54 protein-coding genes and 4 pseudogenes are annotated in these 55,242 nt (G+C 71.1%); 21 read left to right on the top strand and 37 right to left on the bottom strand.

Annotated elements, in window-relative coordinates; genetic code table 11:
• Positions 1-39 precede the first annotated feature (39 nt).
• Together AB0I23_RS13375 and AB0I23_RS13370 are read right to left on the bottom strand one after the other, a co-directional pair.
• Positions 40-2,154, bottom strand: coding sequence for a flotillin family protein (locus AB0I23_RS13375; RefSeq protein ID WP_359109356.1), 2,115 nt, complete (start codon positions 2,152-2,154; stop codon positions 40-42).
• A gap of 90 nt (positions 2,155-2,244) precedes the next feature.
• On the bottom strand, positions 2,245-2,904 hold the full coding sequence (locus tag AB0I23_RS13370; protein WP_359109355.1) for a hypothetical protein: 660 nt from the start codon (positions 2,902-2,904) through the stop codon (positions 2,245-2,247).
• A 297-nt stretch (positions 2,905-3,201) separates the two neighbouring features.
• Between AB0I23_RS13370 and AB0I23_RS13365 the strand changes: the two genes are divergently transcribed.
• Both AB0I23_RS13365 and AB0I23_RS13360 read left to right on the top strand, forming a co-directional pair.
• Positions 3,202-4,272, top strand: a complete 1,071-nt coding sequence (locus tag AB0I23_RS13365; RefSeq protein WP_359109354.1) for a PucR family transcriptional regulator — start codon at positions 3,202-3,204, stop codon at positions 4,270-4,272.
• A 100-nt stretch (positions 4,273-4,372) separates the two neighbouring features.
• On the top strand, positions 4,373-5,929 hold the full coding sequence (locus AB0I23_RS13360) for an MFS transporter (RefSeq protein ID WP_359109353.1): 1,557 nt from the start codon (positions 4,373-4,375) through the stop codon (positions 5,927-5,929).
• Positions 5,930-6,269: 340 nt separating this feature from the next.
• Here the strand turns inward: AB0I23_RS13360 and AB0I23_RS13355 are convergent, their stop codons facing one another.
• Positions 6,270-6,725, bottom strand: a complete 456-nt coding sequence (locus AB0I23_RS13355; RefSeq protein ID WP_037695660.1) for a tellurite resistance TerB family protein — start codon at positions 6,723-6,725, stop codon at positions 6,270-6,272.
• A 164-nt stretch (positions 6,726-6,889) separates the two neighbouring features.
• On the opposite strand from AB0I23_RS13355, the gene AB0I23_RS13350 reads away from it, so the two are divergent.
• Together AB0I23_RS13350 and AB0I23_RS13345 are read left to right on the top strand one after the other, a co-directional pair.
• Positions 6,890-7,369 (top strand): BlaI/MecI/CopY family transcriptional regulator, encoded by a 480-nt coding sequence (locus tag AB0I23_RS13350; RefSeq protein ID WP_359109352.1) that lies wholly within the window; start codon positions 6,890-6,892, stop codon positions 7,367-7,369.
• Positions 7,370-7,401: 32 nt separating this feature from the next.
• Positions 7,402-8,343, top strand: a complete 942-nt coding sequence (locus AB0I23_RS13345) for a M56 family metallopeptidase (RefSeq protein ID WP_359109351.1) — start codon at positions 7,402-7,404, stop codon at positions 8,341-8,343.
• 7 nt (positions 8,344-8,350) lie between these two features.
• Here the strand turns inward: AB0I23_RS13345 and AB0I23_RS13340 are convergent, their stop codons facing one another.
• The 5 genes from AB0I23_RS13340 to AB0I23_RS13320 all read right to left on the bottom strand — a co-directional run bounded on the left by AB0I23_RS13340 (position 8,351) and on the right by AB0I23_RS13320 (position 12,894).
• Entirely contained in the window at positions 8,351-9,589 is a 1,239-nt protein-coding gene (locus AB0I23_RS13340) for a cation:proton antiporter (protein WP_359109350.1), read from the bottom strand.
• Positions 9,590-9,591: 2 nt separating this feature from the next.
• A complete protein-coding gene (locus AB0I23_RS13335) occupies positions 9,592-10,062 on the bottom strand; it encodes a cation:proton antiporter regulatory subunit (protein ID WP_359109349.1) in 471 nt (156 codons plus the stop codon).
• Between the two features lie 229 nt (positions 10,063-10,291).
• The gene (locus tag AB0I23_RS13330) at positions 10,292-11,740 is read right to left on the bottom strand and encodes a flotillin family protein (RefSeq protein ID WP_359109348.1); all 1,449 of its coding nucleotides are present in this window, start codon (positions 11,738-11,740) and stop codon (positions 10,292-10,294) included.
• 53 nt (positions 11,741-11,793) lie between these two features.
• Positions 11,794-12,303 carry a hypothetical protein gene (locus AB0I23_RS13325; RefSeq protein WP_359109347.1) on the bottom strand — a complete coding sequence of 170 codons (510 nt, stop codon included), beginning with the start codon at positions 12,301-12,303 and terminating at the stop codon, positions 11,794-11,796.
• Positions 12,304-12,408: 105 nt separating this feature from the next.
• A complete protein-coding gene (locus tag AB0I23_RS13320; RefSeq protein ID WP_359109346.1) occupies positions 12,409-12,894 on the bottom strand; it encodes a peroxiredoxin in 486 nt (161 codons plus the stop codon).
• A gap of 183 nt (positions 12,895-13,077) precedes the next feature.
• Here AB0I23_RS13320 and AB0I23_RS13315 point away from each other — a divergent pair, with 183 nt between their 5' ends.
• On the top strand, positions 13,078-13,200 hold the full coding sequence (locus AB0I23_RS13315; RefSeq protein WP_359109345.1) for a hypothetical protein: 123 nt from the start codon (positions 13,078-13,080) through the stop codon (positions 13,198-13,200).
• A gap of 99 nt (positions 13,201-13,299) precedes the next feature.
• Here the strand turns inward: AB0I23_RS13315 and AB0I23_RS13310 are convergent, their stop codons facing one another.
• On the bottom strand, positions 13,300-13,641 hold the full coding sequence (locus AB0I23_RS13310; RefSeq protein ID WP_359109344.1) for a TetR/AcrR family transcriptional regulator C-terminal domain-containing protein: 342 nt from the start codon (positions 13,639-13,641) through the stop codon (positions 13,300-13,302).
• 388 nt (positions 13,642-14,029) lie between these two features.
• Here AB0I23_RS13310 and AB0I23_RS13305 point away from each other — a divergent pair, with 388 nt between their 5' ends.
• The 3 genes from AB0I23_RS13305 to AB0I23_RS13295 all read left to right on the top strand — a co-directional run bounded on the left by AB0I23_RS13305 (position 14,030) and on the right by AB0I23_RS13295 (position 16,436).
• A complete protein-coding gene (locus AB0I23_RS13305; RefSeq protein ID WP_359109343.1) occupies positions 14,030-14,206 on the top strand; it encodes a hypothetical protein in 177 nt (58 codons plus the stop codon).
• Positions 14,207-14,295: 89 nt separating this feature from the next.
• Complete coding sequence (locus AB0I23_RS13300) at positions 14,296-16,008, top strand: SpoIIE family protein phosphatase (protein WP_359109342.1); 1,713 nt, start codon at positions 14,296-14,298, stop codon at positions 16,006-16,008.
• A 38-nt stretch (positions 16,009-16,046) separates the two neighbouring features.
• Positions 16,047-16,436, top strand: coding sequence for a YunG family protein (locus AB0I23_RS13295; RefSeq protein ID WP_359109341.1), 390 nt, complete (start codon positions 16,047-16,049; stop codon positions 16,434-16,436).
• Positions 16,437-16,822: 386 nt separating this feature from the next.
• Here the strand turns inward: AB0I23_RS13295 and AB0I23_RS13290 are convergent, their stop codons facing one another.
• Positions 16,823-18,169, bottom strand: coding sequence for a hypothetical protein (locus AB0I23_RS13290; RefSeq protein ID WP_359109474.1), 1,347 nt, complete (start codon positions 18,167-18,169; stop codon positions 16,823-16,825).
• A gap of 222 nt (positions 18,170-18,391) precedes the next feature.
• Here AB0I23_RS13290 and AB0I23_RS13285 point away from each other — a divergent pair, with 222 nt between their 5' ends.
• Entirely contained in the window at positions 18,392-19,744 is a 1,353-nt protein-coding gene (locus AB0I23_RS13285) for a molybdopterin-dependent oxidoreductase (protein ID WP_359109340.1), read from the top strand.
• A gap of 337 nt (positions 19,745-20,081) precedes the next feature.
• On the opposite strand, the gene AB0I23_RS13280 is transcribed toward AB0I23_RS13285, so the two are convergent.
• From AB0I23_RS13280 to AB0I23_RS13270, 3 genes are read right to left on the bottom strand one after another with little or no spacing between them, the layout of a single operon-like run.
• Positions 20,082-20,915 carry a class I SAM-dependent methyltransferase gene (locus tag AB0I23_RS13280; RefSeq protein WP_359109339.1) on the bottom strand — a complete coding sequence of 278 codons (834 nt, stop codon included), beginning with the start codon at positions 20,913-20,915 and terminating at the stop codon, positions 20,082-20,084.
• Positions 20,912-21,559: a TIGR04282 family arsenosugar biosynthesis glycosyltransferase gene (locus AB0I23_RS13275; protein ID WP_359109338.1), complete on the bottom strand. Its 648-nt coding sequence runs from the start codon at positions 21,557-21,559 to the stop codon at positions 20,912-20,914. The genes AB0I23_RS13280 and AB0I23_RS13275 overlap by 4 nt, the downstream gene beginning before the upstream one ends.
• Positions 21,556-22,290: a glycosyltransferase family 2 protein gene (locus AB0I23_RS13270; protein ID WP_436846928.1), complete on the bottom strand. Its 735-nt coding sequence runs from the start codon at positions 22,288-22,290 to the stop codon at positions 21,556-21,558. Before AB0I23_RS13270 ends, AB0I23_RS13275 begins: the two co-directional genes overlap by 4 nt.
• Before the next feature lie 114 nt (positions 22,291-22,404).
• Here AB0I23_RS13270 and AB0I23_RS13265 point away from each other — a divergent pair, with 114 nt between their 5' ends.
• Positions 22,405-23,190 (top strand): response regulator transcription factor, encoded by a 786-nt coding sequence (locus tag AB0I23_RS13265; RefSeq protein WP_359109336.1) that lies wholly within the window; start codon positions 22,405-22,407, stop codon positions 23,188-23,190.
• Complete coding sequence (locus AB0I23_RS13260; protein ID WP_359109335.1) at positions 23,187-24,338, top strand: sensor histidine kinase; 1,152 nt, start codon at positions 23,187-23,189, stop codon at positions 24,336-24,338. Before AB0I23_RS13265 ends, AB0I23_RS13260 begins: the two co-directional genes overlap by 4 nt.
• Here AB0I23_RS13260 and AB0I23_RS13255 read toward each other — a convergent pair.
• The 5 genes from AB0I23_RS13255 to AB0I23_RS13235 form a co-directional block, all read right to left on the bottom strand.
• Positions 24,328-25,389, bottom strand: a complete 1,062-nt coding sequence (locus tag AB0I23_RS13255) for an NAD-dependent epimerase/dehydratase family protein (protein WP_266983974.1) — start codon at positions 25,387-25,389, stop codon at positions 24,328-24,330. The two genes, AB0I23_RS13260 and AB0I23_RS13255, sit on opposite strands and share 11 nt — an antisense overlap.
• Positions 25,390-25,618: 229 nt before the next feature.
• Complete coding sequence (locus AB0I23_RS13250; RefSeq protein WP_359109334.1) at positions 25,619-26,224, bottom strand: hypothetical protein; 606 nt, start codon at positions 26,222-26,224, stop codon at positions 25,619-25,621.
• Positions 26,221-27,477 (bottom strand): MAB_1171c family putative transporter, encoded by a 1,257-nt coding sequence (locus tag AB0I23_RS13245; RefSeq protein WP_359109333.1) that lies wholly within the window; start codon positions 27,475-27,477, stop codon positions 26,221-26,223. The genes AB0I23_RS13250 and AB0I23_RS13245 overlap by 4 nt, the downstream gene beginning before the upstream one ends.
• A gap of 36 nt (positions 27,478-27,513) precedes the next feature.
• Positions 27,514-28,086, bottom strand: a complete 573-nt coding sequence (locus AB0I23_RS13240) for a toxin (protein ID WP_359109332.1) — start codon at positions 28,084-28,086, stop codon at positions 27,514-27,516.
• A 6-nt stretch (positions 28,087-28,092) separates the two neighbouring features.
• Positions 28,093-28,569, bottom strand: a complete 477-nt coding sequence (locus AB0I23_RS13235; RefSeq protein WP_359109331.1) for a hypothetical protein — start codon at positions 28,567-28,569, stop codon at positions 28,093-28,095.
• A 572-nt stretch (positions 28,570-29,141) separates the two neighbouring features.
• On the opposite strand from AB0I23_RS13235, the gene AB0I23_RS13230 reads away from it, so the two are divergent.
• From AB0I23_RS13230 to AB0I23_RS13220, 3 genes are all read left to right on the top strand, one after another.
• Positions 29,142-29,477 carry a MerR family transcriptional regulator gene (locus tag AB0I23_RS13230; RefSeq protein WP_359109330.1) on the top strand — a complete coding sequence of 112 codons (336 nt, stop codon included), beginning with the start codon at positions 29,142-29,144 and terminating at the stop codon, positions 29,475-29,477.
• Positions 29,478-29,801: 324 nt separating this feature from the next.
• A complete protein-coding gene (locus tag AB0I23_RS13225; protein ID WP_015609674.1) occupies positions 29,802-30,005 on the top strand; it encodes a cold-shock protein in 204 nt (67 codons plus the stop codon).
• A gap of 323 nt (positions 30,006-30,328) precedes the next feature.
• On the top strand, positions 30,329-31,792 hold the full coding sequence (locus AB0I23_RS13220) for a DEAD/DEAH box helicase (protein WP_359109329.1): 1,464 nt from the start codon (positions 30,329-30,331) through the stop codon (positions 31,790-31,792).
• A 195-nt stretch (positions 31,793-31,987) separates the two neighbouring features.
• Here AB0I23_RS13220 and crcB read toward each other — a convergent pair whose 3' ends face one another.
• The 4 genes from crcB to AB0I23_RS13200 form a co-directional block, all read right to left on the bottom strand.
• Positions 31,988-32,362, bottom strand: coding sequence for a fluoride efflux transporter CrcB (crcB, locus tag AB0I23_RS13215; protein WP_359109328.1), 375 nt, complete (start codon positions 32,360-32,362; stop codon positions 31,988-31,990).
• Positions 32,359-32,721 carry a DUF190 domain-containing protein gene (locus AB0I23_RS13210; protein ID WP_359109327.1) on the bottom strand — a complete coding sequence of 121 codons (363 nt, stop codon included), beginning with the start codon at positions 32,719-32,721 and terminating at the stop codon, positions 32,359-32,361. Before AB0I23_RS13210 ends, crcB begins: the two co-directional genes overlap by 4 nt.
• The gene (locus tag AB0I23_RS13205) at positions 32,718-33,212 is read right to left on the bottom strand and encodes a fluoride efflux transporter FluC (protein WP_359109326.1); all 495 of its coding nucleotides are present in this window, start codon (positions 33,210-33,212) and stop codon (positions 32,718-32,720) included. Before AB0I23_RS13205 ends, AB0I23_RS13210 begins: the two co-directional genes overlap by 4 nt.
• 180 nt (positions 33,213-33,392) lie before the next feature.
• Positions 33,393-34,907 (bottom strand): glycosyltransferase family 39 protein, encoded by a 1,515-nt coding sequence (locus AB0I23_RS13200; protein WP_359109325.1) that lies wholly within the window; start codon positions 34,905-34,907, stop codon positions 33,393-33,395.
• A gap of 280 nt (positions 34,908-35,187) precedes the next feature.
• Here AB0I23_RS13200 and AB0I23_RS13195 point away from each other — a divergent pair, with 280 nt between their 5' ends.
• The gene (locus AB0I23_RS13195; protein WP_359109324.1) at positions 35,188-35,499 is read left to right on the top strand and encodes a glycosyltransferase; all 312 of its coding nucleotides are present in this window, start codon (positions 35,188-35,190) and stop codon (positions 35,497-35,499) included.
• Positions 35,500-35,504: 5 nt separating this feature from the next.
• On the opposite strand, the pseudogene AB0I23_RS13190 reads toward AB0I23_RS13195, so the two are convergent.
• Positions 35,505-36,134: pseudogene (locus AB0I23_RS13190) on the bottom strand (phosphoribosyltransferase); the annotation flags it as partial.
• Positions 36,135-36,234: 100 nt separating this feature from the next.
• Between AB0I23_RS13190 and AB0I23_RS13185 the strand changes: the two are divergent.
• Positions 36,235-36,507: pseudogene (locus tag AB0I23_RS13185) on the top strand (TIGR01458 family HAD-type hydrolase); the annotation flags it as partial.
• 255 nt (positions 36,508-36,762) lie between these two features.
• Here AB0I23_RS13185 and AB0I23_RS13180 read toward each other — a convergent pair.
• Positions 36,763-36,930 (bottom strand): annotated as a pseudogene (locus AB0I23_RS13180) (DUF6221 family protein); the annotation flags it as partial.
• A 212-nt stretch (positions 36,931-37,142) separates the two neighbouring features.
• Between AB0I23_RS13180 and dacB the strand changes: the two are divergent.
• Positions 37,143-38,756, top strand: coding sequence for a D-alanyl-D-alanine carboxypeptidase/D-alanyl-D-alanine endopeptidase (dacB, locus tag AB0I23_RS13175; protein ID WP_359109323.1), 1,614 nt, complete (start codon positions 37,143-37,145; stop codon positions 38,754-38,756).
• Between the two features lie 163 nt (positions 38,757-38,919).
• On the opposite strand, the gene AB0I23_RS13170 is transcribed toward dacB, so the two are convergent.
• The 4 genes and pseudogenes from AB0I23_RS13170 to AB0I23_RS13155 form a co-directional block, all read right to left on the bottom strand.
• A complete protein-coding gene (locus AB0I23_RS13170; RefSeq protein ID WP_359109322.1) occupies positions 38,920-39,594 on the bottom strand; it encodes a CAP domain-containing protein in 675 nt (224 codons plus the stop codon).
• Positions 39,595-40,322: 728 nt separating this feature from the next.
• On the bottom strand, positions 40,323-41,591 hold the full coding sequence (locus AB0I23_RS13165) for an ATP-binding protein (RefSeq protein ID WP_359109321.1): 1,269 nt from the start codon (positions 41,589-41,591) through the stop codon (positions 40,323-40,325).
• Between the two features lie 295 nt (positions 41,592-41,886).
• Complete coding sequence (locus AB0I23_RS13160; RefSeq protein ID WP_359109473.1) at positions 41,887-42,672, bottom strand: DUF72 domain-containing protein; 786 nt, start codon at positions 42,670-42,672, stop codon at positions 41,887-41,889.
• A gap of 177 nt (positions 42,673-42,849) precedes the next feature.
• Positions 42,850-43,023, bottom strand: a pseudogene (locus AB0I23_RS13155) (ATP-binding protein); the annotation flags it as partial.
• 111 nt (positions 43,024-43,134) lie between these two features.
• Between AB0I23_RS13155 and AB0I23_RS13150 the strand changes: the two are divergent.
• On the top strand, positions 43,135-43,875 hold the full coding sequence (locus tag AB0I23_RS13150) for a PP2C family protein-serine/threonine phosphatase (protein ID WP_359109320.1): 741 nt from the start codon (positions 43,135-43,137) through the stop codon (positions 43,873-43,875).
• A gap of 143 nt (positions 43,876-44,018) precedes the next feature.
• Here AB0I23_RS13150 and AB0I23_RS13145 read toward each other — a convergent pair whose 3' ends face one another.
• Positions 44,019-44,375: a hypothetical protein gene (locus tag AB0I23_RS13145; protein WP_359109319.1), complete on the bottom strand. Its 357-nt coding sequence runs from the start codon at positions 44,373-44,375 to the stop codon at positions 44,019-44,021.
• Positions 44,376-44,418: 43 nt separating this feature from the next.
• Here AB0I23_RS13145 and AB0I23_RS13140 point away from each other — a divergent pair, with 43 nt between their 5' ends.
• Positions 44,419-44,550, top strand: coding sequence for a hypothetical protein (locus AB0I23_RS13140; RefSeq protein ID WP_359109317.1), 132 nt, complete (start codon positions 44,419-44,421; stop codon positions 44,548-44,550).
• 195 nt (positions 44,551-44,745) lie between these two features.
• On the opposite strand, the gene kdpC is transcribed toward AB0I23_RS13140, so the two are convergent.
• From kdpC to AB0I23_RS13110, 6 genes are all read right to left on the bottom strand, one after another.
• Positions 44,746-45,414, bottom strand: a complete 669-nt coding sequence (gene kdpC / locus AB0I23_RS13135; RefSeq protein ID WP_359109316.1) for a potassium-transporting ATPase subunit KdpC — start codon at positions 45,412-45,414, stop codon at positions 44,746-44,748.
• Positions 45,415-45,446: 32 nt separating this feature from the next.
• Positions 45,447-47,576: a potassium-transporting ATPase subunit KdpB gene (gene kdpB / locus AB0I23_RS13130; protein ID WP_359109315.1), complete on the bottom strand. Its 2,130-nt coding sequence runs from the start codon at positions 47,574-47,576 to the stop codon at positions 45,447-45,449.
• Entirely contained in the window at positions 47,576-49,240 is a 1,665-nt protein-coding gene (gene kdpA, locus AB0I23_RS13125) for a potassium-transporting ATPase subunit KdpA (protein WP_359109314.1), read from the bottom strand. Before kdpA ends, kdpB begins: the two co-directional genes overlap by 1 nt.
• An 11-nt stretch (positions 49,241-49,251) precedes the next feature.
• A complete protein-coding gene (kdpF, locus tag AB0I23_RS13120; protein WP_359109313.1) occupies positions 49,252-49,341 on the bottom strand; it encodes a K(+)-transporting ATPase subunit F in 90 nt (29 codons plus the stop codon).
• 417 nt (positions 49,342-49,758) lie between these two features.
• Entirely contained in the window at positions 49,759-50,853 is a 1,095-nt protein-coding gene (locus AB0I23_RS13115) for a CU044_5270 family protein (RefSeq protein WP_359109312.1), read from the bottom strand.
• A complete protein-coding gene (locus AB0I23_RS13110; RefSeq protein ID WP_359109311.1) occupies positions 50,850-51,521 on the bottom strand; it encodes an RNA polymerase sigma factor in 672 nt (223 codons plus the stop codon). Before AB0I23_RS13110 ends, AB0I23_RS13115 begins: the two co-directional genes overlap by 4 nt.
• Before the next feature lie 143 nt (positions 51,522-51,664).
• On the opposite strand from AB0I23_RS13110, the gene AB0I23_RS13105 reads away from it, so the two are divergent.
• On the top strand, positions 51,665-53,230 hold the full coding sequence (locus AB0I23_RS13105; RefSeq protein ID WP_359109309.1) for a serine protease: 1,566 nt from the start codon (positions 51,665-51,667) through the stop codon (positions 53,228-53,230).
• Positions 53,231-53,680: 450 nt separating this feature from the next.
• Here AB0I23_RS13105 and AB0I23_RS13100 read toward each other — a convergent pair whose 3' ends face one another.
• Both AB0I23_RS13100 and AB0I23_RS13095 read right to left on the bottom strand, forming a co-directional pair.
• Positions 53,681-54,079, bottom strand: a complete 399-nt coding sequence (locus AB0I23_RS13100; protein WP_359109308.1) for a nuclear transport factor 2 family protein — start codon at positions 54,077-54,079, stop codon at positions 53,681-53,683.
• A gap of 156 nt (positions 54,080-54,235) precedes the next feature.
• Positions 54,236-54,505 carry a hypothetical protein gene (locus AB0I23_RS13095; protein WP_359109307.1) on the bottom strand — a complete coding sequence of 90 codons (270 nt, stop codon included), beginning with the start codon at positions 54,503-54,505 and terminating at the stop codon, positions 54,236-54,238.
• 74 nt (positions 54,506-54,579) lie between these two features.
• Between AB0I23_RS13095 and AB0I23_RS13090 the strand changes: the two genes are divergently transcribed.
• Complete coding sequence (locus tag AB0I23_RS13090) at positions 54,580-55,116, top strand: WYL domain-containing protein (protein WP_436846927.1); 537 nt, start codon at positions 54,580-54,582, stop codon at positions 55,114-55,116.
• The last annotated feature ends 126 nt before the right edge of the window (positions 55,117-55,242 follow it).

Here is a 55,242-nt window from a genome sequence, read left to right as displayed (position 1 = left end):
GGAGCGGCCACCCCGGTGCTCGGGCTCGGCCTGACGCCACTACGCCACGGGCGTCCCATTGCGCGACGCCGGTACGTCAGGGGCATCCGCCGACGCCCCGACCGGCAGGTCCGCCAGACCGAGCTTTCGCGCCGAGTCCAGGAGCTGGCGGATCTGTCCGGCATCCGCACCCATCCCCGGCGCCGCCAGCATCCGCATCAGCAGCGCCGACACCGTCAGGTTCTGCACATCGCCCGTCGAGACCGACCCGAGCACCCGCGTCAGGTCGTCGGTGAACGAGGACGACCCGTTCAGCCACGGACCTGCGAGAGCCTTCGCCGTGTCCGAGTTCTCCACGAACCCGTCCACGCTCTTGCCGAGCGAGATCGACGAGACGAGCCGGTCGAAGAAGACCGAATCCCCGCCGACGATGTCGATGTCGGCGTTCTCCAGACCGGTGGCCAGGACCGTTGCCTGGGCCTGGGCGACCTGCCGCTGCACATCGAGCCCGGCCAGCCGGATCTCCTTCTCGGCGGCGAGCCGCAGCCGGTACTCCTCGTGCCCGCGCGACGCGTCGTCCAGCGCCGCCATCGCGGCCGCCTTCTCCGTGAGCCCGGCCGCCTCCGCCTTCAGCTTCTCGCCGATCATCGCCGCGTCCGCCGTGGCCTGCGCCTGCGTGCCCTCGGCCGTGGCGAGAGCCTTCAGCCGCGCACCTTCCGCCTCGGCCTTGAGTCGGGCGGACGTGGCCTCGGCCTCGGCGAGACCGGTCTTCTCGATGACATCGGCCGCCGCTTCCCGTACCCGCACGTCGGCAAGTCCGGGCGCCGCGGACTCCGCCTGGACGCCTTCGGCGAGCCGCAGCTTGGCCCGGGCGTCGAGGTCCGCGCTCTTCAGCCGGGCCTCGGCGAGTGTCAGCTGCTCCGCCGCCCGGTGCGTGGCCGCCACCTCGGCCGCCTCCGCCGCCTTGATGTCCTTGACCAGCTTCTCCTGGGCCTCCGCCTCGGCGGCGATGATCACCGACTTGCGCGTGCGCTCCGATTCCTCGACCGCCCGCAGCGTCTTGATCGACTCCTCCTGTTCGGCGACCGTGCGGTCCACCGCGATCCGCTCCCGGATCACATCGGCGACCTCACGGCGCTCGGCCTCGACCTCCTTCGTCGCGGCGATCCGGTTCAGTTCGGTCTGCCGTTCGCGGCCGATGACCTCGATCAGCCGGTCCTTCTCGATGCGCTCGTTCTCCACCGCGATGACCCGCTCGCGGTTCTTCTGTGCGACGGCGACCTCCCGCGCCTGGTTCTCGCGCTGGATGCCGAGCTGCTCCTCGGTACGGATGAACGCGGCCTGCGCGCCGAGCCGTTCCTCCTCCTGGACCCGGGCGGTCGCCGCCTCCTCGCGGGCCCGCAGCGTCTCGACCTCGCGCCGCTGCTTGATCTCGGCCTCGGCCTGCCGACGCTCCAGCTCCAGGATGGTCTCGCGGGCGTCGACGTTCTGCCGGGTGATCTCCTTCTGCTCGGTGCGCTGGTACTCGTTGGTGCGCACGTGCTCGATCGCCGTCAGTTCGGTGATCTTACGAATGCCCTGTGCGTCGAGGATGTTGGCGCCGTCGAGCTGCGCCATCGGCGTCTGCTCCAGGTGGTCGATCGCCGCGTCGTCGAGGTGATAGCCGTTCAGATCGGTGCCGATGACCCGGATGATGCGGTCCCGGAACTCCTCGCGCTTGGTGTAGAGATCGACGAAGTCCAGCTGTTTGCCGACCGTCTTGAGTGCCTCGGCGAACTTCGCGGCGAAGAACTCCTGGATGGCGACCTTGTCGCTGGCCCGCTCGGTGCCGATGGACTGGGCGACCTTGATGACGTCCTCGACGGTCTTGTTGACCCGTACGAAGAAGGTGATGTGGATGTCGGCGCGGATGTTGTCCTGGCAGATCAGGCCCTCGCGCCCGGTGCGGCGCAGCTCGATCGTCTTCACCGAGATGTCCATGTACTCGGCTTTGTGCAGCACCGGCAGGACGACGGCTCCGGTGAAGGTCACGTCGACCTTCTTGGTCTTGGAGATGATCAGGGCCTTGCCCTGTTCGACCTTGCGGAAGAGCCGGCTGATGACGAGGAGCAGGGCGATGGCGATGAGCAGGACCACGGCGACGAGCACACCGAAGCCCAGGGAGATGGCATCCATGACAGTCCTTGGCGGCTGGTGAGGAAGGTGAGAGGTACGGGGTGCCCGGCGGGGCGGGCGGCCGGGCACCCGGCCGGCGGGGCGGGCGGCTCAGCGGGTACGGCGTCGGGTGCGCGGAAGCGGCCGTGGGGGCTTCGGCGGTCCGGGGTCGAGTGCCACGTCGTACGGCGAGACCCAGAAGAACTCGCCCTCGTCGTCGTATGCGTACAGGAGCGCAGCGCTGCCGGCGGTGAACACCGCTTCATCGGTCTGCCGTAACTGCCTGACTTGCACAATCGCGGTCGAACCGTCGGCCGCCGCGACCTCCGCCTGGCCGAAGTCGGAGCTGACGGAGCCGGTACGGACGGTGCAGACGCGGCCGAGGAAGTCCTGCCGGGACGGCGGGAGTTCGGCCGGGAAGTGGCGGCGGTAGCGGTGGACGAGGACCCGGACCACGGCCCAGGAGATCAGCAGCGCCCCGGCGAGCACGGCACAGGCGAGCGCGGCCCGGGCGGTGCCGGTGACCGCGCTGCGGCGCAGCAGGACGGAACCGGTCAGGCTGGTGAACCAGGCGACGACGACCATCACGGACACCGAGACGGCGACCGGCACACCGCCGATCCCGGCCAGCTCGGTGTCGAGGTCGGCGTCGAAGGCGTGGTGGTCGGCCGCACCCGCCAGGACCAGCAGCCAGAAGCAGACGACGACGATCAGGGCGGCGCCGAAGAGGACGGCGGGGAAGGAGAGTGCGGCGCTCAGGAATTCCTGCATCGGTCCACTCCCCCTGCCTGTCCCTGGGGGTGCGACGGACGGGGAGTCCGGCGGTGACTCCGGTGCCGCGGCGCCGCCGACATGCGGCGTCGCGGCTACCGGGTCGTCCCCCGTCCCCGTAACCCCCGTGCTCCCCCGTGTTCCCCGGTTGGTGCTGGGCCTGATCATGACAGCCGACCTCGTCGCATCGCACTGCCGGAATCCGGCAATCTTTGTCTGCTTTTGATGCCGGGCACCGACACCTGTTCCTATGCGTTGAGTGGGTGTCAGTGACGCATCAGGACTGGAGGCGTGGGCGTGCCGGAGCCGGAGATTCCCGACGAGTATCTGGGGGAGTACACCCACATCCTGAGGGAGGTCGCGGCGACCGGCCGCCGGCTGACCCGCGACGAGCTGGACGCCGGCCGCGCCCTGGGCCGGAAGGCGGCCGAGGCGGGATTCCAGCTGCGCGCCCTGGTCGGTCTCCATCTGGCGGCGACCCGCACCGCCTGGCCGCTCGCCGCTGCCGCGCACCCCGCCTCCACCGACTATGTGCTGGCCGCGGTCGAGCAGGCCGTCGACGCGTTCGCCGAGGGGTTCGAACGCGCCCAGCGGCTCACCGTACGGCGGGAGGAGGCGGCCCGCCGCGAGTTCATCGACGACCTGCTGTACGGGCGCAGCGACCTGGGCCGGCTCGCCGAGCGGGCCACCCGCTTCGGGCTGCGGCTGTCGCGGGCCCACGCGGTCGCGGTGGCGACGGGCCCGGAGGCGTACACCGAGACGGATGCGGTGCCCCGCATGGTGGAGGCGGCGCTGCTCGCCCGCTTCGACGGCCGGAAGATCCTCCTCACGACCAAGGACGGGCGCCTGGTCTGCATCGCCCCGGACGCCCAGCCGGACGTCCTGCGCTATTTCGCCAAGCAGGCGCACGCGGCGACCGACGGCGGCCGGGTCGCGGTCGGCCGGCCGCACCAGGGCCCGGGCGGCGTTGTCCAGTCGTACGACGAGGCGCTCGACGCGCTCGACCTCGCGGACCGGATGGACCTGGAGGATCCGGTGCTGTACGCCGCCGACCTGCTGGTCTATCCGGTGCTGACCCGGGACCGGCAGGCGATGGCCGATCTGGTGCGCAGTGAGCTCGGCCCGCTCCAGAAGGCGCGCGGAGGCGCGGAGCCGCTGCTGAAGACGCTCGTCGCCTACTTCGACGCGGGCTGTGTCGCGGCCGAGACGGCCCGACGGCTGGCGTTGAGCGTGCGGGCGCTCACGTACCGGCTGGAGCGCATCCATCAGCTGACCGGCTCCGATCCGTCCGACCCGACGCACCGCTACACGCTGCAGACCGCGGTGATCGGCGCTCGGCTGCTGGACTGGCCCGCCAAGGAACTCTGACGGTCCGGCCGAGGCCCCTCCCCGCATGCGGGGAGGCGGACCTGCCTTTAGCGTGAGGTGCGGGGGATCACGGGGGTGCGCACCGAGGGAGACCCGGACCATGGCTCGTCACTCACGTCATGCGCGGGAGTCTTTCGAGGGGGAGCCCTCCGCGAGTGGCACGAGAGGGACCGCCACCTCCCCGTCGTCCCGCCCCGCATCCGGCCGTGAGCGCGGCCCGTCGCGCCGGTGGTGGGTGCTGGCGGTGATCGGTCTGGCCCAGCTGATGGTGGTGCTGGACGCCACCATCGTGAACATCGCCCTGCCCTCCGCCCAGCAGGACCTCGGCTTCTCCGACGGCGACCGCCAGTGGATCGTGACCGCGTACGCCCTGGCCTTCGGCTCATTGCTGTTGCTCGGCGGCCGGTTGGCCGACCTGGTGGGCCGCAGGATCGCCTTCCTGACCGGTCTGATCGGCTTCGCGGTCGCGTCGGCGATCGGCGGCGCCGCCCCGAGTTTCGAGGTCCTGGTCTTCGCCCGCGCACTCCAGGGCATGTTCGGCGCGCTTCTCGCCCCGGCCGCGCTCTCCCTCCTCACCACGACGTTCACCGTCCCGAAGGAGCGCGCCAAGGCGTTCGGGATCTACGGCGCGATCGCGGGGACGGGCGGCGCGGTGGGGCTGCTGCTCGGCGGGATCCTCACCGAGTACCTGAACTGGCGCTGGTGCCTGTACGTGAACCTGCTGTTCGCCCTGGCCGCCTTCGTCGGCGGCACCCGGCTGCTCGCCGCCGGTGCCCCCGCCGACCGCCCCAGGCTCGACGTCCCGGGCGTCGCCCTGGTCTCGGCGGGGCTCTTCTGCATCGTGTTCGGCTTCTCCAACGCCGAGTCGCATCCCTGGGGTTCACCGGACACCTGGGGCTTCCTGCTGGCGGGCGGTGTGCTCCTGGCGGCGTTCGCCTGGTGGCTGACGCGGGCCGCGCATCCGCTGCTGCCGCTGCGGGTGGTGCTGAACAGGAACCGCGGGGCGTCGTACCTTGCGATGTTCATCTCCGGCGGCGGCATGTTCGGCGTGTTCCTGTTCCTCACGTACTACCTGCAGAGGACCCTGCGCTACTCGCCGGTCTCCACCGGTCTCGCGTTCATCCCGATGGTCGCCCTGATGATCGCGACGTCGATGACGACGACCAATGTGCTGGTGCCGCGGTTCGGCGCGAAACCGATCGTGCCGCTCGGCATGGGCATCGCCGCGGCCGCCATGGTGTGGATGACGAGCCTGGGCCTGACGAGCAGCTACCTCACCCATGTGCTGCCCGCCCTGCTCGTCCTCGGCCTGGGCCTCGGCGCGGTCTTCGCCACGGTGATGAACCTGGCCACGTACGGGGTGGCGGCCCGCGACGCGGGTGTGGCCTCGGCGATGGTCACCACCAGCCAGCAGGTGGGCGGTTCGATCGGCACGGCGCTGCTGAACACCCTCGCCACCAGCGCCGCCGTGAACTACCTGGCCGAACGCCCGCCGACCCCCGCCGATGTCGCCCAGGCCCAGCTCCACAGCTACTCCACCGCGTACTGGTGGTCGGCGGGTTTCTTCCTTGTCGGGCTGCTGGTGACGGCGGTCCTGTACCGCAGGGGCGCACCCCGGCTCCAGGTGGTGGAGGAGTCGGCGCCGGTCCGCGCCTGACGACCGGGCCGACTCCCCCGGACCTCGCCCCGTTCCCCGCCGTCCCGCCGTTGCCTGTCGTCCGGCGACTCACGGGGTACGGGCCTCCGCGCGGTCCCGTCCGTCGCGGTGACGACCGGCGGCCTGCCGGCCGGGTTGTTACTTGATGCAGGACCCCGCACCCATGACGCGATGCATACGCGACACGGAGGCGGGGTCCTGGGAGTGGGTGGCCGGGGAATCGTACGGGGGAGTTGCGATTCCCCGGCCCGGCCGGGTGCGGGTCCGATGGTCAGTCGGACCGCGGAGTGCTCCCGGCGGTCGGAGGGGCCGTTGAGAACCTGGCGGTTCTCGAGGCGTTCTAGAGGTCGAACTCGTGCGGCGGAAGGTCGAGTGCGAAGCACGCCTCCCGCACGACGGCCTGCTCCGTCTTGTCGAAGTCGCCGTCGGCTCCACCGATGACGATGCCGATCTGGATGACCGCACGCGCCTCGGCCGGCTTCTTCTTCGCCTTGCCGATCTCCTGGAGGACGCTGACCTTGCCGAAGGCGAAGTCGGCGGTGAGCTTGTTCACGTACTCGTTGAAACGTCGCTGCAGATCGTCCGCCGGGAAGTTCTGGAGCACTTCGTTGGTGGCGATGAGCGAGGCGACGCGCTGGCGCTCGGACGGGTCGATGGATCCGTCGGCGGCGGCGACCAGGGCGCACATGGCCATGCTCGCGTCCCGGAACGCGCCGCTCTTCAGGTCGTTCTTCTTCGCCTCGAGCTGCGACTGCATCGTCGTCGCGGATTCCTTGATCCGATCCCACAGTGCCATGACGTCTCCATACGTTGCGTTGCGTTGTGTTGCCGGAACGAGATCCAACTCTACAGACGTGTAGAAGTGAGCCGTGCGCCCGCCCACTATGTCCGCGAACGTGCAGTCAGTACGATGCTCCGGCGCCGTGGCAGACGCGGTATCGCAGAAGGGCAGCCACCACGATGGACACGGCCAGGGCCGGCCACCACCCGGACAACGAACCGCCTCACGGCGAAGTGCCCGGAGCCGGGGCGAACCCCGGACGCCCGGGTGCCCGCAAGCGCGGCCAGGGCGAACTGGAGGCGCAGGTTCTCGCCGTGCTGCGCTCGGCGGGCGGACCCGCGACGGCGGGCTGGGTGCAGGAGCGCCTCGACGGCGCACTCGCGTACACCACCGTCATCACGATCCTGTCCCGCCTCTACGCGAAGAAGTGCGTGACCCGGTCCCGCCAGGGCCGCTCCTACACCTGGACGTCGGCCTCCGACGAGGCCGGTCTCGCCGCGCTGCGGATGCGCCGTGTCCTGGACGGCGAACGGGACCGCGAAGCCGTACTCGCCCGGTTCGTCTCGGCGTTGTCCCCCGGTGACGAGGAACGCCTCCGCACGCTCCTGGCGAAGGCGGCCGAGCCCACACCGGACGACCCCGGTCCCGGCCCGGCATGACCCCCGTACCGCGGAAGGTTGAGAGCTGACCGATGGGCGTCTTCGTCTACCTGCCACTCGTACTGCCGCTGACCGCGCTGCCGGTCGCGCGCCTCGCCGAACAGCATCTGCACCCGCGCAGTGCCACCCGCCTGCTCGCCGCCGTCGGCACGACGCTCGCCCTGTGCAGCACGGTGTGCCTGGCGCTGCTGATGGTGGTGGGCACGGCCCAGCTGCCGGGCAACCCGCTGCCGGACGGCTGGTCCGACCCGGAGGTACGGGCGGCGGTGCCGTACGAGGAGCGGGCGGGCGTCGTCGCGATCGGGGCGCTGGCCGCGGTCTTCGTGGCATGCGGGGCGACGGCCGGCCGCCACGTACGCCAACGCATCCGCGCGACCCGGGCCCTGGAGTCCCTCCCGTCGCAGTCGTCCCCGGTCGCCGTGCTCCCGGACCCGGAGCCGTACGCGTACGCGCTCCCCGGCGCCCCCGGCCGGGTGGTCGTCTCGACAGCGATGATGGAATGCCTGGACGCCCGCGAACGCCGTGCCCTCGTCGCCCACGAACGGGCCCATCTGACCGCCCGCCACCACCGCTACCTCCTGGCCGCCCAACTCGCCGCGCGCGCCAACCCGTTCCTGCTGCCCCTGCGTACGGCGGTGGCGTACAGCACGGAGCGCTGGGCGGACGAGGAGGCGGCGAAGGCGATCGGTGACCGGCGGGCGGTGGCGGTCGCGGTCGGCAAGGCGGCGCTCTTCGCGCGCCGTTCGCCGACCGTCCCGACCGCGTTCGCCGCGTTCGCGGCGGTGGGCCCGATCCCGCGCCGGGTCGCAGCGCTCCTGGAACCGGTCCCGCCGACCCGGCTGTGGCCCCCGTCGTCCGCACACGTCGCCTTCGCGGGACTGGTGGCCACCGTCGGCACCACGGTGTCGGCGCTGTCGTCGCTGAACGCGACGGTGGCGCTGGTACGGATCCTGCACGAGGCGACCCCGCTCTGAGAGCGGTTCAGTCGGCGGCCGGGGCATGCTCGACGACGGGCATCTCCGTGCGGGCGACAGGCACGCCGCCCCCGGAGACACCGCCCCCGCCGCCCCGCCACGTCCGGATCCTGGCCACGACGGGCTGGGTCCAACGGGCGGTGAGCGGACCGACGATGACGAGAATCAGGACGTACGCGGTGGCGATCGGCCCGATACGGGGCTCGGTCGCCACAGCCAGACCGGCGATGACGATGGAGAACTCACCGCGCGCGACCAGCGTCCCGCCGGCCCGCCACCGCCCGCGCGACCCGATCCCGGCGCGCCGGGCGGCGTACCACCCGGTGCCGATCTTGGTGAAGACGGTGACGACGGCCAGCAGCAGCGCGGGCAGCAGCACGGGCGGAATGTCGGACGGATCGGTGGAGAGACCGAAGAACACGAAGAAGACGGCGGCGAACAGATCGCGCAACGGCGTCAGCAGCTTACGGGCCCCCTCGGCGACCTCCCCCGAGAGCGCGATCCCGACGAGGAACGCCCCCACGGCCGCGGACACCTGCAACTGCTGTGCCACACCGGCCACCAGGACGGTCAGCCCGAGGACGACGAGGAGCAGCATCTCCGGATTGTCGGAGGACACGGCCCGGCTGATGAGCCGGCCGTGCCGCAGCGCCACGTAGAGAACCAGACCGACGGTACCGAGGGCGACCAGCAGGGCGATGCTGCCCCCGGCCAGGCCGGCCCCGGCCACCATCGCGGTGAGCAGCGGCAGATACACGGCCATCGACAGGTCCTCGATGACGAGAACCCCGAGGATGACGGGCGTCTCCCGGTTCCCGAGCCGCCCCAGATCGGTGAGTACCTTCGCGATGACCCCGGACGAGGAGATCCAGGTGACCCCGGCCAGCGCGACCGCCCCCACGGGCCCCCACCCGAGCAGCAGCGCAGCCACCGCGCCGGGCGTCGCATTGAGCGCGAAGTCGACGGCCCCGGACGGGTATTGCGTCTTCAGGCTGGTCACCAGCTCGGACGCGCTGTATTCCAGCCCCAGCAGGAGCAGCAGCAGAATGACGCCGATCTCGGCGCCGACGGCGGTGAACTCCTCACTGGCCCCGAGGGGCAGCAGTCCCCCGTCCCCGAACGCCAGCCCGGCCAGCAGATAGAGCGGAATCGGCGAAAGCCCTATCCGTCCGGCGAACCGCCCGATGATCCCGAGCCCCAATATGACGGAGCCGAGCTCCACCAGCAGTGCGGTCGTGTCGTGCACGGTCAGCCCTCCGCAATGATCTCGGAGAGCGCGTCCACGCCCTCACGCGTACCGACGACGACCAGCGTGTCCCCGATGGCCAGCCGGAAGTCCGGCCCGGGCGACGGATGCGCACTGTGCGTCCGCAGCACGGCCACGATCGACGCTCCGGTCCGCGTCCGGGCCCGGGTGTCCCCGAGCAGCCGGCCCCCGTACGGGGAGCGCGACCCGAGCGGTATGTGCTCGGTGACGAGATCGATGCCCTCGGTGCGTACGGCGTCGATGGGCGCGGCGTCGATGAGGTGGGCGAGCCCGGTCGCCTCCTGTGGCGTCAGAGCCACGGAGAGCTGACACGAGTCGGGATCGTCGCGCTCGTAGAACCCGATGAACCGGCGCCCGTCGTGGTGGACGACGACGGAGATGTGCTGTCCCGACTCGGTGATGTAGTCGTACTGCACACCGACTCCGGGCAACGTGGTCCGGTGGGTTCCCATGGCTTCCTCCCGAGGCGTGCGACGGCACGGCGACGCACTTGGTGATCTCTTTAACGTTCCATTACCTTAACCGGAGGCTTCCGCCGCCCGGTGTTGTCCGCACGGGAACCCTGCTGCCCGCGGATACGGCGTGATCGGCGCGCGGCCCCGGGAAGGCGGCCGGGGTCCGGACGCAGCCGTGCCCGGCGGTCTGCTGCTCACCGCCGGGCACGTGAGGTCGGGAGCGGCGTCAGTCGGTGATCTCGATCGTGCCGTTGGCCGATGCGGTGGCCGGGGCCTGCGCCGGGATCTCCGCCGAGGTGTCCGAAGCCGGTCCGCCCTTCAGGTTCTTCAGCAGGGCCGCCAGGTCGACGCCCGTCGTGGCGGTGAGCAGTTCCATGCCCTGGGTGACGTTGTCCGCGACCGTGCGCGACAGCTGGCTTGCGCCGTCCGTCGAGATGACCGTCATCTTGTCGATGGCGCTCAGCGGTTCAGCCGCCTTGGCGACGACGTGCGGGAGTACCTCGACCAGCATCTGGAGCACCGCCGCGTCGCCGTACTGGGCGAACGCGTCCGCCTTCTTCCGCATGGCCTCGGCCTCGGCCGCGCCCTTCGCGGCGATGGCGGCGGCTTCCGCCTCGCCCTCGATGCGAACGGCGTCGGCGAGCGCCGAGCGGTGGAGCTTCTCGCCCTGACCGGTGAGGCGGGAGCGTTCCGCGTCCGCCTCGGCCTCCTTGACCTGGGCGATGCGGCGGGCCTCGGCCTCCTGTTCGGCCTGGTAGCGGGCGGCGTCGGCGGGCTTGCGGACCTTGGTGTCGAGTTCGCGGTCGGTCAGGGCCGCCTGGCGCTGGGCGACCTTCTCCTGCTCCTCCAGGACTTCCTGCTGGCGGGCGGCCTCGGCGAGCGGGCCCGCGGCGTTGGCCTTGGCCGCCGCCGCTTCCGTCTCGGCCTTGATCTCGGCCTGCTTGAGGTAGAACGTCCGCTCGGCGATGGCGATTTCCTCGGCGGCCTTCAGGCGGGCCTGCTCGGACGCGCGCTTGGCGATCGCCTCGGCGATGTCCGCCTCCTGCTTGGCGCGGGCGGCCTCGGGGCGGCCGAGGTCCTCGAGGTAGGAGCCCTCGGTGGTGATGTCCTGGATCTGGAAGGCGTCCAGGATCAGGCCCTGGCCGGAGAGGCTGGCCTCGGCCTCCTCCGCGACCTGGCCGGCGAACGCGGCGCGGTCGCGGATGATGTCCTCGACCGACATCCGGCCGACGATGGCGCGCAGGGCGCCGGAGAGCACCTCCTGGGTGAAGCCGACGATGCCGTCCTGCTGCTGCAGGAACCGCTGTGCGGCGGCCCGGATCGCGTCCTCGTTGCCGCCGACCTTGACGATCGCGACGCCTTCGAGGTGGGACTTCACACCGCGCAGGGTGACGGCTCCGCGCACGGCGACCGGGATGTGCCGGCTGGAGAGGTCCAGGGTGAACTTCTGCTGCACGAACGGGACGACGAAGACGCCGCCGCCGACGACGACCTTCTGCCCGCTGTTGTCGATGCTGGTGCGTCCGGTCACCGGATCGGTCGACTTCTTGCCGCGTCGGCCGGTGATGATGAAGGCCTCGCTGGGCCCGGCGACCTTGTAGCGGGTGATCACCACGAGGCCGAGGAGTACGAGGAGTACGACGACTCCGACGACGGCGGTCACAACTGGGCTCATAAGGGGTCCCCCCTGCCTCCCGATCGGGGACGGCAGCTCGGTTCAGTGGGTGGTCAGCGCTCGACGGGGCGGACCGCGACCGAGGTGGTCGAAAGCGTGGCCTCCACCCAGATCTCGGTGCCGCGTTCGACCGGCACCGGGCTCTTTGCCGCGAGTTTCACGGGCTGGCCCGCGAGCCGCAGCAGGACCTCGCCGTAGCCGTCGGCCGGGATGGCCGTGACGACGGACCCGGATGTGCCGACGAGATCGTCGCCCCGTGGTGTGGCCGCGGTCTGGTCGCGCATCAGGGCGCGGCTGAACTTCCAGGTCAGCCAGGCCGCGACCAGTCCGGCGACCAGTCCGGCAGCGGTCGCGGCGACCGTACCGGCACCCGTGGTGCCGAGCACGATCGCGCCGCCGAAGCCGAGCATCGAGAGGAATCCGGCAATGACGGGAAGGGACAGGAGGCCGTCGAAGAGCCCGTCGAGTACGCCCCCGAAGAGCCCTTCGAGGATTCCGTCGAAGATCAGGGAGAGGGCGAGGAGTGCGACCCCCGCCATGCCCAGACCGAGAAACAAGGTCATGTGATCACCTTTCCCGATCTGCGGATCGCCCCGATGTTTCCGTCGAGCTGGCTGGATGATGGCATACACCCTCGGGCCGTGACACTGCCGGGGTCCGGCAATCTTTTACTCGTTCTTGATGCCGGAGATGCGGTCGGCGAGCGTGTCCAGCGACTGGAAGGTGGCCCCGAGGACCGCGACATGCTTCCACCGCAGCACGCCGTCCGGTCCGATCAGGAACACGGCGCGGCGCACCCCGATCCCGGGCGCCGTGATCCCGTACGCCCGGGCGATCTCCCGCCCGGTGTCCGCGAGCAGTGGCATCCGCAGGCCGTAGGTGCGGGCGAACGACTCATGACTGTCCACACCCTGTGGACTGATTCCCCAGACCTCCGCGTCGAGACCGGTGAAGGTCTCCATGCCGGAGGAGTACGAGCAGAGCTGCTTGGTGCAGACGGCCGTGTTGTCACCGGGGTAGAAGGCGAGAACGACGGCACGGCCGCGGGCGTCCGAGAGTGTGTAGTCGCGGCGTTCGAACGTGTCTCCGGCGAGCGTTCCGCCCGGCAGTGTGAAGTCCTGGACGGGCAGGCCGACGTGTGGTGACGATCCCATGGCGGGTCCCCTCGTGTGCGACGGATGTGCGGCGTTCGGCGACGCTCCGGTACAGCATGCTCGGTACGGTGGTGGCTTCCGCGACCAGGAGGTACGTATGGCGGATCGCCGGCCGCGCTTCTGGAACGCGCGGCCGGCGAACGGGCTCGCGCCGCGAGTCCGCGCGGGAGTGCGGAGATCCGCGTGCGGGGCGACGGAGTCGCCTACGCTGCACCGGAGTTGATCGACCACTATGTCGAGGCGCACGGCTGCCTTCCGCCCGCGGAGTTCGTGGCCGCGGCGGTCAGGGGGCGGCAGGGAACGTGACGCGTCGGGGCGCGGTGTCACGTCCGACCGGGTCCCCCGCCGCCGGTGCCTCCCGGATCGTCACCGCATCCTGCACCGGGCCTCTGGCAGCGGGGGCGTTCAGCCGGCGGACCCCGCCGCGGCGTAGTGGCCCAGGAACATGTCGACGCCGCTGATGATCAGGCGGTCCGTGACCGGGTCGTCGATGACCGTGCCGTACGAGCTGAAGACCAGGTGCGGGAAGACCAGCAGCGCGTACAGCTGGATGATCGCGGTCTCCAGGTCCGGAATGGTCAGGCGGCCCCGGTCGGCGAGGGTGCGCAGGGCGTCGGCGACGGCGGGGTGGTGGCCCTCGGGGCCGTGGCCCTGCCAGGCGTTCGCCAGCTCCGGGAAGCGGTGCAGTTCGGCGGCGACGAGGTTGCGCAGGGCGATGACGTCGGCGTTGTCGCGGACGGCGGCCACCCAGGTGCGGGCCGCTTCGACGAAGGCGGTGCGCAGGTCGTCGGCGGCGGCGAGTCCGGCCAGCGCGGTGGCCGACGGGCCGCCCAGGGGCTCGTCCTGCGCCAGCGATGACGGCCGTGAACAGTGCTTCCTTGCTGCCGAAGTGGTTGTAGACGGTCACCTTCGACACGCCCGCCTCGGCGGCGATGGCGTCCATCCCGACGCCGAACCCCTCCCGCAGGAACGCCTCGCGGGCGGCCTTGACGATGGCCCGCCGCTTGGCCTCGGCGCGTGGCCCGCCGGGGGGCTGCTTCGCGTTCCCCCGCCTGCTGCTCTTGCTGTCGCCCGCCGCCCTGTCCCTCGTCACCACCTCGTTCCACGGCGCGGAGCGGAACAAGGGGCTCGGGGTATGGGCGGCGATCGGCGGGACCGGGTCGCGGCAGCCGGGATCGAAAGGGGTGCGGTGCGCGGGTTCGCCGACGCTTTCACGGTCTGCGCGGCGGCGGCCGCGGCCGGTGCGGCCGTCGCCGCAGGACTGGTGCCGCGGGGGAAGCCGGAGACGGCGGGCGGGCGGCACGTGCACTGAAGCCGCTCTGCGGATGCGGGGCGGGGCGTGGCGACCGACGATGAAGACCGGGTAGTCGGGTGGTCCGGGCCCCACAACAGGAGGTTCCCTTGCAGGCCGATGCGCACGCCGACAGCCCGCCACCGCTCGACCTCGCAGTCCTGGCGGCGCTTCTCGACGGCACCGCGGCAGGGGTGGGCGTCCTCGACACGCGGCTGCGCTACCTGTACGTGAACCCGGCCCTCGCACGGCTCAACGGCATCCCCGCCGCCGAACACCTCGGCCGCGCCGTCTCCGACGTCCTGCCCTACGTCGACGCCCGGGAGGACATGATGCGGGCGGTCCTCGCCGACGGGAAACCCCGCGAGATCACGTCCAGCGGCTTCACGCCCGCGGCGTCCGGGACGGCCCGGCGGTACTGGCACGGCGCGTACCACCGGCTGGAGGTCGAAGGGCAGGTGGTGGGCGTCGCCGGGATCGTGCTGGAGGTGATGGCGCCGGACAAGGAGCAGCGCGAACTGGAACAGGTGCGACGCCACTTCAACCTTCTCGACTCCGCGGTCACCCGGATCGGTACCACGCTCGACATGGACACCACCTGCGCGGAGCTCGTCGACCTTGTCGTCCCCGCGCTGGCCGACGTCGCGGCGGCCGAGGTCTTCCCGCCCGACGTGGCACCTCCCGTACGCCCCGCGCCTCCCGGCATGCTGCGGCTGCGCCGGGCCGCACTGGCGGCGGTCCCCGGGCTGCGGGAGGGGATGGCGGAGTTCGGGCTGACCGGCGAGTACATCGACTACCAGGACGGCGCGGCCGTACAGCGCTGCCTGGCGACCAACCAGCCCGTCGTCCGGAACCTCACCGGCGACGATCTGCTCGGCCGCTCGGCAGCCGGTCCGGGACGGGTCGCCGCCTACCGCGCCCTCGGCATGCATTCGTCGGTCATCGTGCCGGTCGCCGTACGCAGCCGGCCGCTCGGCGTCCTCAGCCTGGTCCGGGCGGGGGACTCGCCTGCGTTCTCGGACGAGGACGTCGTCGTCGCCCGGGAACTCGCCGGACGGGCCGCGGTCGGTCTGGACCATGCCCGCAGATACGCCCACGAGCACACCATCGCCCTGGAGCTCCAGCGCTCCCTGCTGTCCGAGCCGCGCCCGCCGCACCCGCACGTCGAGGTCGCCACCCGCTATCTGCCGGCCGACCGGAGCGTGATGGTCGGCGGCGACTGGTTCGACGTCATCCCGCTGCGGGACGGACGTCATCTGAAGGCCATCGGCGACGTGATGGGGCACGGGGTGGAGGCGGCGGTCGCGATGAGCCACTACCGCTCCCTGCTGCGGCTGCTCGCCGACGACGACCTCCCGCCGCACCGCATCCTGGAACAGCTCGACCGGATGGTGGAGCGGTCGGGCCCGGACCGGGCGGCGACATGTCTGCTGGCGGTCGTCGACCACTTCGGCGGGATGTGCGAGGTGGCGAGCGCGGGGCATCTGCCGCCGGTGTTCATCGACCCCGGCGAGGCGGGGACCCGGGTGGGCGACGTGCAGGTGGGGCCGCCGCTCGGCACCGGGTTCGGCGGGTACACGACGACGGCCGTAAAGGTCGGTCCGGACACGGTGCTGTTCATGTACACCGACGGTCTCGTGGAGCGGCGGGACGAGGACATCGACGTATCGGTGCGCCGGCTGGAACAACTGACCCTGCCGGCGAGCGGAAGCCTCGACGATCTGCTGGACGAGGTGCTGGAGAGGTTCGGTCCGGGCGCGGAGGACGACATCGCGGTGCTTGCCTCGCGGAAGCGGAAGCGGACCCGGGAGGAGAGCGGGTAGCAGCCGCGTTGTCGGTGGGTGCTGCGAGGATCGGTGTCATGGAGACCTCGAAGCCGTTGCTGCTCGCCGACGTCGAAGCCGCTGTCCGCGCCGGTTGGGGCGCGGACACGGCCACGCCCGGCCACCGGCCGCACTGGACTGCGGACAACCCGGCCCGGGACCAGTGCGGGGTCACCGCCCTCGTGCTCAACGATCTGCTGGGTGGCGAGCTGATCCGCGGCGAGGTCCGGGTCGACGGTGAGCGCACCGACTTCCACTGGTGGAACCGGCTGGGCATGGGTGTGGAGATCGACCTCACGCGGGAGCAGTTCGGGCCGGAGGAGATCGTCACCGGTGGCACGGTGATACCCCGGCCGGCGGAGATCGTACGGCTGCGCGAGGAGTACGAGCTGCTGCGCGGCCGGGTGCTGGACCGGCTCGGGCGGTAGGGGCGGACAGCGGCCGGGGGGCGGCGGTCAGGGCATCCGTCGGTCAGCCGAGTTCCAGGCTGGTGATGCCGAACAGTCCGGTGTGGTCGACGTCCGGGGCCGGACCCGTGTCCATACCGGCGGGCGGAATCCCTACGACCTGGCCATGTGGGTGTGGCCAGAGGTGACGCGGAGGCCCCGAACCATCTCTCCGGTGACACGGGGGCCCCGACTGCTGACGCCACACCCGGCGTCCCAGAGCGCACCGGGAACGCTACGCACACCCCGCCGGGCGTACCCGCAGCTCGTCACACCGTTCACCCCATCGTGTCCATGTTCGCCACAACGTTGTGCTTGCCCAGCAGTTGTGAACCCCGTGCGTGATCGGTTCAACGTGCTTCCCGAACTCACCACCCGGTCCAGAGCAGGTGGTTGACGAGCAGGGCGACGACCGCCTGCGCGGTCAGCCAGCCGCGTCGGGTGGACGGGGGGAGCAGTGCGGCGGCGGGCAGCAGCCAGAGGACGAACGGCTGCCAGATACGTTCCGTCTCGGCCTTGCTCATCCCGGACAGATCCGCGACGAGGAGGGCGAGGAGCGCGGCCAGGGCGAGGAGGCTCAGCCGCTGCGGTGCGGAGGTGGCGCCGGTGCGGACGGTGCGGACGGCGGAGGGGGCACCGGCCGCGGCCCGGCGGAGACCGGCGACGGTGGCGAGACCGGCGGCGATCGTGGTGGCCGCGAGGTTCCCCCAGACCCAGTAGGCGTACGGACGGATCCCACCCGCTCCCTGGTAGTAGCGCTCGACCAGCAGCCGGTATCCCTCCCACCAGTTGAAGCCCGCCAGGGTGAACGCGACCGGGACGACGAGCGCCCCGAGCAGGAGAAGCGGAAGGGGGCGCGCGGTACGGGCGAGGAGAAGGACGGCGAGGAGCAGGAGCGCGATGAGCGTCAGGCCGTACGAGAGATAGCAGGTCAGGCCGTAGAGCAGGCCGGAGGCGAGGGCGGCCGCGGTGGCACGGCCCGGCCGGGTCCGCCGGGTTGAGGCCAGGGCGAGGAGGGCGACCGACCACGCGGCGACCGCGGCGAACCAGGCGTCCGCCGAGGCGCCGGTCCAGACCGCCATCGGCGCGAGGACGAGGAACGGGGCGGCGCGGCGGGCGAGGCGCTCATCGGCGAGGGCGCGCACCGTGATCAGGGCGGCGACGACGGCCGAGCCGCCGAGCACGATGCACCAGACACCGGCCCAGCCCCCGCCGCCCAGCCCGATCCGGTCCAGCAGCACGAAGGTGAGTGTGGCGCCCGGCGGATGACCGGCGACATGGGCGGGCCAGTTGCCCGGGGGGCCGATCAGGATGTGCGTGTCGAATCCGCGCAGCGCCGCGCCGATATCGCCGAACCGGCTGATGACTTGCAGGTACTCATGCTTCGTGGTGAGCCGTTCGGCGATGCCCCGCCCCCAGCCGTCGATCATCGCCAGGGAGAAGATCCAGCCGAGGGAGGCGGCCCACGCGGTCGCGAGCAGACCCCGCCAGGGCAGCCGGTCGGCGAGGACCGGCCCGTACGCGACGACGGCCGCGGCGACGACCACGGCGGCCGGGGTGCCGGGGCCGGTGTGCGGGTACCAGGACGCCAGCAGGGGCGGCCAGTGGACGAAGAGGCTGCCGTCGGCGTCCTGGATCGCCCGGCCGATCAGCACGGCGGCGGTGACCAGCAGGACACCGGCGGCGGCGGCGATCAGGTCGAGGCGTCGGCCCATGGCGCGGTGGTTGCGGCCGGCGGTGCGCTGCTCGCGTTTCACGTGCTCCTCGGTCTTCACACAGGCACGCTATGCAGGGCGGGGCGATGACGGGCGGTGCCACCGGGGCGCGTCATCGAACTGTCAGATCTTGGCCCGGTTGGCGGTCATCGGGAGTGACGTCAGAGTTTCGTCAGGAGTCGTACGCGCTGCGGCCCGAGACCTTGGGCTTAGCGTCGGGACATGGGCGACAGGCGTCACAACAGAGCTTTCCGGTTCCCGTTCCGCGTCGGTGGGACGGGCCGTGCCGGGCCATCGGATGACGGACCGTCCGCGGGGCGGGTCCCGGCCGTTCTCGAACGGCTCCGGACCACGGACCGGCTGCCCTCCTCCCCCGGGTTCTGGCGCAGCCCCGTGCGCGGCGTCCGGTTCACGGCGGTGCTCGGGCTCGTCCTCCTCGTCGGGCTGACGCTGGTGTTCGTGACGGGGCTGCTGTCGTACGCCGCGTACAACCCGGATCTTGCGCCGGTCAACGACAAGACGCCGGGCAAGGGGGTGCTGGGGTTCTACCTGTTCGCCTGGCCGACCGGACCGCACTGGCTGTACCGGCTGACACAGGGGCTGCACGTCACGGGCGGCATCGTGCTCGTGCCGGTGCTGCTGGCGAAGCTGTGGTCGGTGATCCCGAAGCTTTTCGCGCTGCCGCCGGCCCGGTCGGTGGGGCACGCCCTGGAACGGGTGTCGTTGCTGCTGCTCGTCGGCGGGGCGCTGTTCGAGTTCATCACCGGGCTGCTCAACATCCAGGTGGAGTACGTGTTCCCGGGGTCGTTCTATCCGCTGCACTTCTACGGTGCGTGGGTGTTCTTCGCCGGGTTCGTCGCCCACGTCGGGCTGAAGCTCCCGCGGGCCGTCCGGGTGCTGCGCAGCGGTGAACTGCGGGGTGAGACCGATGAGCTGGCGTCCCCCGCCCCGCATACGCCGACCATCTCCCGGCGCGGCGCCTTCGCCATGGTGGGCGCCGGGTCGCTTCTCCTGCTGGTCACCTCGGTGGGCCGGAGCTTCGACGCGCTGCGCAGCACCGCACTCCTCACCCCGCGCGGGGTCGCCGACCCCGGGACGGGGCCAGGCGGCTTCCAGATCAACAAGACGGCCGCGTCCGTCCGGATCACCCCGGCCGACACGGGTGAGCGGTGGCGGCTGACCGTCGGCGGACCCGCCGGAGAGCTCGCGTTCACCCGGGAACAGCTTCTGGCCATGGACCAGTACAGCGCCGCGTTGCCGATCGCGTGCGTGGAGGGCTGGTCGACCGCGGACCAGTGGTGGCGCGGGGTGCGGCTGCGGGATCTGGCGGCGCTCGCCGGGTATCCGGACCGGCCGCCGGGGGTGTTCGTGGAGTCCGTGCAGCGCAGCGGGCCGTTCCGGAAGGCCGCGCTCCGCGACAACCAGGTGCGTGACCCGCGCTCGCTGCTGGCGCTGGAGGTCAACGGCGAGACGCTGTCGCCCGACCACGGGTATCCGGCGCGGATCATCGTCCCGGCCGCACCCGGCGTGCTCAACACCAAATGGGTGACCCGGCTGACGTTCGGAGAGCTGTGATGCGGAAGACGAACGGCCCCCGGTCCGCAGCGGTCTTCACGCGCTGGTACGGGGAAGGGCCGCTGCATCTCCTGCTCCTGGCTGCCACGTTCGCCCTCGCGGGCTACGCGGGTGTGCGGCTGCTGGAGGGGGACACGTTCGGTGTCGCGGTGTGGTTCGTCGGCTCGGCGCTGGTGCACGACCTCGTGCTGCTGCCGGTGTACGCGACGGCGGACCGGGCCGTACGCGCGGTGCTGGGACCGCGCTCAGGGCTGGTCAACTTCGTCCGCGTGCCCGCCTTTCTCTCCGGGCTGCTCCTGCTGATGTGGTTCCCGCTGATCAGCAGGCACGCGACCCATTACAAGCCGGCGAGCGGGCTCTCCCCCGATGTGTTCCTCGGGAACTGGCTCCTGATCACGGCGGCGTTGTTCGCGGTGTCGGCGTTCTGGCTGGGCGTCCGGACCCTCCGGGTGCGGCGCAGGGCGATGAAGGGGCGGCCGTCCGCCACCCACTGATCGACGGCCCGCCAGGCGTTCGGCTGCGCGTACCGGAGCAGGGCCGGGGTGCCGAGTCGGGCCCAGGGGAAGAGCGCGCCCCCGGCGGCGGCCCGGCCCTCCCCGCCGGTTCCTTCCGGTGCGAGGCGACCGTCGTACAACCGGACCAGCACCCGTTCGTCGATGTCCAGCGGCGACGTCTCCGCTACGAGGAGCCCGCCGGGGGCGAGGAGGTCCGCCGTGCGCAGCAGGAGACCGTGCGGGTCGCCGCCGATGCCGATGTTGCCGTCGATCAGCAGCGCGGTGCCCCAACGGCCCTCGCCGGGAAGCGGGTCGAAGACGGAACGGTGCAGCGCCGAGCCGCCGACCCGGAGCGTGCGGGCGACGGCGGCGGCGCTGACGTCGATGCCGAGTGCGCGGTGGCCGCGGGAGGCCAGTTCCGCGACGAGGCGGCCGGGACCGCACCCGATGTCGAGGACCGGCCCTTCGCAGCGGCGCAGCGCCGACAGGTCGGCGGCGTCGGCCTCCGCACACCAGCGCTCGACGTCCAGGGGCAGCAGCCAGCCGTCCGTACGGCGGAGGAAGAGCGGGCCGTGGCCGTTGCGCAGCGCATCGGCGTAGGGGTCGGTGGACCACGGGGCGAGGTCCTCCCGTTCGGAACCTGCCGTGCTCGTGGCGCCGCGGTCCGGAACGCTCATCGGGCCGCCGCCGCGGTCAGCCGGGCCAGCGCAGCGGCGAACTCCCCCCGCGGTGCGGCGGCGGCGACGTGCGCGGCGTCCGCCGCGGTGTCCACGTCCCGCAGCCGCGGCAGATCGCGCACGGTCAGTCCGGCGTCGACGAGACGCCGCCGCTGGACCGCACCGGTCTGCGGGACGGACATGGGCACGCCGCGCACCAGGGCCGGGTCGGGGGCGGCCAGGCCGAGTGCCCAGAAGCCGCCGTCGTCGGCGGGGCCGAACCAGGCGTCGCAGTCGTCCCAGGCGTCCGGGGAGAGGGCGGGTGCCAGATGGGCGGCGGTGATCTGCGGGGTGTCCATGCCGATGAGCAGGGCCGGACCGGTACAGCCGGCGAACGCCGCCGCGAGCCGCTCGTCGAGTCCGCCGGAGCTCTGCGCCACCACGTCGACGCCGGCCGGCAGCCAGGGCCCCGGCCGCCCGTCGAGCACGAGTACGCGCCGCCGGGCGGGCAGCGAGAGCATCGTGCGCAGCGTGTCACGGAGCGCCGCCTCGGCGAGCTGCGCCGCCTCGGCGGGGGTGAACGGCGGGGTGAGCCGGGTTTTGACGAGTCCCGGCAGCGGTTCCTTGGCGATGACGAGGAGGGCGGTCGGTCCGGGCACGCTCACCGGGACGCCTCCCGCCGGGCCGTCCCCGCGGTCGTCCGTTCCGGCGGCCTGTGCAGGACCGCGCGCATGTCCCTCACCGCATGCCAGGTCCCCCGCCAGGTGCCGGTCACCTTGGACCTGCCCGTACGCGGCAGGTACGGGACATCGGTCTCGGAGACCCGCAGCCCGGCGTCCGACGCACGCACCACCATCTCCAGCGGGTAGCCGCTGCGCCGGTCGGTGAGCTCCAGCGCCAGCAGGTCCGCCCGGCGCCCCGCCCGCAGCGGGCCGAGGTCGTGCAGGCGCAGTCCCGTCCGGCGGTGCACCATCCGGGCCAGCGCCAGATTCCCGGCGCGGGCGTGCAGCGGCCACGCGCCACGGCCCTCGGGGCGGCGGCGTCCCAGCAGCAGATCGGTCTCGCCGTCGGCGATCCGGCGTACGAAGCCGGGCAGCAGACCCGGGTCGAGGGAACCGTCGCAGTCGCAGAAACAGACGAACTCCGCCTCGGCGGCGAGCAGTCCGGCTTGGCACGCGGCGCCGAAGCCGCGTCGCGGCTCGTGCACGACGGTCGCCCCGAGCGAGCGGGCGAGCTCCGCCGATCCGTCGGTGGAGCCGTTGTCGACGACGACGGCGCGCCAGCCGTCCGGGATTCGGCCCAGCACCCGGGGCAGCGCGGCGGCCTCGTCCAGACAGGGGAGGACCACGTCGGCGTGGGGGGAGCGGGCGGAGTAGGAGTCGGTCACCCCGCTCACACTACGGAGCGAAAACCGGCATTTCGGGCTTCAGGTTCTTACGGAAGACGGACGTCGACCCTTCGGCGGACCGCCGAGTGCCCGACCCGGTGGCCGGGATGCCAAGGTGACCGTATGGAGAACATCCCGGACTCCCCGGGTCCCGGACCCGCCCCCGGCGCGCCGCGCGGTCATGTCCTCGTCGTCGACGACGATCCGACGGTCGCCGAGGTGGTCGTCGGCTACCTGGACCGGGCGGGTTACGACGTCCGTCGGGTCGGTGACGGTCCGTCGGCGCTGGAGTGCTTCGCCGGGCGTCGGCCCGACCTGGTCGTCCTCGATCTGATGCTGCCCGGCATGGACGGCTTCGAGGTCTGCCGCCGGATACGGGCGCACGGGCCCGTGCCGGTCATCATGCTGACGGCGCGCGGGGACGAGGACGACCGCATTCTGGGCCTGGAGACGGGCGCGGACGACTACGTCACCAAGCCGTTCAGTCCGCGTGAGCTCGTGCTGCGCGTCGACTCCGTGCTGCGCCGGTCCGCGCCGCCCGCCGCGGGCTCCGCCCGGTCCCCGCTGGAGGGCGCCGGACTCCGTCTTGACCCGGCGGCTCGCCGCGCGACCCGTGACGGTCATGAACTGGCCCTCACCTTGAGGGAGTTCGATCTTCTCGCGTTCTTTCTGCGCCACCCCGGGCAGGTGTTCACCCGGGAGGAGCTGATGCGGGAGGTCTGGGGCTGGGACTTCGGTGACCTGTCGACGGTGACGGTCCATGTGCGGCGGCTGCGGGGCAAGGCCGAGGCGGATCCGGGCCGTCCGAGGCTCATCCAGACGGTGTGGGGTGTGGGCTACCGCCTGGACCTGACCGGGGGGACGGCGGCCGAAGGGACGACGGCCGGGGGCGCGGCGGACGGCTCATGACCGACCTCCTCCTCATCGCCCTTTTTGCTTTCCTGGGCGCCGCGGCAGCCGGACTGCTCGGCGCGCTGGTCCTGCGGCTGTTCCGGCACCGTTCGCTCGTGGTGTCGCTGACCGTCGTCGCCGCCGTCGCGGTGAGCGCGATGCTCGCCGGGACCCTCGCGGTCGCCTGGGCGATGTTCCTGTCGCCGCACGACCTGGCCGTCGTCACGACCGTCGTCGCGATGGCCGCCGTGGTGTCCCTCGGCACCGCGATGCTGCTGGGACGCTGGGTGGCGGCCAGAAGCAGGGAACTGACGCTTGCGGCCCGTTCGTTCGGCGACGGCGGTACGTTCGCCGCCCCCGAGGAACAGGCGACCGCCGAACTCGCCTCTCTGGCCAGGGAACTGGCGGCCACCAGCGCCAAGCTCGACAGCTCCCGGGAGCGCGAACGCGCACTGGAGACCTCGCGTCGCGAACTCGTCGCCTGGATCTCGCACGATCTGCGGACACCGCTCGCCGGGCTGCGGGCCATGTCCGAGGCGCTGGAGGACGGCATGGCCGCCGACTCCGGCCGCTACCTGCGGCAGATACGGACCGAGGTGGAGCGGATGAACGACATGGTCGGCGACCTCTTCGAACTCTCCCGGATCCACGCCGGATCGCTCACCCTGACCCCCGCCCGCATCTCCGTGTACGACCTGGTCGGCGACGCCCTCGCAGGGGCGGACCCGCTGGCGCGGGAGCACGGGGTCCGGCTGGTCGGCGACCGGATCGACCCGGTGCCCGTGGAGGTCGACAGCAAGGAGATGAGCCGGGTCCTGGGCAACCTCCTGATCAACGCGATCCGCCGCACCCCGGCCGACGGCACGGTCGCGGTGGCCGCGCAGCGCGCCGACGGCGCGGTGGTGCTGTCGGTGACGGACGGCTGCGGGGGCATCCCCGAGGCGGATCTGCCGCGGGTCTTCGACACGGGCTGGCGCGGCAGCCACGCGCGTACGCCTCCGGCGGGGGCGGGGCTGGGGCTGGCCATCGTGCGGGGGATCGTGGAGGCGCACGAGGGCCGGGCGGAGGTCCGTAATGTGAGGGGCGGCTGCTGCTTCGAGGTCACGCTTCCGGTGGCACGCCGGCCGGGCCGTCCGGAGCCGGAGCGGCCGCCGGTCAACCGGTAGCGACCGCCCCTCTCAACGCCGCCCCGGCGAACTCCTCCATCCCCTCCGCGAACCCCACCTCCGGGCGCCAGCCCAGTTCCTCCCTCAGCCGTCGCGAGTCCGCCGTCACATGGCGTACGTCTCCGAGCCGGTACCCGCCGGTGATCTCCGGTGCCGGACCACCGTGCGCGGACGCCAGTGCCGCCGCCATCTCGCCGATCGTGTGCGGATCCCCGCTCCCCGTGTTGTACGCGGCGAAACTCCCCGCCCCGCGTCCCCCCACGGCCTCCAGCGCCACCGCGTTCGCGGCCGCCACATCCCGTACATGGACGAAGTCCCGCCGCTGACCGCCGTCCTCGAAGACCTGCGGCGCCTCGCCCCGCTCCAGCGAGGAGCGGAAGAAGGAGGCGACCCCCGCGTACGGGGTGTCGCGCGGCATCCCCGGCCCGTACACGTTGTGGTAGCGCAGGGCCACCGCCCGGCCGCCCGTCGCCCGCGCCCACGCGGCGGCCAGATGTTCCTGGGCGAGCTTCGTCGCCGCGTACACATTGCGCGGGTCGGTGGGCGCGTCCTCGCCCACCAGCCCCGGCGTCAGCTCCGCCCCGCAGTCCGGGCAGCGCGGCTCGAACCGGCCCGCCGCCAGATCGTCCACGGCCCGCGGCCCGGGCCGGATCCGCCCGTGCCGGGGGCAGTCGTACCGCCCCTCGCCGTAGACGACCATTGACCCGGCGAGCACCAGATTCCGCACACCGGCCGCGGCCATCTCCGCCAGCAGGACGGCGGTCCCGAGGTCGTTGCAGCCGACGTACTCCGGGGCGTCCGCGAAGTCCTTGCCCAGACCGACCATCGCGGCCTGATGGCAGACCGCGTCGACGCCCCGCAGCGCATCGGCCACCGCCGCCCGGTCCCGGACATCGGCAAGGATCAGCCCGTCCCGGCCGCCTGCGGCGCCCACGCCGTGTGCCGACTGCAGCAGCGCGTCGAACACCACCACCTCGTGCCTCCGCGCCGCCAGTGCCCCGGCGATGTGTCCCCCGATGAAACCGGCTCCGCCGGTGAGCAGTACACGCATGTCCGTCACGCTAGGTCGCGGCACCGGCTCGGGCCCGGCGCCGTGCGGGCACGTCACGGAATCGTCAGACCGAACGGGCGGCGGCGGGCCGGGACATTGGATGGGTCTCCCCTGCTCGAACGGAGTTGAGAGCTTGGGGAAGGAGCTACCAGGGCTTTTGGCCAACGCGGCGAGCGGGCGTGCTGGGCGGTGCGACGGGGCAGAGCTTGCCGGGAGGGGACAGTGGCCGTCAGACGAGCAGGAACGTGGCCGCCGTTCCCGCGCCCAGCGCCGAGCCCGCCACCGTCTGGGCGACGCTGTGGTAGCCGAGCGCCACCCGTGACCAGCACACGGCGACCGTCATCGCGTACGCGAGCAGCCACCACGGCGAGTGGACCGCGGCCAGCAGCGCGATGACCGCCGAGGCGACCGACGCGTCCACCGAGATCTTCCAGACGGTGTTGACGGCCAGCAGCACGACCGTCATCGCCCACAGTGCCAGCATCGCCACCAGGATCCCGGTGGGCGCGTGCCCGAGGACCATGACGGCCGAGCCTGCGCCGATCGAGCCGAGGATGACGAGGAAGATCGGTGCGCGCTTCGTACGGTCGACGACATGCCGGTCGCCCCAGGTGCCGCGCCCCCGCTCCCACTCGATGTATCCGGCCGGGACGATCCCGGCGCACAGGGCGCCGAGCAGGCCCCACAGCAGACCGGTCCAGTGGCCGGCGGCGGCCAGCCCGATGGCGAGCATGCCGGCCAGCAGGAGGTTGCGGGGCTGCAGCGCGTCCGTGACCGCGCGGGCGGTCGAGGTCGTCGTCGTGTCGGAGCCGGTGGCCGAACCGGTGGTCGTCATGCCGTCCTCTCCATGGCCGCCGAAGCCGCCAGTACGTCCCGGGCCCGGTCCTCGGTGACGGTCCGGTAGGCCGTCGCCACCAGCACCAGCCACGCCACCTCGCCGTCCTGGTCGGTGGCGTGCTGGGTGCCGACCGCCGCGGCGCTCCCGGCGGGAGCGCCGGTGTTCATCGCGGTGAGGGCGGCCTTGATCCAGTGCGCGTCGGCGAGCGGACCGGCCTTCTCGCGGGCAGGGCTGTCGGCCGCGGCAGCTGCCGCGGCGGCCGGGAGCAGGCTGTCCGGTACGTAGTGGCGCAATTTCTCGACCGCGTCCGCGATATCGGCGGCCCACCGGTCGATCCGGAGATCCGCGGGGGTGTCGAACCGGGTCAGTTCGCGGCGCAGCGAGGCCGGGGGCTCGAACGGCTGGCCGGGGAACGCCGTCATCAACTCGTACCAGAGCGCGTGCAGTCGGGTCTGGGCCCGCCACAGCTTCGCCCGGCGCCGCCCCTTGCTGAGGGCGGGGACGGAAGCGCCGACCGCGAAGAACGCGAACAGCACCACCTGCGCGGCCTCGGTGACCTCGTCGAACTCCAGCGCGAAGGCGGCGCTCGGCTGGTCGACGACGCTGACCCACAGGAACAGGGTGCGGCTGACCGTGTAGGCGACCCCGATGAACATCGCGAACGTCATCATCGCGAGCCCCACCCGCAGATGGCGCAGCCCGGCACCGGCCGTGGCCAGCGCCCACTGGTAGGCGCAGACCGCGGACGCGGCGCCGAGGTAGAGGTAGAACACGCTCATGTACAGCGTGGCGCCCCACTGGCCCGCATGGTCGGCGACGAAGCGGTCCGACGGCACGGAACGGTCGACGGCGGTGAAGAAGAGCACCGTCAGCAGGATCAGCGTGGCGACGGACGCCTTGGCCGCCACCTGCTGGACCGCCCGGGCGAACCGGACGTGCCGCGGGATGTCACCGGCGTCGGGGTACTGGCCGTAGATGGCGACGATGTAGCTGAGGATCGCCAGGATCGCGATCGTCGCCGTGTAGTGCTTGATCAGAACCGAAAGGTCAGTGACCGGGCTGTCGTTGAGCCCGATCCGCACCACCTGGGTCTTGGTCCACAGGGCGGCGGCGAATCCGGCGTAGCAGCCCCACAGGGCGCGGCGACGCTTGTCCTCCTCGTCGCCCCACAGGGCGGCCGGCATGCGCCACACGGCGACAGCCGTCATCAGGACGGCTATGAGATAGCCGGCGAGGTCGAGCGGGGTCACGGCGGGATTCCTCTGGATGGGGGGAAGGAGACGGGGTCACGTACGGCGGAACAGTCCGCGGCGGCGGTGCGCGACCGGGCGCGACAGCGAATTGGCGAGGCGTCCCACCATGTCGTCACTGGTCACATCCCTGGCCATGCGGGGGATGAGCGAGGCGCCGAACTCGGCGATCCGCTCGTCGTGCGTGTCGTACCGGGCGCGGGCCTGGACGGTGGAGTCGCCCGCGCGCAGTGCGTCGGCGAAGCCGGAGTCCACGACCCGGGAGATCAGGGACGTGTCGAAGACGGGCAGCAGCCGCTGGAGCCGGTCCGCGTCGAGCGAGGTGCCGTGGTCGAACCACTCGTGGCACAGCTCGTGCAGGATGACGTGCTGGGTCTGGTACGCGGTCGGGCGCCGCCGGTAGAGCACGAAGCTGGTCGAGCCGGAGGCGAGGCGCAGACCGCAGGCGGCATTGACGCGCGCCAGCCGGTCGGGCATTTCGTGCAGCACGATGGTGCGGCCGCGGGCCGCCTCCATGTTGGCCACCAGGCCGGCGATCGAGAACGGTGCGGGGAAGGGGAGGTCGGCCAGCCCGGCCTCGCACTCCTTCCGCAGCTTGCGCAGGGACACGGCGGCCTACTGCGCCGATGGGCCGTCGGCGGCGGAACCGCTGCCCTCGCCGTCGGCGGGGGCGCCGGGCCGGTTCTTCGAGTCCTCCAGGAGCGAGAGCGCGAACTGCAGCAGTTCCGGCGGCAGACCGTCGTCGGCCAGGCCGCGTCCGGCGAGCCCGCTGATCTCCCCGGTGCGCCGCTTGGCGAGGAACCGCAGTCCGGCGACGACGTCGTCGACGACCTCGGACTCCTCCTTGAAGAAGCGCCAGTCGACGCCGAAGCCCAGTCCGAGGGCCTTGAGGATGTCCTCGGACGGCTGGGTGACCTTCCCGGCGAGGATGTTGGAAAAGTAGCTGTGCGAAAGCGAGCTGCCCCGTTCCCTGACCAGGTCCGCGAAGACCCGCCCGGAGATCTTCTGGCCGGGGAAGGTCTCCTCCACCATGTATTCGACCTTCTGCTGCAGCGTCCGCAGCTCCGGCGCGCTCTCTTCTCCGTTGCCCATCGGGGCCCCCACGTTCACGTCCGCCGGCACGCGCGCCCCTGAGACGCTGCGCCTGCCTGGATCCGGTCAACGGGCTCGTACTGTAACCAACCCGGATGAGGGGGCCGCAGCGTGGGGAGGCGGGCGAGACATGGCGGAACACCTTGCTCCGCTGTCAGGAGTGGGCTTGCATAAACACTCTACGTCACTGTTAACTCGAAAAAACATGGGCAAGGGACCACGAGGGGAGTCCCTTGCCCATGAAGTCGTCGTGCGCCCATGTCTTCGCGGGCCGGCGGGCCGTCGGGCCCGCAACACGTCGTAGCCCTTCACGACGGGGGATGCGTGAAGGGCTACTCCTGCATTATGGCCATTGATCACGCCGCCATCAACTGGCCGACTGATCGCTGTGTCCATCCCGGACGTCATTCGTACTCATGTTCGGGCGCGGCGGGTAATCTCCCCTGTCCGGTCCGGGAAATCTATCGCGGCTACCATAGAGATGATGGCTCGCACCATGAGGGTTTCTTTTCGGTCAACGACGTCGGAGAAACCTTCAGTCGCTTCTCTCCGCGGGCCCGGAAGAGGTGCAAATGCCCCAAGGAATCCCGCCGCACGCCACCGACCGGCTCGACGACGACGACTACCCCGCCTACACGATGGGCCGAGCTGCGGAGATGATCGGCGCCACGCCCGGCTTCCTCCGGGCGATCGGCGAAGCGCGCCTGATCACGCCCCTGCGGTCCGAGGGCGGCCACCGTCGCTACTCCCGCTACCAGTTGCGCATTGCCGCCCGTGCCCGCGAACTCGTCGACGGCGGCACGCCGATCGAGGCCGCCTGTCGCATCGTCATCCTGGAGGACCAGCTCGAAGAGGCCCTCCGCCTCAACGCGGAGCTGCGTCGGCCGGTGGCGGATGCGGGGTCCTGAGGCCGGTTTCCGGCGCCGGGGCTCCGCGCCTGAGGGCGAATATCTGATGCCGCAAGCACAGGATTTTGTGCAATGCGCGATGAGGGTTTATGGCCTACCGGGCGGAGTGTAATTACGTGCCGTGCGCGCCCGCTTCCATCGTGCTACGGTTGGGAGCAGTTGCAGTTGTGGTTCCCAAAACTCCAAGTGCTCTTGTCTCCACAATTGGCTGATGGGTGCGCTTTTGTATTTCCGGCATCATTATTCCGGACGGGGTAATCATTGCGGCGACGCGGGACCGGCACAGTGCGGGTCCCCGGGCACTGCCCCAGAAGGAGATAAAACATGGCTACTGGCACCGTCAAGTGGTTCAACGCGGAAAAGGGCTTCGGCTTCATCGAGCAGGACGGTGGCGGCGCTGACGTCTTCGCCCACTACTCGAACATCGCCGCGAGTGGCTTCCGTGAGCTGCAGGAGGGCCAGAAGGTGAACTTCGACGTCACGCAGGGCCAGAAGGGCCCGCAGGCGGAGAACATCACCCCCGCGTGATCCTGCAGATGCTCCGGCGCCTGACGCGCTGAGACGCACTTGCGCAGCTGGGGCCCGCACCTTCGGGTGCGGGCCCCAGCTCGTTGCTTTTTCCGGGCCCGCACCCATGCGCCGGGCCCAGCTCGTTGCTTGTCCGGGCCGCACCCGTGTGCCGGCCCCAGTCCCTGCGACGGACACGGTTCACCATCCACCGTGTCGGACACGGCTCACTTTTCGCAGCCGGGCTTCGTCCACGTATGTCATCGGCCCGTTCTTGCGATTCCGCGCCGCCTCACAGCCGCGCGGAATTCCTCGATACGCGCCATATCGAGGAAGGGTTCTCCTTGAACCGCTCAGCTCGCACGAACGACCGTTACTCCGGCAACCGCAGCGGAGCCCCGAGCCGTTCCGGTTCCGGCTACCGCTCCGGTTCCGGTTCCGGTTCCGGATATCGTTCCGGTGGCTACGGCCGCCGGCCCGCTGCCAAGCAGGGCGAGTTCGCCCTGCCGAAGACCATCACTCCGGCGCTGCCCGCCGTCGAGGCCTTCGCCGACCTGATGGACCTGCCCGCGCCCCTGCTGGCGGCGCTCGCCGCCGAGGGCGTGACCGAGCCGTTCCCGATCCAGGCCGCCACCCTGCCGAACTCGCTCGCCGGGCGCGACGTGCTCGGCCGCGGCCGCACCGGCTCCGGCAAGACGCTCGCCTTCGGCCTCGCCCTGCTGGCCCGCACCGCAGGACGGCGCGCCGAGGCCCGCCAGCCGCTGGCCCTGGTCCTCGTCCCGACCCGGGAGCTGGCCCAGCAGGTCACCGACGCGCTCACCCCGTACGCCAAGTCGCTGAGGCTGCGCCTCGCGACCGTCGTCGGCGGCATGTCGATCGGCCGCCAGGCCGGCGCGCTGCGCGGTGGCGCCGAAGTCGTCGTCGCCACGCCGGGCCGGCTCAAGGACCTCATCGAGCGCGGCGACTGCCGACTGGACCAGGTCTCCATCACCGTCCTCGACGAGGCCGATCAGATGGCCGACATGGGGTTCATGCCGCAGGTCACCGAGCTGCTCGACCAGGTGCGGCCGGAGGGGCAGCGGATGCTGTTCTCGGCCACACTGGACCGCAACGTCGACCTGCTGGTCCGCCGCTATCTGCACGACCCGGTGGTCCACTCCGTCGACCCGGCGGCCGGTGCGGTGACGACGATGGAACACCACGTGCTGTACGTCCAGGGCGCGGACAAGCACGCCACCACGACGGAGATCGCGGCGCGCGACGGCCGGGTGATCATGTTCCTGGACACCAAGCACGCCGTGGACAAACTCACCGACCACCTCCTCAACAGCGGTGTACGGGCCGCCGCCCTGCACGGCGGCAAGTCGCAGCCGCAGCGCACCCGCACCCTCACCCGGTTCAAGACCGGACATGTCACGGTGCTGGTCGCCACGAACGTGGCGGCCCGCGGTATCCACGTCGACAACCTCGACCTCGTCGTCAACGTCGACCCGCCGAGCGACCACAAGGACTACCTGCACCGCGGCGGCCGCACCGCCCGCGCCGGTGAGTCCGGCTCCGTCGTCACGCTGGTGCTGCCGGGTCAGCGCCGCGAGATGACGCGCCTGATGGCCGACGCGGGCATCGTCCCGAAGATCGCCCAGGTCCGCTCCGGAGAGGCCGAGCTGAACCGGATCACGGGCGCGCAGGCGCCCTCGGGTGTGCCCGTCACGATCACGACGCCGACGACGGAGCGTCCGAGGACCGGCGGCTCGTCGTCCCGCGGCCGCCGCAATCGCCGCTCGGCACCCGCGCGCCGCACCGCCTGACCGGAGCCGGGGCGGGCGGGTCCGTTCGACGACCCGCACATGGCCGGTCCCGTCGTGCGTCGACGGGTCGGGCCCACCGTCGTACTCGTATCCGCCCAGCAGCCACAGCAGCCCTGCCGTGGCTGCTCGGCGGTGCGGGTGGCGGGGGTTGCGGGCGACGACACAACCGTTGACGTACACGGGAGTGATCGCGTGTCACTGCCACAGCGCCTCGGCGACCGCGAACCCGGCGAACACCGCGCCCAGCGACGCCACCACGCTCGCCACGACGTTGGCCGCCGCGTAGAACTTCGCCCCGTCCTCGGCCAGCCGCAGCGTCTCGTAACTGAACGTCGAATACGTCGTCAGCGCGCCGCACAGCCCCGTCCCGACGAGCAACTGAACCTGCGACGAGGCGGCACCGGCCGCCACCGCGCCGGTCAGCAGCCCCAGCAGCAGCGACCCGGCCACGTTCACCGCGAACGTTCCCCACGGGAAGACCGTGTCGTGCCGGGACTGGACCGCACGGTCGGTCAGATAGCGGAGCGGGGCGCCGATCGCGGCGCCGACGATCACCAGCAGCCAGTTCACCGGCTCTCCTCCCGGCCGCGGCGAACGATCTCGCACGCGTCCAGGACGACGACGCCGTCCCCGATCAGTTCGTCGATGAGCGGCAGGAACGCCCGGATCCGCTCCTCGGTGTCCACGATCACGACCGCCACCGGCAGGTCCTCGCTCAGCGACAGCAGCCGCTGGGTGTGGATCCGCGACGAGGAGCCGAACCCCTCGATGCCACGGAACGCACTCGCACCCGCCAGCCCGGCACGGTGCGCCCGGTGCACGATCTCCGTATAGACGGGGCGGTGGTGCCAGACGTCGGACTCCCCGACCAGGACCGTCAGGCGCAGTCCCCGCTCGGCCGCCCCGGCCGGCTCCGTCTCCCTCGTCATCGCTGCCTCCACGCCAGCACGCGGCGGGTCACCCACACCGCACTCCACACCGCGGCGAGCGCCGCCAGCGGCGTCAGTCCGAGATACGCGATGCCGGTACGGGCCCGACCGCCGTCCACCAGCCGTCCGATGTCCACGACGTACGTGGAGAACGTGGTGAACCCGCCCAGCATCCCTGTACCGAAGAACGGGCGCACCAGCCGGTGTGCCGCCCATACGTCGCTGATCAGGACCATGAACACGCCGATCACCGCACACCCGAGGACATTCACGACCAGTGTGGTCCAGGGGAAGCCGCCCGGCGGGGTGTCCCAGATCAGCGACGCACCGTAACGGGCAGTCGCTCCGACGGCGCCGCCGAGGGCGATGACGCCGAGGACGGGCCACTGTCCGCCCGGCCGCCGGGTGCGCCGGCCGGGTACGGGCACGACGCGCCCGGTGCCGCCGGGCTCATCCGTCACGGGGGTTGCTCGGGGCTGCTGGGCTCCCATGGACGCGTGTCTCCTACCTGCTGGGTGCCCGGACACGAGCACGTTCCACCGCAAGTAGGGACCGTTGGCGGCACTGCTGCCGCGGTTCGGGTACGGCGGGCCCCACCGCCGCGCAGCAACCGTCACCAGTCCCTGCTCGCACCAGACTATCGCCCGGCCGAACGCTCCGCCCGCCGCAGGTCAGCACCTGCCGGGCCGCGCATACAGCGTGACCCGGCCCCCCTTGTCCTGCACCCGTCGGCATACGACGAACTCCGTCCGCAGCACGTCCCGCTTGACCGCCTCCTCGGGCAGCGCGTCCTCCGGCTGCCCCGGCGGATCGCTGAGCGCCACGACCCGGTCGAACCCGCGCAGGCGAGCCCGGATCCGGTCGGCCGAATCCTCGGTGCCTTCGAGGGTGTTGTCGTCGCGGGGGGTCCGCAGAAGTGCCAGATCGGTCAGGCCCCGGAAGTCGTCCGGGTAGGAGAGGGCCCATTCCCTTCGCCGTGACGGCATGAAGAGCAGACCGGCGCCGTCCGACGCCAGGGCCCGTGCGTGGGCCGCGAGGGCGGTGACGTTGTCCTTGCGGCTGTCGGGGGTGCGCATCTGAAGCGTTACCGGGAGGAGGGCGACGGCTGTACCGGCCGCCGCGATGCCGAACATCACGGCACGCAGCCGCGGCGCGGCCGGCCGGGCAGTCCGTCCGGCGGCGTCCCACAGCCGGTCCACCGCGAATCCGATGAGCAGGGCGAGGGCGAGCTGGGAGTACAGGACGTAGCGATCCACGTACATGGGCTCGTGGAGGGACGCGAGGAGCAGCGCGGCCGTGGGCAGGATCAGCAGCGGGAGGGCCAGCCGCACCAGTCGGAGAGCGCGGGGCCGGCCGGCCGCGCCCGTCTGCTTCGTCCCGTACGCGGCGCAGAGCAGACCGAGAAGGGTGACGGCCGCGATCACGAGCCACTCGTCAGGATGCGGCCACCCGATCCAGGACACCTGTCCCGACTGGCTCAGGGAGAACAGGGTCAGCGGAGCCACCGCGGCCACGGGCAGCACGGCCGCCACCGCCCAGGACCGCAGCACCCGGCGGGGCGGGCGCCAGAGATACAGCGTCAGGCCGTGCGCCACCAGGGCCAGGATCGCGAACTCGTGGAGCCACCCGGCGAGGGCGAGGACGACCCCGTAGGCAGTCAGGCCCCGACGCGAGGGATCGTCGGCGGCGCCGACGAGCAGCCAGGTGGCGAGGGCGACCAGCGCGCACACCATGGCGTACGAGCGGCCCTCCTGCGCGTACATCTGGACGACGGGGATGACGGCGAAGGAGAGACCGGCGAGAAGTCCGGCACGGGGGCCCGCCAGGCGGGTTCCGGTCGACGCCACGAGCAGGGCGGACACGGACGTCGCGAGTACGGATGGCAGCCGGAGCAGCAGCAGTCCGTCGCCGCCCACGGCGAACAGCCCATGCATGAAGAAGTAGTAGAGCCCGTGCACGGCGTCGGCGGTGCCGAGCAGATGCCAGATCTCGGAGAGGCTGCGGTGCGAGACCTGGTACGTCACCGACTCGTCGCGCCACATGGTGTTCTCGCGACGAATCCCCCAGAGACCCACAACCAGTGCCAGCAGCGCGGGCCATAACCCGTAGCGGTATGAGGTGCGATGGTCGGCGCCGCCTTCAGGATCCGGTCCGGAACGGCCCCCGGAATCTGCCGCCGCGCTCAAATCGACCGGGCCCTGCGGGTGGTTGATGGCACGGCTCCGATTCGGCGACGGAAGAGGTCCATAGAGCTCCGGGGCTCCGCTCGTCAGCGTACCCAAGGTGCCGGGAAGGAGGGAGGGAAATCCGGAGAGTGCTGTGATTCCCCCATTCAGGCGCACGGGGCGGGTGCTGGGCTCGCGCGGATCGGGGGCGCGGAACACCGGAGAACACCCGAGAACGTCTGAGAACACTTGAGAACGTCCGGGAACCCCCGAGAACACGAGAGAGCGCAAGGGAACGGTCGTGGTGAAGACTTCCCCGAGGATTGTGGTGGTCGTCCCCACCTACAACGAACGGACGAATCTGCCGGTCCTCGTCGATCTGCTCATGGATCTGCATGTACCGAACCTGCGCATTCCGGTGGTGGACGACAATTCGCCCGACGGTACGGGGGACGTCGCGGACCGGCTCGCGGCCGAGACGGCGAGTCGAAGCTCGGGCTGCGCGTGCGGATCGAGTCGGCGGTGGCGCCGTGGAAGCTGCGGTTCGGCAAGCGGGGTGGCTGAGCAGCCACGACGCCACGACGTGGTGTGCGGCGGTGCGGACAGGCCCTAAGCGTTCAGCAGGGCGAGAACTTCCTCGTCGGACGTCTGGGAGAAGTCCCGGTACCACTCGCCGACGGCCGAGAAGAGGGCCGGCGTGGACAGGCAGACCACCTCGTCCGCCTGCCTGCGCAGCCAGGCGATCGTGTCCGCGGGCGCCACCGGAACCGCCAGCACCACCCGGGCCGCGCCCTGTGCCCGTACGACCTCGCAGGCGGCCGAGGCCGTGGCGCCGGTCGCCACCCCGTCGTCGACCACGATCGCGGTACGGCCGGCCAGCTCCAACCGCGGCCGGTCGCCCCGGAACTGCCGTGCCTGCCGGGTGAGTTCCGCCTTCTGGGCGCGCTCGACGGACGCGATGTCCCCGGGGCTGATCCCTCCGCGGCGTACGACGTCTTCATTGATCACCCGCACTCCGCCCTCGCCGATGGCGCCGAACGCCAGCTCACGGTGGTACGGGACGCCGAGCTTGCGGACCACGATCACGTCGAGGGGTGCGCCGAGTGCCGTCGCCACCGCCGCGGCGACCGGAACCCCGCCACGGGGCAGGCCCAGAACGACGGGTCTCTCCCGCCCTTCCTCCCCCTGCAGATGCCGGAGCGCCTGGGCGAGCCGCTTGCCCGCATCCGTGCGATCGGTGAACAACACGGTGGTTCACCCCCGACCCAGGGGAGACAGAGGCCACGTACGCACCTACTTCGAAGCAACCCCATTTGCGGCGCCTGCGCAAGTCGGCGAGGGTCGATCCATGGAACGGATCGGAGCGGTACTGATCGACATCGACGGCGTGCTCACCGTCGACTGGGAACCGCTGCCCGGCGCGGTGGCCGCCCTGGAGCGGCTGCGTACCGCCGGACTCCCGTTCGTCCTGGTCACCAACACCACCTCACGCACCCGCGCCCGCATCGCCGCGAAGCTGGCCGTGGCGGGCTTCCCCGTCGGCGAGGACGACATCCTCACCGCCCCCGCCGTTACCGCCGCGTACCTGCGCGCCCACTGCCCGGGTGCCCGGTGCGCACTCCCGATGAGACCCTGGCCGCCGCCCCCGCGCATGCGATGAGGCAGCCACTCCCGTCGGTAGTCGGCGTGGCCGGCGTAGGGCAGCGCCAGGTCCAGCAGGTCGTCGCAGGGCCGGAGCTCGCCGTCGTACTGACAGTCGTCCCGGTCGTCCCACGGCAGCTCGGGGTCGCCCCCGGCAGGACTGCACGCCAGGCCAGGCGAGGACGCCTCGCCTGGCCTCGATCTCCCGCAGGACGCGGGCCGGGTCGTGCAGTGCGATGTGCCGGGCGATGACGGGCGGGAATCCGGAGAGATCCACCTGACAGAAGTCGACGGTGCCGCCGAGCGCGGTCCACTCGCCGCAGCCGTCACCGTCGCAGCGGCGGGCCAGGTCCGCCTCCTCGTCGAGGCGGACTCGCAGGAAATCCACCAGATCGTCGGTCATGCACGCATCATCCGCGTCACGACGGTACGGACGCGTTCCCGTGCCCCGCGCCACGACCGTACGGACATACCCGCCCCCATCGCCTCCCGCCACCGTCCGAGGGATGTGCCCGCCGCGCCGCGCCTCTCCACCGGCCTCGGCCGCCCGCGAGTCATACCCTCAGAACGCCCATTTCCCGGTCCTCGTGCACCACACACACCGGTGGAGTCCGCATGTCATCAGCCGTCACCGGAAACCGACGCCGGAACCGGAGGCGTCGGCGCGTCTTCACACTCCTCGGCCTCGTGCTGGCCGCCACGGTCGCCGCGTTCGGCATGGACTGGGTGATGCCGTCGAAAGCCCCGGACAAGCTCGACCCGCGCATCTCCTCGATCATGCGCAAGCCCTACTACCCGCACGCCCGGTGGGGGCTGTTCGAGCAGAACCCGGAGACCGGAGAGGTGGTGCAGTCGCGCTACGCGGACCAGTTCTTCATCCCCGGTTCCGTGGCCAAACTGTTCGGTGTCAGCGGTGCCTGGCACACCCTCGGCAGCGATCACCGCTTCGTCACGCCCGTGCATGCCGTCGGACAGCGCCGGGGTGCGACCCTCACCGGAGACCTGGACCTCGTCGCGCAGGGTGACCTGACCCTCGGCGGCCGTACGCGTCCGGACGGCACCGTCGCCTTCACCGCCATCGACCACACCTACGCCGACGACATCCCCGGAGCGACCCTCACCCCGCAGAACCCGCTGGCCGGTATCGATCAACTGGCCCGGCAGGTTCGTGCCTCGGGGATCACCAAGGTGGACGGCGACGTGGTCGTGGACGCACGGCTGTTCCGTCCCGACCCGGAACTCGACCCGACGCCGGCGCCCCTGATCATCAACGACAACCTCATCGACCTGCTCACCACCCCCGGCGGCGCACCGGGCGCGCCCGCCAAGCTGGACTGGCGCCCGAAGGTGGCGCCGTACCGCGTCACGTCCTCCGTCCGTACCGTCGAGGCGGGCAAGCCCGCCGACATCACGGTGACGCCCTCCGCCGACGGCACCCGCATCCAGCTCTCCGGCACCATCGCCGCCGGTTCCGCCCCGGTCCTGCGGGTGTCGGACATCCGGGACCCGAGCGCCTTCGGCCGCAGCGCCTTGATCGAGGCGCTGAAGCGGGCCGGGGTCGAGGTCACCGCGCACGCGGGCGGAGCCAATCCGGCCGGCAGGCTGCCCGACTCCTACCGGGGCGCGCCCGAGGTGGCCCGGTTCACGTCCCCGCCGTTCGAGCAGTACGCCCGGCTCATCTTCAAGGTGAGCCACAACCTCGGGGCGAACCTGGGCATCTGTCTGATGGCCGTCCGTACGGGAAGTCATCAGTGCTCGGACGGATTCCGCGTGCTGGCGAAGTTCCTGGACGAGGCGAAGGTGGACGGCAAGGCCGTGCAACTGGCCGACGGCCGCGGCGGCAACCCGGCCGACCGCACCACACCCCGCGCCGTCGCCCAGATCCTGACGTACTGGCAGGGCACCCCCGATGCGGACCGCTTCCGGGAGGCGCTGCCGACCCTGGGCGTCGACGGCAGCCTCGCGGGCAACTGCCGCGACTGTCCCGCCCGGGACAAGGTCTCCGCCAAGACAGGGACCGTCGTCGGCGGCGACCTCGTCAACGACCGGCTGGCGGTGGGCGCGGAGACGACCGCCGGGTATCTGGAGACGCGCAAGGGGCACTACGACGTGTTCTTCGCCGGGGTGAACGGCGCCTCGGTGCCTGACATCAACGGCGCGCTGACCATCGGGAACGACGTGGCCGACGTCGCCGCGATCCTTCAGGAGAACGCGAGCGGCAGTTCCTGAACCACGTACGCGGTGACATGCGTACGCCGACGGAAGTCCCGGGTCGACGCGATCGCCCCGGGGCCCGACCCTACGGTGATGCGCGCCGGACTCGCCGCGTTGCCGGCCTCCGAGCCCCCCGCGGACGGGGGACCCGGGGCAAGGAGGGGGCGGATCCGGTCGGCTATCGGGCCGTTCCGAAATCCTGCGTCCAGTAGCTGCCGGGCTGCGCGAGTCCGATGCCGATTTCCTTGTACCCGCAGTCGAGGATGTTGCGCTTGTGGCCCGGGCTGGTCATCCATGCCGCCATCACCGACTCGGGTGTGGAGTAGCCGTAGGCGACGTTCTCGCCGTAGGCGCTCCAGCTGTAACCGGCACGGGTGATCCGGTCACCGGGCGACGATCCGTCGGAGCCCGTGTGGGACATGTTCCGGTGGTCGGCCATGTCCTTGCTGTGGTCCTGCGCCGCCTTGGTCAGCTTGGCATTGACGGCGAGCGGAGAGCATCCGACCTTGCCGCGCTCGCTGTTGACGAGCGCCAGCACGCGAGCCGTGTCGGCGGATGCGGGGGCGGTGGTCGGGGCAGGAGCTGTCGATGGGCTCGCGGACGCCGCAGGGCTCGCGGACGCACTCGCAGTCGGCTTCTGCCCCCAGGAGCCGGCCGTCCAGTGGTGCGCGGAGCCCGCGGTCCTCCAGTCGTGCGCGGAGCTCACGGTCTCCCAGCGCGCGGAGGGCCGGCTGCCCGCGTCCTCCGGAGAGCTCAGACAGGCCATGGCCGCAGAGGGAACACCCACGGCGCCTGCTGCGACGACAGCGATGGCTATCGGCCGGTAGTACGTCTTCCTGCGGTGCTTCCTCATGCGTGACCTCGCTCGATAGTCGCGGAGCCTCCCCGGTGGGGCAGGTTCCGCGCAGTTCCTTGGCTGAGCTGTGGAGATGCTGTGGGCCGTCATTCTTGGAACTGCCGTGAGGCGGGGCAACAGGGCTGTCTACTGACCTGCTTCGTAGTGACGGTCGGCTCTTGCCACGTCCGTCCGGCCGTGCTTGTCCGGTCTTTGGAGACGCGAGAAGTCCTGAGGCGTCGTCAGGGTTCCCTGCTCGCCGAACGAACGAGGGCGAACACCCGGCCGTTCGCGTGTCGGCCCACCCCGCGCGGGGCATGTGACGTCAAGTCGGACATATCTCATCAAGTCGACGCCGCGGCGTCTACTATTCGGAGACCGTATTGCCGTACATCGATGTGGCAGATGTCACCGGTGAATAAATGCGTCATCTCTTTGTCTTTCACGCCGCGCAACTTTGCGTTCATGAGGGCGCACGGAAGGGAATGGCGTCCGAAAGGCGATAAAGAATGCCGCCCGGGCCGGGCGGCATAAAAAAAGGATCATCCCGGCTGTTGCGGGCCACCGCATCCGCGTTCACCCGAGGGCGTGCCCGTCCGGCCGCCGACCTCGCCGAGCTCGGTGTTCTCCTGCGGCGCCCGGTTCCGTACGCCTCCCGCGATCATGCGGAACCCCGGCCCGAGCCGTTCGGAGATCGCACGCGCACATGGGCCCGCCCGGGAGGTGATCCATGCCGGCGCGAGCCCTCAGGTGCGGCCGTAGCGGATGGTGTGGTCGGCGAACTCCAGAGCCATGTCATGGGTGACGGTGGGACGGGTGTGCCTGATCGTGAGGAGAAACTCCTCGGTGGTGGGCTGGGCCCTCTCTCCGGTGTCGAGGGTGCGTTCGAAGACGGCCTGGGCCACCGTACGGACAACTTGCCTGATGTCGGCGGGGGTGAATCCCTCGCTGGCCTCGGCCAGGGTGGCCGTGTCGGCTTCCGCCCCGGTCTTGGCGATGTAGCTGGTCCACAGGGCTTTACGGGCCTCGTGGTCGGGCGGCCCGACGGGCAGGACGTAATCGAATCGCCCATGGCGCAGAAAGGCCGGATCCAGCGCGGCGACCGTATTGGTGGCGCAGATGAGCAGTCTGCCGTCGCGGTCACGGAACCGCACGATCGATTTGAGGAGCTCATTGACCACGCCGACAGACGTGGGGTCGGCGAGGTTGCGGGTGCCGGCGACTTCCTCCACCTCGTCGATGAAGACCAGCACGTGGTCGAGTTGCGCGATCTCCTCGAAGCGCTGGCTGAGTCCGTTCGCGAGCCCGTCCTCCAGCGCGAGACGGGAGGGGAAGAGCTCGACGAACGGCCAGCCGAGCCGACTGGCCACAGCCTTCGCGAACGTGCTCTTGCCCGTACCCGGGGGCCCGAAGAGCACAACGGCCTGCGGTGGTTCGACGCCGTGCTCGTCAGCGAGCTCGGGGTTGGCCAGGGGAAGCACCAGTCGACGTTCGACGAGCCGCTTCTCGTCCGCCATGCCTGAGAGCTTCTCCCAGAGCCCGGCAGCGGGCACCATCGCGCCGAGCGAGGAGAGGATCGCGGAGTCCTGGGCGGTCACCGACCGCACCTTCTCGAAGTACGTCAGCCCTCGATGCCGGCGGAACCCGGAGTTGTGGAGCGCGGTGGCGCCCGTCTCCTCCTCGGGCAGCACCGCGGCGACGATCTTGGCTCCGGCGCTCTGCAGGCGGTGCTCCAGGGCGGAGAGCAGCGCGGTACCCAGCCCCAGGTTCCGCCAGGCCGGGTGCAGGGCGATACGCAGCACCCAGGCCCGGTCGCCGTCCACCCGCCCCACCGCCGCGCCCACGAGATGTCCGTCGGCCACCGCGACGACACCGGGATTCTGCGCCTGCACCGCGGCGACGACCTCGGACAGGCGGAATACAGCGGGCCGGTCGGTCGTGGTGCTCTCGGCGTCGAGCCGCACCACCGATTCGAGATCGTCCGGCGTGAAATCCCGCACATGCCACACCGCCATGGCTCAACCCTCGAACGTCGCTCCTTGAATTCCCATCATCAGCCAGGTCCATCACGCCCGCCAATCAACGGCATACGGCATTGCCCGGCCGCCGCATCCGTGAAGGGGTTCACAACTGCTGAGCAAGCACATCGTGGGCGAAGGGCCCACCGGTGCGGCCCGCCTCATCGGGCCGGGCGAGGTGCACGCTGGTTCAGGCATCGCCCCGCCCGGGGCGGGAATCCGGCCACCGGCGAGGCGAGCCGGGTCCGGTCCCGCCGAGGAAACCGGACACGCGCAGTCCGGTGGAAAACCCTCAGGACGTGGGCCGCACCGGCAGGGAGGGAGGCGTACGGCTCACCGTCCGGCCCGACGCGGCCGCTGCCCGCGCGAATTTCGCGGCGTCCACGACGGCCGCACCACCCAGGTCGTTGTTGAAGTACACATACACATCGTCCTCGTCGGGCCAGGCGTCGACGATGCGACGGGTCCAGGACGTCAACGCCTGGCGCCCGTAGCGCGGCGGCGGCTCCGCGATGCCGCCGTGAAACCGTACGTATCCCCATGACGCGGTTCGCCACAGCGGCGTCACCGGGCGGGACCAACGATCTGCCCAGCACAGCGCGCTGTCGTGTCGTTCCAGCACCGTGCGGAGCTCCCGCTCCGCCTCCCACCACGAGGTGTGCCGGAGCTCGACGGCCACCCGAACCGTGTCGGGAAAGCAGCTCAGGCAGGTGTCCAGGGCCCCGATGTCCTCCCGGAAGTTCGACGGCAGTTGGAGTAGCACCGGCCCCAGGCGGTCGCCGAGACCCTCGGCGTGATCCATCAGCCGGCGCACCGGCTCCTCGGGATCGCGCAGCCGCTTCAGATGGGTCAGGTAGCGGCTGGCCTTGACCGCCATGACGAACCCGTCCGGCGTCCGCTCCCGCCAGGAGGCGAAGATCTCCGCAGTGGGAAGCCGGTAGAAGGCGTTGTTGTTCTCCACGGTGGCGAACTGCCGGGCGTACTCCTCCAGCCACAGCCGCTGCGGTTGCCCGGGGGGATAGAGAACGCCGCGCCAGTCCTTGTACTGCCACCCTGAGGTTCCGACGAGCATGGGCATGGTCCGATCCCTGCCCCCGAGGCCGAAGGCCGTAACACCTCGCCCGGCGAGTACGCCCGCGGTGGAAGCGCGAGCGGGCAGGGCTGATGGGCCCGTGCATCCGGCAACGCGCCTCCGCCCCGACCGGCGCGGGCGGCGGAAAGGGCGTGTGTCGCACGCCTTCGCCCATCGGTGCGTGCGCCACGCGGCGAGCAGTTCTTCGGGGCCGTAGACCGCCTGGTGCCCCGAACAGCTGACTCCGCAGCGCGGGACCGCGACGAGCGGGACAGGGGCATCGGTCACGGCTGCCCGGTGTCCGTGCAGTGCGGCGAGATCGTGCCCGTCGAACGGAGAGGTCTCCAGCCATTTGATCCGCGTTCCACTGGCTCGGCGCCAGTAAAGTCCGGGGCCTCGAAGAGGCGGCCGCGGCGCCACAATGGAGATGCGGGACGCGCCGACCGTTGAGGAGAGCGGGGCCCTTCGATGCCGTACATAGCTGTCACTGCGTTGAGCCACACCGGGCTCATCCGCGATCACAATGAGGACAGCCTCGTTGTCGGCCCGTGGACGTTGTGCGCCACCGTGACCGAGAACCCGCAGACGCTGCTGTTCCCCCTCGGCACACCGCTCGTCGTCGCCGTCGCCGACGGGATCGGCGGGCAGCCGGCCGGCGAAGTGGCCAGTGCGCTGGTCGTCCGCCGACTCGCCATGTTCGGTCCTTCGCTGGACAGCGAGGAAGCCGTTCGTGACGCTCTCAACGCCTGCAACCATGCGGTGTACGCGGCCGCCGACGGCAACCCGGAACTGGTCGCCATGGGGACCACGGTCGCGGGTGCCGTCGTGCTGGCGGAGTCGCTGCTTGCCTTCAACGTCGGCGACAGCAGGGTGCTCGACGTGACTCCGGACGGGCTCCGCCAGGTGAGCGTGGACGACAGCCCGCCGTTGGCGCCGGGCCGGCGCACCACGTCACTTGTCACGCAGGCGCTCGGCGGCGCCCCCCGGTTCAGCGCCGTCACGCCCCACGTGACGACGTCGCCGCTGTCCGCCGGCGATCGCTATTTGGTCTGCACCGACGGGCTGACCGACCCGGTGACGGAGGACGCACTCGACAGTCTGCTGCGCGTGCACGACGACGGCAGGGCCGCTTTCGAGCTGTGGAAGGCCGCCATCGAGGCGGGAGGCCCCGACAACATCACGCTCGCGATGGTGCGCATCGGCGAGTAGCGGCCGGTGCGAGCGGTTCGTCGAAAAAGCCCCGGGCCGGTGGTCCGGGGCGTTCGTGCGGAGCGGGCGACGAGAGTCGGACTCGCACTCCGGGGACCCGATCACGTCCGCGGCGCTCGGGAGCAAGAACTCGAGCACGGCGCTTACGGCCCCGCCACCACCGGCGCATCCGGACCGCGCGGCGTCAGGCTTCGCCGCAACCGCCCCGCCTCCTCGACGAGCCGGGCCGGACGGACCATCCCGACATTGCCTCCGACGCCGTGGGCGGCCCGGACCAGTGCGTCTGCGGCCGCCTGCGGGTCGGGCACCGTCCGGGCGCGGGCCGCCTCGGCGAGCGCCTCCGCCGCGACGGCCTCCGTGGCCCCGGCGATCCGTGGGGAGGCGGCCGCGTGCTCGGCCGTCCCGGCTGCCTGTCCGTACCGGCCGTCGGTCCAGTGGACCCACTTCCGGTGCGGATCCGGTGCCGGACGCCCGGGCCGGTGCGCATGGGCGGCGGACACGGCCCGACCCCGCCGTGGACGTCAGGTCGTAAGCTGGTCGGCTATGGGAGACGCTCCGCACGAGGTCAGCGCATGGCGACAGGGACGCAACCCGCAACGCCGGAACGTCGGGGTGCTCGGCTGGGCGTTGCTGGTCCTGCTCGTGGTCGCGGTGTTCACCCTGGGGCCGCGCTGACTCATGAGGACCGGTCGGCACCCGGCGCCACCGGTCTCTCCGGGGGCGCTGCCGGTGAGGGCGCCGGGGCCGAGGCGTTGTTGTGCCGGGGCCGGCGCCGCCGGGGACGAACCCGCCGGCGGACGAGGCCGCCCAACGGGACAGTCCGTCCACGCAGAAAATCGGCCAACCAGGTCGGGACGCTACTCGACACCATCAGTCACGTGCCCGCTCGAGGCCGGGAGCCGCCGGTTCTCCCAGTCCGGCCAGCGCATGGTTGAGCGCGACGACGTTGACGCGTTGCTGCCCCAGGAAACCCAGCGCGCGTTCCTGGACGTGCCGGGTGACCAGGCCCTTGACCCGGGCGGGGGCGAGGTGGCGTGCCTTCGCGACGCGGTTGACCTGCTCGTAGGCGTATGCCGGGGAGATCGCCGGGTCGAGGCCGGAGCCACTGGTGGTGACGGCGTCCGCGGGGACGGACGCCGGTGGGACACCGTCGAAAGCGGCGACCGCGGCGCGACGGTCCCGGACCGCCTTGACCAGCTCGGTGCTGTTCGGGCCGAGGTTGGAGGCGCCGGAGCTCAAGGGGTCGTAGCCACCGACGGACGGACGGGGCTGGAACCATGCGGGGTCCGGGCGCAGCGCCTCGTTCGGGTCGCGGGGGTTCCTCTTCGGCAGGGCGAAGTTCTGGCCGATCAGGCTGGAGGCCACGGGTCTGCCGTTCTCGGTGAGCAGCGAGCCGTTGGCCTGGTGGGGGAGGCCTGCCTGTGCGATGCCGGTGACGAGCAGGGGGTACGCGAGGCCCGTGATGACGGTGAACACGAGCAGTATCCGCAGGGCCGCCAGATGGTGGCGGAGTACGGGCGGAAGGGTGGTGGGCGTCATGGGATCGCCTCGTTCTCTCGTCGGGCCGCCGGTCAGCGCAGGCCGGGAATGAACTGGATGACAAGGTCGAGCAGCTTGATGCCGACGAACGGCATGACCAGGCCGCCGAGCCCGTACATCCAGATGTTGCGGCTGAGCAGTCGGGAGGCGGAGGACGGCCGGTAGCGCACGCCACGCAGCGCCAGCGGGATCAGCGCGATGATGATCAGTGCGTTGAAGACGATCGCGGAGGTGATCGCAGACGTCGGGCTGTGCAGACGCATGATGTTGAGCAGGTCGAGGCCCGGGTAGACGCTCGCGAACATCGCGGGGATGATCGCGAAGTACTTCGCGACGTCGTTGGCGATGGAGAAGGTCGTCAACGCGCCTCTGGTGATGAGGAGTTGTTTGCCGATCTCGACGATCTCGATGAGCTTGGTCGGATTGGAGTCGAGGTCGACCATGTTCCCGGCCTCCTTGGCGGCCGACGTTCCGGTGTTCATCGCCACACCGACATCTGCCTGGGCGAGGGCCGGGGCGTCGTTCGTGCCGTCGCCGGTCATGGCGACGAGCTTCCCGCCTGCCTGTTCGCGCCGGATCAGAGCCATCTTGTCCTCGGGCGTCGCTTCCGCGAGGAAGTCGTCCACACCGGCTTCCTCGGCGATGGCGCGCGCGGTGAGCGCATTGTCCCCGGTGATCATGACGGTCCTGATGCCCATGCGCCGCAGTTCGTCGAAGCGTTCGCGCATGCCTGCCTTGACGACATCCTTGAGGTGGATGACGCCCAGCACGCGAGCGGTCTGCGTACCGTCGCCCCGGGAGACGATGCCGACGACCAGGGGGGTACCGCCGCTCGCGGAGATGCCGTCGACGATCTGACCGACGTCGGCGGTGGGGTGGCCGCCGTGGTCGCGGACCCAGCGCATCACCGCGGTCGCCGCGCCTTTGCGCAGGGAACGGTTCTCCTGCGGATCGTTGAGGTCGACTCCGCTCATGCGGCTCTGAGCGGTGAAGGGGACGAACGCGGCCCGGTCCAGTTCGCCCTCGCCGCGCCCGCGCAGTGCGTACTGCTGCTTGGCGAGGACGACGATCGAGCGGCCCTCGGGCGTCTCGTCGGCGATGGAGGACAACTGGGCGGCGTCCGCGAGTTCATCGACGCTCACCCCGTCCACCGGCAGGAATTCGGCGGCCTGGCGGTTGCCGAGGGTGATGGTGCCGGTCTTGTCGAGGAGGAGGGTGTTGACGTCGCCCGCGGCTTCCACGGCGCGTCCCGACATCGCCAGCACATTGCGCTGGACGAGCCGGTCCATGCCGGCGATGCCGATCGCCGAGAGCAGCGCGCCGATGGTCGTCGGGATCAGCGCCACGACGAGGGCGACGAGGATGACGATGCTCTGCTCGGCCGCCGCGAAGATGGCGAAGGGCTGCAGGGTCACCACGGCGATCAGGAAGACGATGGTGAGGGATGCCAGGAGGATGTTGAGCGCGATCTCGTTCGGCGTTCTCTGGCGGGCAGCCCCCTCGACGAGGCCGATCATCCGGTCGATGAAGGTCTCTCCCGGCTTCGAGGTGATCTTCACTACGATCCGGTCCGAGAGCACCTTCGTGCCGCCCGTGACCCCCGACCGGTCGCCGCCCGACTCACGGATCACCGGCGCCGACTCGCCTGTGATGGCTGATTCGTCGACGCTCGCGACGCCCTCCACCACATCGCCGTCGCCCGGGATCATCTGCCCGGCTTCGACGACCACGTGGTCACCCAGCCGCAGGTCGACGCCCGGCACTGCCTCCTCCGCGGTGTCCTTCGCGCCGGGCCGCCAGCCGGTGAGCCGCCGGGCCATCACGGTGGTCTTGGTGCGGCGCAACGTCTCCGCCTGTGCCTTGCCCCGTCCCTCGGCCACGGCCTCGGCCAGGTTGGCGAACACGGCCGTCAGCCAGAGCCATACGGTGATCACCCATGCGAAGACGCTGGGGGACCTGATCGCCGACAGCGTGGTCAGAAGCGCCCCGACCCCCACCACGAACATGACCGGGTTGTGGAACATCGCGCGCGGATTCAGCTTGCGCAAGGCGTCGGGGAAGGATCTCAGCAGCTGCCTCGGATCCAGCAGCCCGCCCGAGATCCGGTCCTGCCGAGGTCCGGCACCCGGCTGGGTGGGACCGGAAGCGGCGGTTGTGGACATCAGCGCAGCCCCTCTGCGAGGGGGCCCAGCGCGAGGGCCGGGAAGTAGGTCAGCCCCACGACGATGAGGATCACCCCGGTGAGCAGGCCGACGAACTGCGGTCGGTGGGTGGGCAGGGTGCCCGCGGTGACCGGTACGGGGTGTTGGCCGGCGAGCGATCCGGCGAGCGCGAGGACGAACACCATCGGCAGGAACCGGCCGAGGAGCATGACCACGCCGAGTGTGGTGTTGTACCAGACGGTGTTCGCGCTCAGACCGGCGAACGCCGAGCCGTTGTTGTTCGCCGCGGACGTGAAGGCGTACAGGACCTCGGAGAAGCCGTGCGCCCTGGTGTTGAGCATGGCCGCACGCTCGCCGGGGAACGCCATGGCCAGGCCCGCACCGATCAGCACGAGGGCAGGTGTGGTCAGGATGTAGAGCGAGGCGAACTTCATCTCCCGGCCGCGGAGCTTCTTGCCCAGGTACTCGGGCGTTCGGCCGACCATCAGTCCGGCGACGAAGACCGCGACGACCGCCAGGATCAGGATCCCGTAGAGGCCGGAGCCGGTACCGCCCGGTGCGATCTCGCCCAGCATCATGTTGAAGATCGTCATTCCGCCGCCGCCCGGCGTGTACGAGTCGTGGAAGGAGTTGACCGCCCCGCACGACGTGAGGGTGGTGGACACCGCGAACAGGGCCGAGGCCCAGATCCCGAAGCGTGTCTCCTTGCCCTCCATCATTCCGCCGGCCGCGTGGCCGGCCGTGCTGCTGACGCTGTGCAGCTCGTTGACGGTCACGATGGCGACCGATGCGGCCCAGATCACCGCCATCACGGCGAGGATCGCGTAGCCCTGGCGGTGGTCGCCGACCATCGCGCCGAAGGTCCGCGGCAGTGAGAACGAGATCACCAGCATCACATAGTTCTCGATCAGGTTGGTCAGGGCGCTGGGGTTCTCGAAGGGGTGCGCCGAGTTCGCGTTGTAGAAGCCGCCACCGTTGGTGCCCAGTTGCTTGATGGCCTCCTGGGAGGCGACGGGGCCGCCGGTCAGGCTCTGGTGGCCGCCCGCGATGGTGGTGATGCCGTGGATGCCATGGAAGTTCTGGATGACGCCGGAGGCCACCAGAACGATCGCGAAGAGGAATGCGAGGGGCAGCAGGACGCGCAGGACGATCCGGGTCAGGTCCACCCAGAAATTGCCCACGCGATCGGTCTTCTTCCTGGTGAAGCCGCGGATCAGTGCGGCGACGACGGCGATACCCATGGCCGCGGAGGTGAAGTTCTGCACCGCGAGGCCCGCCATCTGGACCAGATGACCCATCGTCGACTCACCCGAATACGCCTGCCAGTTGGTGTTGGTGACGAAGGACGCGGCGGTGTTGAACGACAGGTCAGCAGCGACCGGCTTCATGCCCAGGGAAAGCAGGAAGTGGTTCTGCAGACGCAGGAACCCGTACAGGAACAGCACCGACATGGCGGAGAAGGCCAGAACACTGCGCAGGTAGACCGGCCAGCCCTGGTCGGCGTCGCCGTTCACTCCACCCACCCGGTAGATCAGGCGCTCCACGCGCCCATGGTGATCGGTGGTCAGGGCGCGGGCCATGTAGCCGCCCAACGGGCGAAACGAGAGTGCCAGCGCCACCACCAGGGCGATCGCCTGGAGCCAGCCCGCGAGAGTGTCGTTCATCCGGCCGGTCCCTAGAACTTCTCGGGAAGGATCAGACAGACCACCAGGTAGATCACCAGGAGGACGGCAACGACCAGGCCGACGATGTTCTCCACGCTCACAAGCGCTCAGTCCCCCTGGCTGCCAGACCGATGAGGGCAAACACCACGACCGTGAGGCCGATGTACGCAACGTCCGACATGCGCGGGGCACCTCGCAGAATCAACAGGAGCGGGGCTTCTCGGCTCACCCATGTGTGAGGCTTTTCCCCATTTCTGATGCTATATCAGTCAATGGCCGCCCGCAGGGCGGCGTGGCTCTGGCGCGGGGCCCGAAGGCAGTAGGCGGTGCCGCCCGGGCCGCCGCTGCTGTTCCGGCCGCCGCTCGTCGCGGTTCTCGGCGCCTGCACGCGCGGCGCCCGGGCCGAAGGCGGTCCCGACAAGGAAGGGCAGGAGCCGCAACCCGGCCCATGCGCAAAGCGCATGGGCGGGCCCCGGTGGAACCGCGGTCCGGGGCGGCCGATGTGCATGGCCGCCGCGCTACGTCGTCATCGGCGCGGGAGTCTCGCCGGCGCGGTCGACCGCGGCCTTGGTGAGGACCGCGGAGGTGCCGACAACGGTCCCGGCCGGGCCGGCGTCGCCGGCTTCGGCGAGGACCGTACGTTCACCGAGGAATGCGTACGTGGTCCGGTCGAAGACCCACTGCGTCTGCTCCCCGTGTGCCGTGCGGGCGACGGCAACGCCTTCGCGTCCCGTTGCGTCGGCCGCCGCATGGATCACCGTGACCCCGGGGATCTTCGCGGCGGCCTTGTAGAGCGCGGCGCTGACCTGCGGTGGTGCCCAGGTCTCGGCCAGCAGGTCGCCGATCGCGGTGAATGCTCGCTGGTCCGGGTCCTGGCCGGATCCGCGGGTCTCGTCCCGGATCAGCTTCAGCAGGGCGTCAGGGTCGGTGGGCAGCGACGCGACGTACTCGTGGGTCGGGTTTCCGATCGACGGGTCCCTCTTGGACGCGGTGCTCGGCCGGGGCGTCGCTCCTGGGCCGTCGAGGGTGTGGACCGGTGCGTCGGTGTCGAGCCGGGTGTCGGGCCCGCCCCCCTCGCGCAGCAGGCCGGGGCGGCTGCCGTCGGCGGACAACCACACCTGCCGCGTGTGCACGGGGGCCATGGTCACGGGGCCTCCTCCGGCGCTCTGCGCGGCGTAGGCGACCTTGCTCTCGACGTACACGAACTGGTCGGCACGGACCGTCGGTTGCTTCCTTCCGGCGGCGGCGAGCGCGACGCGGTCGAGGAGTTGTGTCACTTCGGGTGCGCGGGGGGCGCCGCCACGCGTGACCGCGGCGGTGTCGCGCCCGGGCGTGCCCGCGAGGTTCACGGCCACGACGCCGCAGACCGCCAAGGTACAGGCGACTGCCGGCGCCAGGATCCGGACCAGGCGCCGGCGCGGGCGCGAGGCCCGGGTGGTGAGGCCGCCGGGCGGGTCGGCGAGGGCAGCCTTGCGCAGCAGTGTTTCCTTCAGCAGCAGTTCGCGGTCGGGACCCAGGCCGGGGACCGGTGGCGGGGGCAGCAGGCCGGTGAGGCCGAGGCGTTCGGTCTCTTCGGACCGGTGGTGCGAACGGCGCCGCGGGGAGGTGTTCATCCGTGGTTCTCCTGGGTCAACGGCCGGGCCACGGGGATGCGGTCCGGAACTGGCTTGTCGGGGGTGGCGGAAGGTTCCCTGTTCTCCGCCGCGGGCGGCCGTCGGGATCCGGTCGGCGTGGCCTGCGAGCGTGTGGCGCGGGCTTCGGCGTCGGCGAGCTCGCGCAGTCGGGCACGGGCGCGGGACAGGCGTGACCGCACGGTGCCGACCGGCACGCCGAGTGCCTCGGCCGCCGCCGCGTAGTCCAGGCCGGCCCACACCACGAGGGTGAAGACCTCTCGGTCGCGGTGCCGCAGGCGGGCGAGTGCGGTGTGTGCGGCGCGCAGCTGCTCGGTGTCCGCGAGGTGCGTGACGAGATCGTCGACGAAGTCCGGAATCGAGCCGCGTTCAGGGACGCGGGCGAGCGCGATCTCGCGGAGTCGGCGTGCGCGTGCGTTGCGGCGCATGATGTTGGTGGCGATTCCCAGCAGCCACGGGCGCAGACTGTCCCCGTCGGGGCGCAGCTTCTCCCGGCTGCGCCATGCTTCCAGGAAGGTCGCCGAGACGACGTCTTCGGCCTCCGCCCAGTCGCCCGTCACCCGCAGGGCATAGCGGTACAGCACCTGGGCGTGCTCGTCGTACAGCTCCCCCAAGGCGTCGCGGTCTCCGCGGCGGAAGCGATTCCTCATGAGTGATTCCACACTCTGCTCTGCCGCGTCCGTTGCGCCGGTTCCGGTGACGTGCACCACACATGCGGCCCCGTGGGCGCGCCCTCGCACCCGGTGTGACGCAGCCCACGGGAACGCCGGCGCCCGGAAGCGCAGTGCAGGTCATGAACAGTTCTTCCGTACCCCGCCGGAGTGTCCTGCGCACTCTGGCTCTCGCCGCCGCCCTGGTCGGCAGCGCGACGCCCGCATGGGACACCACCGCCTTCGCCGCGGAGCCGGAGACGTACGCCCTCACGATCACTCACCTCGACCGCACCGGCCACAGGACAGCGGACTACGCCACCAACGTCACCGGAATCTCCGGCCCGGGTGCTGACGAGGCCGTCCATCCGTACGACGCTTCCGGCACGACCACCGTGCGCCTGCCCCGGGGCCGGTACCTCCTGGACAGTTCGCTGACCACCGGTGACGCAGGAGACGGCACGGACTGGATCGTCCAGCCGCGCCTCGACCTCGACCGCGACACCACCATCACCGTCGACGCGCGGACCACTGCCCCCGTCGACGTACGGCCGCCCGACCGCTCCGCGGGCTTCCTGCACAGCGCGATGTTCGTCGAGGTCACGCACGACGGCGCCACCCGTATGGCCAACATCATCAACTCCACACCGACCCTGCGCGTCGCCCACCTGGGCCCCGACACCGAAGCCGGATCGGTGAAGCAGTGGTTCGACGCGTACTGGAGGACCGAGACCGCCGGCTACGCGCTCGGCCAGACCTTCACCGGTACCCGCGCCCTGACCGGGCTCACCCGGCAGTACTCCGCGCAGGAATTGGCCACCCTGCAGATCCGCGGCGCGGCCCGGCCGGGCACCACAGGGACCGCGTCCTTCGACCTGCAGCCGACCGCCGGACCGACCGTCGGCGTCTCCGAAACCCTGGCGACCCCCGGCACCGCCACCTTCCTCGTCACGCCCCAGCGCGGCACCTGGGACGTCAGCTACGCGCCCGCCAGTGGTCCCGGCGCGGCGTCGACCCGCTACTTCGCCAACGGCATCGCGGTGCGCGCCGGGACCACGACCACGCACACCTTCGACAACGCCGTCTTCGGCCCCGACCTCACCGACCGCACCGGCGTCGAACGCGACGGCGACAAGATCACCGTCAACGTCCCGATGCTCGCCGACGGTGACAGCCACGTACCGTCGTCACCGTCCTTCGACACGGCCTCGACCACGCTGTACCGCAACGGCGTGCTCGTCGGCACCCAGTCCGGCGCCCCCGGACGAGCCGAGTTCACCGTGCCGTCGGCACCGGCCGCGTACCGCATGACCAGCACCGTGAACCGCAAGGGTGCGGCCGGCACCGCCACCCGTGTGACCGCGACATGGACCTTCAACTCGGGCACGACGACCGGTCCGACCCCGACGCCGGTGAGCGTCGTCCGCTTCTCGCCCGAGCTCAGCCCGACCGGCGCTGCGGCGGCGAACACGGCACTGCGTGTCCCGGTCACCGCGCAGGGTGCCGCCGCGAACGGACACACGCGCTCACTGACGGTCTCGGTGTCCACCAACGGCGGCGTCTCGTGGACCCGGGTCCCCGTCGACCGCGGCGCGGTCACGATTTCCAACCCGAAGGCGGGCACTGGCGTCTCCCTGTGCGCGGAGCTGACCGATACCGACGGGAACACCCTCACCCAAACCATCATCGACGCCTACCGGACCCGATGACCCGGTAACGGCCTCCCCCGCGACAGGGAGATGGGCCCCCGACCGCGGGGGAGGCCGTAATCCGGGCAGGTGAACGGGGCGTGGGACCTTCGGCTTCCGGCACCTTGAGCGAGGGGGAGCTTCAGGACAGTCGGCTGGACCTCTTCAGCTGTGGGCAAGAGGTGGGGGATCTCGTCCCTGTGGTGTCTGCCGGATGGCGGAACGCCTCTATGACGCGTACAGAACTCCAGTGCTGCAGGCGGGAGTTGATTGGGCCGTTCCTGCCGTTCGGCGGGTTCGGCCCGTACCCGTATGCGGGTGCGGCAGCGGTTCGAAGGGGTGATCCGGTGGCCGAAGCTGCCTGGTGACCGCCGTTCACCGCCCTGACCGGCACGTAGTCGCACGCGCCTTCCTCGGCGACCGGAGTCCGTCTCTCTGCCGGCCGTCCCGCCCCGACGGGTGCCCGACGAATCAGGGCCGGTCGTGCCAGGCGAATGCCGTGATCCGCCAGCCGTCCGAGGTGCGGACGAACTGGAAGGTCTTGGTCCCGACACCTTCGAACGGCTCACCGTCCAAGACCCCGGACTTGCGGTATTCGCTGAACCGCGACGCGATATCGCCCGCGACCTCGGTCCGCTCGGAGGTCTCCCACTCGGAGAACTCGACCAGTCGACCGTCGGACAGCAGCCGCCGGCGAGGCTCGATGAACTCGTCCACGGTGTAGACCGTGAACTGCGGGGCGGTGGTGACGATCACACCGCTTGGAAGGACCAGCCGCCGGATCCGGGCCACGTCGGCAGCCTTGCCACCCCGATTGTCAAAGGCGCCGAAGAACTCGGTGGTCACTGCGTCGATCTCGGTCTTGGACATGGACACGACGCTAACACCGAAGGGGCGAAAGCACAGTCGCCGAGACCACCCAGCCGACCGGGGGCGTTCACCACCCGGACCGGCACGTACTGGCACGTCCCCGTTCAGGAGGCTGGGGGTGGTGTCCCGCGGGGGCGCGAGAGGGCGCCCCGCCTCTCAGCGTATGAGTGAGCGGGCTGTGGGTGCCAGCCTCAGGAGTTCGGGGGCTGCGGTCTGCGCCTGCTCGATGTCCGGAAGAAGCTCCTCCCGTACGAGGGGATGAGCCATGGCGCGGGCGAGGTGGCGGCGGTGCGCGCTCTCGTCCGGGTACGACGTGAAGACCGCGACGACGTTCTCCCCGGTGCGGACCGGGAGCCTGGGGAATGTGTTGGCCGCCGGCTCCGTGGTGAGTACGGCGAGTGGTGCGGGCCCTGTTTCCCGCAGCACGCGGACGAGACCGTCCCGGATCAGTTCGACGCCGTTGTGGCAGCCCTCCGTATCTGCCCCTGCTCGTCGAGGCGGTGTTCAGCCGGCACGCGGTGGATGTGCGTTACCGCCGCTGGCGCGAGCCGCAGGAGGTGAGCCGTCGGCTGCACCCCTACGGCCTGGTGCTCAAGTCCGGCACCTGGTACCTCGTGGCCGCAGCCAAGGGCCGGATCGCCACCTACCGGATCACCCAGGTCCTCGACGCGGTGTTGAGTGACGAGCGTTTCGAACGGCCGGAGGACTTCGTCCTGGGTGAGTACTGGTCGTCCTACCTGGACGACTTCCAGGCGCGCCGCTACACGGGCACTGCCATCATCCGCTTGTCCCCGAAAGGGCGCGAGCGGCTGCCGGCCAACGTTCCCCCCGAGGTGGTCCGGGCATTCGACGCCACGGCAAAAGCGGTTGGTGACGACGGCTGGATCGAGGCGGTCATCCCGACCGAGAGCACCGAGCATGCCTGTGGTGAGCTGCTGCGGCTCGGCATCGATGTGGAGGTCGTCGCACCGGAGGAACTGCGCCAGGTCATGGCAGACGCTGTGTGCGTACTCGCCTGGACCTATGGACGCGGGTGAGCCGACGGGACAGGACGTTCCGCACCGTGGTGCGGGCCCGGTGCGCGGCGCCCATGGGCGCCGGACGCGGGGCTCGGCTTCATCGGGCCGCCCCCATACGCCATCTAGGAGTTTGGCGACAATATC

Origin of the sequence: Streptomyces atratus (assembly GCF_040655115.1) — a bacterium.
In the GTDB taxonomy this organism is placed as follows: domain Bacteria; phylum Actinomycetota; class Actinomycetes; order Streptomycetales; family Streptomycetaceae; genus Streptomyces; species Streptomyces atratus_D.
Note: the sequence above shows the minus strand (reverse complement) of the source record. Positions and strands in the feature narration are given on the sequence as shown.

What these genes read in the sequence shown, in the direction of transcription:
- AB0I23_RS13375 (WP_359109356.1), bottom strand. Translation starts at nt 2,154, where the DNA reads ATGGATGCCATCTCCCTGGGCTTCGGTGTGCTCGTCGCCGTGGTCCTG.
- AB0I23_RS13370 (WP_359109355.1), bottom strand. Translation starts at nt 2,904, where the DNA reads ATGCAGGAATTCCTGAGCGCCGCACTCTCCTTCCCCGCCGTCCTCTTC.
- AB0I23_RS13360 (WP_359109353.1), top strand. Translation starts at nt 4,373, where the DNA reads ATGGCTCGTCACTCACGTCATGCGCGGGAGTCTTTCGAGGGGGAGCCC.
- AB0I23_RS13355 (WP_037695660.1), bottom strand. Translation starts at nt 6,725, where the DNA reads ATGGCACTGTGGGATCGGATCAAGGAATCCGCGACGACGATGCAGTCG.
- AB0I23_RS13350 (WP_359109352.1), top strand. Translation starts at nt 6,890, where the DNA reads ATGGACACGGCCAGGGCCGGCCACCACCCGGACAACGAACCGCCTCAC.
- AB0I23_RS13345 (WP_359109351.1), top strand. Translation starts at nt 7,402, where the DNA reads ATGGGCGTCTTCGTCTACCTGCCACTCGTACTGCCGCTGACCGCGCTG.
- AB0I23_RS13335 (WP_359109349.1), bottom strand. Translation starts at nt 10,062, where the DNA reads ATGGGAACCCACCGGACCACGTTGCCCGGAGTCGGTGTGCAGTACGAC.
- AB0I23_RS13330 (WP_359109348.1), bottom strand. Translation starts at nt 11,740, where the DNA reads ATGAGCCCAGTTGTGACCGCCGTCGTCGGAGTCGTCGTACTCCTCGTA.
- AB0I23_RS13325 (WP_359109347.1), bottom strand. Translation starts at nt 12,303, where the DNA reads ATGACCTTGTTTCTCGGTCTGGGCATGGCGGGGGTCGCACTCCTCGCC.
- AB0I23_RS13320 (WP_359109346.1), bottom strand. Translation starts at nt 12,894, where the DNA reads ATGGGATCGTCACCACACGTCGGCCTGCCCGTCCAGGACTTCACACTG.
- AB0I23_RS13305 (WP_359109343.1), top strand. Translation starts at nt 14,030, where the DNA reads ATGGGCGGCGATCGGCGGGACCGGGTCGCGGCAGCCGGGATCGAAAGG.
- AB0I23_RS13295 (WP_359109341.1), top strand. Translation starts at nt 16,047, where the DNA reads ATGGAGACCTCGAAGCCGTTGCTGCTCGCCGACGTCGAAGCCGCTGTC.
- AB0I23_RS13290 (WP_359109474.1), bottom strand. Translation starts at nt 18,169, where the DNA reads ATGGGCCGACGCCTCGACCTGATCGCCGCCGCCGCCGGTGTCCTGCTG.
- AB0I23_RS13285 (WP_359109340.1), top strand. Translation starts at nt 18,392, where the DNA reads ATGGGCGACAGGCGTCACAACAGAGCTTTCCGGTTCCCGTTCCGCGTC.
- AB0I23_RS13280 (WP_359109339.1), bottom strand. Translation starts at nt 20,915, where the DNA reads ATGAGCGTTCCGGACCGCGGCGCCACGAGCACGGCAGGTTCCGAACGG.
- AB0I23_RS13265 (WP_359109336.1), top strand. Translation starts at nt 22,405, where the DNA reads ATGGAGAACATCCCGGACTCCCCGGGTCCCGGACCCGCCCCCGGCGCG.
- AB0I23_RS13260 (WP_359109335.1), top strand. Translation starts at nt 23,187, where the DNA reads ATGACCGACCTCCTCCTCATCGCCCTTTTTGCTTTCCTGGGCGCCGCG.
- AB0I23_RS13255 (WP_266983974.1), bottom strand. Translation starts at nt 25,389, where the DNA reads ATGCGTGTACTGCTCACCGGCGGAGCCGGTTTCATCGGGGGACACATC.
- AB0I23_RS13250 (WP_359109334.1), bottom strand. Translation starts at nt 26,224, where the DNA reads ATGACGACCACCGGTTCGGCCACCGGCTCCGACACGACGACGACCTCG.
- AB0I23_RS13235 (WP_359109331.1), bottom strand. Translation starts at nt 28,569, where the DNA reads ATGGGCAACGGAGAAGAGAGCGCGCCGGAGCTGCGGACGCTGCAGCAG.
- AB0I23_RS13230 (WP_359109330.1), top strand. Translation starts at nt 29,142, where the DNA reads ATGCCCCAAGGAATCCCGCCGCACGCCACCGACCGGCTCGACGACGAC.
- AB0I23_RS13225 (WP_015609674.1), top strand. Translation starts at nt 29,802, where the DNA reads ATGGCTACTGGCACCGTCAAGTGGTTCAACGCGGAAAAGGGCTTCGGC.
- AB0I23_RS13210 (WP_359109327.1), bottom strand. Translation starts at nt 32,721, where the DNA reads ATGACGAGGGAGACGGAGCCGGCCGGGGCGGCCGAGCGGGGACTGCGC.
- AB0I23_RS13205 (WP_359109326.1), bottom strand. Translation starts at nt 33,212, where the DNA reads ATGGGAGCCCAGCAGCCCCGAGCAACCCCCGTGACGGATGAGCCCGGC.
- dacB (WP_359109323.1), top strand. Translation starts at nt 37,143, where the DNA reads ATGTCATCAGCCGTCACCGGAAACCGACGCCGGAACCGGAGGCGTCGG.
- AB0I23_RS13170 (WP_359109322.1), bottom strand. Translation starts at nt 39,594, where the DNA reads ATGAGGAAGCACCGCAGGAAGACGTACTACCGGCCGATAGCCATCGCT.
- AB0I23_RS13165 (WP_359109321.1), bottom strand. Translation starts at nt 41,591, where the DNA reads ATGGCGGTGTGGCATGTGCGGGATTTCACGCCGGACGATCTCGAATCG.
- AB0I23_RS13160 (WP_359109473.1), bottom strand. Translation starts at nt 42,672, where the DNA reads ATGCCCATGCTCGTCGGAACCTCAGGGTGGCAGTACAAGGACTGGCGC.
- AB0I23_RS13150 (WP_359109320.1), top strand. Translation starts at nt 43,135, where the DNA reads ATGCCGTACATAGCTGTCACTGCGTTGAGCCACACCGGGCTCATCCGC.
- AB0I23_RS13140 (WP_359109317.1), top strand. Translation starts at nt 44,419, where the DNA reads ATGGGAGACGCTCCGCACGAGGTCAGCGCATGGCGACAGGGACGCAAC.
- kdpC (WP_359109316.1), bottom strand. Translation starts at nt 45,414, where the DNA reads ATGACGCCCACCACCCTTCCGCCCGTACTCCGCCACCATCTGGCGGCC.
- kdpB (WP_359109315.1), bottom strand. Translation starts at nt 47,576, where the DNA reads ATGTCCACAACCGCCGCTTCCGGTCCCACCCAGCCGGGTGCCGGACCT.
- kdpA (WP_359109314.1), bottom strand. Translation starts at nt 49,240, where the DNA reads ATGAACGACACTCTCGCGGGCTGGCTCCAGGCGATCGCCCTGGTGGTG.
- AB0I23_RS13115 (WP_359109312.1), bottom strand. Translation starts at nt 50,853, where the DNA reads ATGAACACCTCCCCGCGGCGCCGTTCGCACCACCGGTCCGAAGAGACC.
- AB0I23_RS13110 (WP_359109311.1), bottom strand. Translation starts at nt 51,521, where the DNA reads ATGAGGAATCGCTTCCGCCGCGGAGACCGCGACGCCTTGGGGGAGCTG.
- AB0I23_RS13105 (WP_359109309.1), top strand. Translation starts at nt 51,665, where the DNA reads ATGAACAGTTCTTCCGTACCCCGCCGGAGTGTCCTGCGCACTCTGGCT.
- AB0I23_RS13100 (WP_359109308.1), bottom strand. Translation starts at nt 54,079, where the DNA reads ATGTCCAAGACCGAGATCGACGCAGTGACCACCGAGTTCTTCGGCGCC.